A 57,671-nucleotide genomic window follows, 5' to 3' on the forward strand; every position below is an offset into this window, starting at 1 on the left:
CCTAAGTTTGCTAAAGGTACACAAATTCTTCTACAAAAAGGTAAACCAGGAAAACGTCAATATATGTATCGTTTGACTCTTCAGGATGGAGTTGTAATCAAGAAAGAATTGCTTGGCTCAGAAGTCTTAGAAGAACCACAAACAGAGATTATTGAAATCGGAACACTGGTTGAAAAACCACAGGCTCACATCCCTGAGTTTCAACCACTGGTTGAGAAGCCAGAATTGAAACCAATGGTACCAGCCGATAAGGTTATCCCAGCAATTCCAACTCCTAAACAGGAGGAGGAAATGAAGCCATTAGCAGTTTTAGCTCAAGAACCACAAACAGCTGAAGAGCCAGTTGTCCAAGACCAGCGCTTACCAGAGACTGGAGACCAATCAAACTGGTGGATTAACCTGCTTGGAATCTTGATGATGTTCTTAACCTTGGTCGGAATTCGAGAGAAAAAAGACGACCGTTAAAGACGAAATACGTCTAAAAATGAATAAAAAAACAAAAAAAGAACATTCTTAGCAAAAAAACAATAAAAAATTCTTTAAAAACAACTAAAAAGGGCTTGTAAAAGGATTATAAAAATGCTATGATATGTCTGATTAAATTAAAGGAGTTTATTGTGATGAAGAATTCACAACTTAGCACTACGCGTATTTTAGCGATGTTAAGTATCTTAGTTCTTTCATTGGCGACACTGACGACAGTTTTCGCTACTGAAGTAACTCAATATACTATGCACACAGAAGTTAAGGTTGATGGTCAACCTATAACTGCGGACAAAAAGATTACGACTGGTCGTGTCTTGGAGGCAACAAATAGCCTTACTTTCCCAGACTCACAAAAGATCAATGCTGGGGATACTTTGACTTTGGACCTTCCAAAAGAATTGGAACTTGTTACTAAACTTGAATTCCCAATCCTTCACAGTAGCGGTGAAAAGGTTGGTGATGCCGTAACGGATCCAAAAACTGGTAAAGTAACCATTACTTTCACTGACTACTTCTCTAAAAACTACAAAGACAAAGTCATGGCTTTGAAATACTCAGTTCGTCCGAACGCAACAAATTTGAAAGAATCTGGTAAGTACACATTTAAGTTTGGTGAAGAAACTTACAATGTAACCTATGAGCAATACGTAGGTACTCCAGGTGACTACGAATACAAATATGGTTACCAAGACAAAGAAAACCCTAAACGTATCAAATGGCGTATCCTTTTGAACGCTGTTCAAGATAAAATGGATAACATGGTTATCGAAGATGACTTCAGCGATCATGGTCAAGTTCTTGTAGAAGGTACATTGCGTGCAGTTCGTTATCCAAAACAACCAAACAGAATCCAAAATGAAAACGAACTCTTCAAGTTGAACCCAGATGATAACTTCACTAAGACAGCTCAATTTACAAGAAATGCAGCAGGTCAAATCACAGGATTCAAATTTGAACTAAAAGAAGTTTGGGGCTGGCCAATTTGGATTGAGTATTCAACAGAACTTACAGAAGATCTTCCAGCAAAAACTAAAGTAGCTAACACATTGAAGTGGAAAGCAACTAACTTCCCTGATGAACGTACTATCACTAAACAAACTCGTTTAGAGACTGGTTCAGGTGAAGGTAGCGGTGATAAGACTACTTCAACAACCACTACAACCACTACAACCACTACAACAACCACAACAACAACTGAGGCCCCAACAACAACAACTGAGGCCCCAACAACAACAACTGAGGCTCCAACAACAACAACTGAAGCCCCAACAACAACAACAGAAGCTACTACAACAACAGAAGCTACTACAACAACAGAAGCTCCAACAACAACAGAAGCTACTACAACAACAGAAGCTCCAACAACAACAGAAGCTACTACAACAACAGAAGCTACTACAACAACAGAAGCTACTACAACAACAGAAGCTCCAACAACAACAGAAGCTACTACAACAACAGAAGCTACTACAACAACAGAAGCTACTACAACAACAGAAGCTACTACAACAACAGAAGCTACTACAACAACAGAAGCTCCAACAACAACTGAGGCTCCAACAACAACTGAGGCTCCAACAACAACTGAGGCTCCAACAACAACAGAAGCTCCAACAACAACAGAAGCTCCAACTACAACTACAACGACTACTGAGTCAACAACTGTAGAACCAACAACATCAACAACAACAACTGTAGAACCAACTACGCCACCATACCCATATGTTCCAAACAATGGAACCGGTGGTGGTAACGGCGGCACAACAACAACAGAAGCTCCTTCAGAAGTTACAACAACAACTGAGGCTCCAACAACAACAGAAGCTCCAAAAACGACTGAGGCTCCAAAACCTGCAGATACAACGACTACAACAGAAGAAGGACCAACTCTTCCATTTACTGGTGAAGCTACAAGCCTAGTACTTGTATTGGCAGGTGTGGTAATCTTGTCAGGTACTGTAGTAATGAAACGTAAATTTACTAAATAATATTAGATAAATTTCTTTAGAGAGGAGAGAGCATTGCTCTCTCCTTTTTTAAATGTTAAAATGATGGAGTAGTAGATACCTATCCTTCCCTTTTCAAGGGGAAACCCCACTTATCACAAAGTCACAAAGCCAACATTACAATACTAGCTAACGTAGCCGGTGGCAAACAACAAACAGAAGTTGGTTAAAAACATAGAGGAGAAATCAATAATGGAAAATTGGTTGACACATTGGCAGAAATTAAAGGAAAAATATCCGAAGGGTGTCCTTTATGTCAGTAGTGCCTTGCTACCGATGACCATCATGCTGGTGGTATGGTTTTTCATGGGGAGTTATCCTTTTGGAAATAAAAGTTTAATGACCGTTGTCTTTGATCAGCAGTACATTAGTTTTTATGGATTGCTAAAGAATGCCATTCTATCTGGTGATTTAAGTAGTCTGACATATTCCTTTACTAAATCTATAGGTGGAGATATGATTGGTGAGTTGGGCTATTATTTGATGAGCCCTTTCAATGTTATTTATGTTCTGCTGCCTTTAAAATATATAGGGTTATCTGTTTTTCTAACAATCTGGCTCAGATATGGAGCTTTTGGACTTTCCTTTGCTCATCTCTTAATTAAACGTTATAAGGGTGCAGAGTCAAAACGATGGATGGTTCCCTTGTTTGCGACAGCTTATGCCCTGTCTGGTATGTTGGTATCCTACCAGATGAATGTTATCTTTTATGATGCCATGTTCATGCTTCCTCTTGTCATCCTATATCTAGAGCAGTTGTTAGATGGCAAAGCGGCTTATCCATATGCCTTTGTACTTGGTCTTACGGTATTCCTTCAATTCTACATGGGCTATATGATATCGCTATTTGTTGTCTTATATACCTGCTATTATCTTTCACCTCGTCTTTCTATCGAGGGGACATGGAAAGTAAAACTCAAACATTACGTCAAACCCTTATGGGATGTATTTCTCTACTCTATCCTAGGGTCTACTGCGGCTTCAATCTTATTTGTTCCAGTATTTTTCAACTTGATTGAAAGTAAGGGACAAGCAGGAGGGGCCATGACATTTTCCATGGCCTTTCAGATTAATCCCTTAGACATTTTATCCAAACTAACTATCGGGGGCTTTGATGCGCAATCAGGTTGGGCAGCTGGACCAAACCTGCCAAATATCTATATTGGAGCTCTCGGGTTTATCGGCTTTATCTTGTACTTTGTATCAAGAGAGATAGTCAAAGAAAGAAGATGGGCTGCGGGAGTGGTTACTCTCATCTTCTTTACTTCCTTTGTAAACGAATTTGTTAGTAAGATTTGGCATATGGGACAGAACCCTGCCGGATTCTTCTTCCGCTTCTCATGGTTATTCTCTTTCTTCATGCTGCTTCTAGCCTATCAAGCGTTAAAAGAGAAATTTAGAATCTCTCGCCGAGGGAAATTGCTATCAGTTGTAGCCCTAGTCTTATCGGCAATCTACCTCTATACTAAAGACTTTACCTATCTACCCAAAAAACAACCTGAGGCTCTAACTCTGTTTATCAATAGCCATTTTATTGCCATTGTGACACTGGTTGTATCAGCTACAGCTATAGGATTTTATCTATACTGGGAACGCTCTGCCAAGTCCCAGAAAGAAAAGGAGAGGGTATTGGTGATTGCGGCTGGATCTGTGGTGGTATTGCTGTTATTGTTGCAAACAGGTTATCTCTTTTCTCGTGTAGTCTTAACTCTACTCATTTACTTAGCTGTACTGGCCTTGCTACGTCCAGGAATGATTCGCTTAGCTGTTGTCTTGTTATCAACTCTGACAGTATTTGAGCTAGGCTACAATGCCTATCTATCACAAGTGACCTTTAGTTATGCAAATGTTGATACATTTGTGGACGGAACGCTCTCGGTTAAACGTGTGACGGATAAAATCCAAGAAAATGCAGATGAACCTTTCTATAGAATTGCAACGACCTTTGCCTATTCTCGAACAACTCCATCTCTGATAGGTTATCCAGGTTTGAGTACTTTTAGTTCAAATTTGGAGAGGTCCACTATGAATCACTTTGCCTATATGGGGGATCAAGCGGGCGATGAAGCAATTGAATACGAAAATGGAACTCCTCTGACAGATGCCTTATACGGTGTTCGCTACTATATGGATGTCAAAGACCTAGATCCTACTGAGAAAGAAGCTCATCCTGAGAGAATGTATTTCACACGTTTTGCCAGTCGTTTTGATATGAACCGTTACTTTACAGAGAAAGTCTATGAAGATGAACGATATCTTGTTTATAAAAATCCTAATTCATTCCCGATTGCTTTTGGAGTAAATGAATTGGTTACAAATTTACAACTTGACTTCAATAATGCTGTAAAAAACCAAAATAACATTCTTAACTCTATGGAAGGTGTGAAAAAAGGCGAAGAGAATTATCTCGACTACTTCAAACCCCTAGCCTACGGAGATGTTGAAACAGAAAATCTTACTGAGGAAAATGTCGACAAAGAAAAAGGAACTGCAGTCTACAAGCGGGTGGATTCTTCTAAGGATGCAGTCGTTAGCTACCGAATTACTCCTCGAACAAATTTGACCTATTACTTCTTCGTACCAGCAAGTCTAAATTCTGAGAAAGATTACTCCGTCCTTCTGAACGGCAAGTGGTTCACTCATTCTAAGAGAAATACGCAACGTCAACTATGGCAAATCACTGACAATGCAGAGAATCAAGAGTCTGTACTGGAGTTCCGCTTTAAAACAGACAAGGTTGACCTTTCAAACGCAGGAGTTTACCGCGCAGAAATCAGTCAAATTCAAAGTGCTTTAGAAAAGCGGAAGGAACAAGGTCTTCAAGTTGAGAAATTCTCGAATACTCATATCGTCGGTTCAGTGAATATTACTGACGACAGTAAATACATGATGACCTCTATCCCTTATAGTGAGGGTTGGAAGGTGAAAGTAGATGGCAAGGATGTCCCTGTGACAAAAGCATGGAACAGCTTTATTTCATTCCCGATTACTTCCGGACAACACAAAATAGAATTTGTCTTCTCCCAAAAAGGAAGGGTTACAGGTGCTGTATTGACTCTCATCAGTCTAACAACGCTTTATATCATCAGAAGAGATTACAAGAAGGATGATAAAAATCAGCTGAAAGAAAGTCAAGACGCTCCATCAGCTGAGTAAGAAATCTTTTATCAACTATAAAAAATACGGTCAGGATACCATTTCTGACCTTTTTATTTTGCAAAATGACAAAAATCTTAAACTTTTTGACAAAAATACTTGTCAAAAATAAAAAGATGTGTTACAATAAAATCAAGATAAAGAACAAAGGAGAAAAAAGACATGCTAAAAAATCGTCTAAAAGAGCTTCGGGCTCGCGATGGCCTGAATCAAACAGAGCTGGCCAAACTAGCTGGCGTGTCCAGGCAAACTATCAGCTTGCTTGAGCGGGATGAGTACACGCCATCCATCGTCATTGCCCTGAAGATTGCTCAGATATTCCATGAGCCAGTCGAGTCAGTCTTTCGCTTAGAGGAGGATGAGTGATGAACAAGTATAAAGTGATTTATTATCTATCTATAGTTGTGTTTATCGTAAATCTTTTGGCTATGATTGGAAGCCTATTTGGTTGGTTTACCATCGTAGAAGGCAAGTACCTCTTCTGGAATAATATAGTGCTACTATTAGTCTTTAGATGGGTAGAGAAAAAAATAAAGTTTAAAGAACTCGTAAAAGGAGAAAAGTTATGAAAGAGTTTTTAGCAGGTTTTCAAGTCGATACTGAGAACAAAGAACTTGCCGGTGTTTGTGCAGGTTTAGGAAACTATTTTAACATTCAAGCCAACATTGTTCGTTTGGTGACAGTCTTCTTGTTTCTCTCTTCGACTGAGGTCGGGATTATAACAGTAACTCTCTATGCCTATCTAGCAGGTTGGCTTGGGAATGAACCCTTGGGAGATGGAGCAAAAAAAGCTAGAAATCAAGCTATTCTCTTACTTGCTGTTTGTTTGATTTTGGTATCACTAGGAGCAGAAGGTTTGACAGCTATTTTTGAATCAGGGAAAGCCTTTGGTCAATGGTTGTCTGGCTTGTTTTAGAAAGAGGTTGAAAGATGGAAAAGAAACATATTATTTTTGCACTGAAGATTTTTCTTGCAAGTGCTTTATTAGGAATATTTGCTGGTTTCCTTGATCTTAATCCTTTAGGTATCACTCAAGCTCAAGTAGTCGTTGCATTGAAATCATTCTTTCTTGGTTTAGGGATGCTTACGGTGATTCTAACTTTTTATTTCACTAGAAAAAGCCATCAGGCCTATCAGAGTTATCAAAGAGAAGAGGAGGACGAAGAAAACGAACAAGACTACCTTGCCACGTATCGCTTCTTAGATTATGCTTCAGTAGCTTGGAATGTTTGCCAAATTTGTATGCTATCCTGTCTACTTTTAGGTTTGGGAGGTTTAGGTCTATCAGCAACATCCTTACTTTTGCTGGTTGTAGGTATCTGGTCGGGTGTTTACTGTCTCAAAATCACCAGCAAGATTCGTAACTACAAACTTTCTATTACGGCGACTCCCAAGGAAGTTTTGGACTACCTTGACACTTATGATGAGGGAGAAAAACAGGCTGAGATGGAAGAAGCTTACTTGATCTTGTTCAAGGTTAATCAGCTCCTCATTCCTGGTATCTATGTTGTCTTAGTAGTTTTATCTGTGGTATTGGGACAAGTACAGTTGGTGGCTCTACTCGTGGCAGTTGTCATCCATATGTACATGAATGTGGCACAATTGCGCAAAACAAAACGTTATTTCAAATAGGAGAATATTATGAAAACACTTAAAAACATTGGCTGGTATAGCCTTACTTTCTTATCATTTATTATGATCTATAGTTTTATTCAGGGCGTAGGTTTAGTGGCTATGAAAATGGGTGCGCCTGAATATGTTGCTGTCCCAATTTATGTCTTATTGGCAGGAATTTTCACCTTCGTTACCTACAAGTGGTATAAGACAGGAACCGTTACGATTGAAAAAACAGCCCTTAACAAATACATCTGGTTGCCTGCCTTGGTATTGGTTCTTGTCATAGCAGCACAAAATTTCTTACCAAATGATCCATCAGTCAATCAACAGATGTTAGAACAAATGACTCATAATCAACCTCTTTTCTCTTTCTTTATGATAGTGGTCTTTGCGCCTCTGACAGAAGAATTGACCTTTAGAGGAATGTTAGCCCGCTATGTCTTCCCTCAACAGGATAATGTCAAGCAAACAGTTCTCTTTCTTCTTGTAAGTAGTATCATTTTTGCTCTCGTTCATTTCCCTGGCACTCCACAACAATTCCTAGTTTATGCTTCACTTGGCTTTAGCTTGGGCTTAGCTTATATCAGCAAAGGTGGTCTAGCTTATAGTATAGCCCTACATGCTTTGAATAATTTAATCGCATTTTTAATGATAGTCATGCTATAATAGACTCAGGAGGAAGTCATGAAACGAGTGATATTATTAGCAGTGATTCAGGCAGTCGTTCTCTTCTTTATCATTGGAGTGCTTGCCTATGCTTTAAAAGGGGATTTCTTTTATAACTATCTAGCAGTTATCTTCGCACCAATCGCAGGGATTATGAGATTTGCGACGGCTTATGCAACGGAGATTGTTCTCCCTAAAAAGGCTGCAGAGATTTCTGAAAAGCGTAAAAAATAAAGAAAACCTAAATCCAGCGAATGACTTTGCTGGATTTTTTCATTTATGAGAGGATTCTCTCAACTTTTCTGATGATTTTCATGAAGAGCCTGCGCTTTTATGGTAAAATAGTAACAGAATAAAAGAGGAGAGAAAACATGAAACGTAGTATGTATGCTGGTCGTGTTCGTGAGGAGCACATCGGACAAGAAATTACCTTGAAAGGATGGGTTGCCCGTCGTCGTGACTTGGGTGGATTGATCTTTATCGACCTTCGTGACCGTGAAGGGATTATGCAGTTAGTTATCAATCCTGAGAAAGTTTCTGCAGAGGTGATGGCAACAGCTGAAAGCCTTCGTAGTGAATACGTCATCGAGGTGACTGGACAAGTTGCAGCACGTGAGCAGGCAAATGATAAATTGGCAACTGGAGCGGTTGAACTGAATGTAACAGCTCTTACTGTGCTTAATACAGCCAAAACAACACCATTTGAAATCAAGGATGGCATTGAGGCTAACGATGATACGCGTCTACGTTACCGTTACCTTGACCTTCGTCGTCCGGAAATGTTGGAAAATCTTAAACTTCGTGCCAAGGTGACACATTCGATCCGCAACTACTTGGATGAATTGGAATTTATCGATGTGGAAACGCCATTCCTTTCTAAGTCAACACCAGAAGGAGCGCGTGACTATTTGGTGCCATCTCGTGTCAATAAAGGGCATTTTTACGCACTTCCTCAAAGTCCGCAGATTACAAAACAGTTGTTGATGAATGCGGGATTTGACCGTTACTACCAAATCGTCAAATGTTTCCGCGATGAAGACTTGCGTGGTGACCGTCAGCCTGAATTTACCCAGGTCGACTTGGAAACTTCATTCCTGACTGAGCAAGAAATCCAAGACATCACAGAAGGCTTGATTGCGCGCGTGATGAAGGAAACAAAAGGGATTGAAGTAACGCTGCCATTCCCTCGTATGAAGTACGATGATGCCATGGCGCTTTATGGATCTGACAAGCCTGATACTCGTTTTGAGATGTTGCTTCAAGACTTGACAGATCTTGTCAAGGGTGTAGATTTCAAAGTCTTCTCAGAAGCACCTGCCGTTAAAGCCATTGTGGTCAAAGGTGCAGCAGACAACTACTCACGTAAAGACATCGACAAGATGACAGAAGTAGCCAAACAGTACGGTGCTAAAGGCCTTGCTTGGGTCAAGGTTGTTGACGGTGAATTAAACGGACCAGTTGCTAAATTCTTGACTAGCATTCAAGGCGATTTAACAAGTGCGCTTGGTCTTGAAGATAAAGACTTGCTTCTCTTTGTGGCTGATACGCTTGAAGTAGCAAATGCAACACTTGGGTCCCTTCGTGGACGTATTGCCAAAGAGCTTGGCTTGATTGATAACGACAAATTTAACTTCCTCTGGGTAGTTGACTGGCCAATGTTTGAATGGTCTGAAGAAGAAGGTCGTTATATGAGCGCCCACCATCCATTTACTCTTCCTCAAGCAGATACTGCGCATGAGCTTGAAGGAGATTTGGCTAAGGTTCGTGCTATTGCCTACGATATCGTCTTGAACGGTTATGAGCTTGGCGGTGGTAGCCTTCGTATCAACCAAAAAGAACTCCAAGAACGCATGTTCAAGGCCCTTGGATTCTCAGAAGAAGAAGCCAATGACCAGTTTGGTTTCCTATTGGAAGCTATGGACTATGGATTCCCACCACACGGTGGATTGGCTATCGGACTTGACCGCTTTGTAATGCTCTTAGCAGGCGAAGAAAATATCCGTGAAGTGATTGCCTTTCCTAAGAACAACAAAGCAACTGACCCAATGACCCAAGCACCATCAACAGTAGCTCTTAAACAATTAGAGGAACTCAATCTACAAGTAGAACAAGATGAAACAAACGAAACTAACTAAAAAGTGGTACCATTATCTGCGCCGCTTTGCTTATCGGGTGAAGATTTTACGTGTTTTGCAAAGTATCTCCCGAGAAAAATACGATGAAAAAATTTCAGCTTCTCTAGTATATGGTTTTCTATCAGCAGTAGCTGTCAATTTTTTCTTCCAACCAGGACATGTTTATTCAAGTGGAGCAACAGGTTTGGCTCAGATCATTTCTGCGCTTAGTAATCACTTGTTTGGCTTTTATTTCCCAATTTCAGTAGCATTTTACGCTATCAATATCCCGCTGATGATTTTAGCCTGGTACCAAATTGGACATAAGTTCACGATTTTCACCTTTATCACGGTATCCATGAGCTCGCTCTTTATCCAGTTTGTGCCAGTGGTGGTCTTGACAGAGGATCCAATCATCAATGCCCTTTTTGGGGGAGTCGTCATGGGACTGGGAATTGGCTTTGCTTTACGCCATAACATCTCCAGTGGTGGAACAGATATTGTCAGTCTGACTATTCGTAAGAAGACGGGGCGTAACGTCGGAAGTATCTCCTTCCTAGTGAACGGGACAATCATGCTGATTGCTGGCTTGACCTTTGGTTGGAAATATGCCCTTTATTCCATGATTACGATTTTTGTCTCAAGCCGTGTAACAGATGCAGTTTTCACCAAACAGAAACGCATGCAGGCCATGATCGTCACTAGCAATCCTGACGCAGTGATTGAGAAAATCCATCATAAATTGCACCGTGGTGCGACCATGATTCACGATGCGGAAGGGACCTATAATCACGAGCGTAAGGCAGTTTTGATAACGGTTATCACTCGTGCAGAGTTTAATGATTTTAAACTCATCATGAAACAAGTTGATCCGACAGCCTTTGTATCTGTCTCAGAAAATGTTCATATTTTAGGGCGATTTGTCGAAGTTGAAAACTAGTCGTTCAGGTAAATAGGATACAAAAAAACCAACTCAAAATAGAGAGTTGGTTTTTATTTTTCAACGATTTCGTGTGCAATCACCTGACGATAGCAGATTTGACGATTCTCTTTGACATCATTAATGATTTGAAGAATGGTTTCAAATGAAGTTCGGCCAAGAGCAAGACTATTGATATCAACATAGGCAGCCAGATTTAATCTTGGATTTACTGAGTCAAAGCTGAGGACCGGAACATCAAGTTGGTGTTCGTTGAGGTAGCTACATACACCTTCAGCTAGGAGACTATCTGTTGTGATAATAGCATCGGTCTGAGGGTCATATTTAAAGAGTTGTTTACTAAAGTTATAGCCCTTTTCTTCTAGAAACTCGTCTGCAAAGAAGGTACGGTGACTATCAAGAGGCAGATTGTGTTCTTGAAGAGCTTGCTCGTAACCTGTCAGACGGTCCTGGGTAACGAAGAGCTTCTTGGTACCGCCGATAAAGGCAATTCGTGAACACCCTTTTTTAATGAAATATTCTGTCGCATCAAATCCGGCTTGGATGTTATCATTATCAACAAGCGGAATGAAAGGAGAAAGTGATTTTCCAAGAATGAGGAAGGGAAATTGCTCATCGACAACTAGTTGCACCAAGGGATCATTTTCTTGAGCATACAAGAAGATAAGCCCATCCACACGTTTTCCGTAAACCATTTGTGAAATGGCGTTTAAACGCTCTTTCTCATCTTTACCAGTCGCAATCTGAATAGCATAGTGATTTTCCGAGGCAACCTGTGCAATCCCTCTAAGAACAGAAGGGAAGAAAGGGTTTTGGTAGAAAACATCTGAATCATCTGGAAGGACTAAGCCAATAACTTGCGTATAACTGCTAACGAGACTTCGAGCATTTAGATTAGGATGATAATTGAGTTCTTTCATTGCTTTTCGAACTCGTTTTTTTGTTTCGTCGCTAATCGTTGATTTGTTTTGAATAACACGGGTTACGGTTGAAGGTGAAACTCCTGCAGCCTTGGCCACGTCTTTAATCGTAACAGGCATAATAATCTCCTACTTTTGGTAGTCTGGATCACGATAATGAGTCTTATAAAAGATAGTGACCAGGTATAGAACAAATAAAATGTTTTGAACAGTGATCAAAGTTGCCATATTTTGACCCAAGAGACCTAGAATCAAGGTAATTAAAGTTGGCAATCCTAAACAGTTCAAAATAAAATGATAGCACTCTTTATAGGTCTTAAATGAGAAGAGACGAGATTTTTTCGTGAAGTAGAGCAAAAGGCTAGCACCTAAAGCTACAATGAAAAAATTAAGTCCAAAGAGGAAACTAGCACCTAAAACCAGGAAGAGGCTGATATAGACGCGGTTCTGTTGATACCAGTCTTTAGAAATGGCCTGAGTCAAGCTTTCCTTGCTTTGGAAGCTATCCGTTGTGATAGCATGATAGCGAATGCTGGTTAGTTCTTTTCCTTGCTTACTGATGACGAGTTGCTCAGGTTCAAAGCTAAGAAGTAATTCCTCTGGGAAGTTTGAGCTAGAAGGGACTCCAATTTGAACAGAAGCTTGATGAGGAGTCGAACCAGTATAGCTTAGTTTACCATCTACAATTTGAGCATTGGTAGTCAAATCCTGAACGACTTCGTCCGTCAATGGAGCATAGACATCATCGATGAACGTCTCTAAAGGATAGGTTTCCTGAGAACTGTTCTGGATAGCAATAGGCACCATGGACAAGCTAATCAAGAAAATACTGGTAAAAATCAGTTGAAACCAGTTTAGACCAAAACGATGAGATAGGGGCTTACGAAATCCCCAAATACTATTAAAATAAGAAAATGGATATGGTAACATAAATCTCTTTCTATAGGCATTTTTCTATATGAGTATTATATAGAGAAATGTTTTTAATTTCAAGTGGGGATAGTAGAATCCTTGGTAAAAGTGAATGTTTGTTATAATTCGTCCACTAACTAACAAGGTAATCTCAGCAAGTTCTTGTTTCTCATCAGACAATCGATGTACAAGGTCTAAAATGAAAAAGGGTGGCGGGGGTATATTACCCCTTGTCGCCACCGCTTGTAAGTCCTGAAACGAAGTTCTTTTGCAAGAAGAAGAAAAGTGTACAGATTGGAAGAGCGATGAGGATTGCACCTGCTGAGAAGTAGGCGATCTTCAAGTTCTTCGCATTGCTAACGAAGGTCTGGAGACCAACGGCAACTGTAAAGTATTCTTTTTCACGAAGCAAGAAACTAGAGAGGATATAGTCTCCGAAAGGTCCCATGAAGGCCCAGAGTGCTTGTACAGCAACCATTGGGCGAACAAGAGGGAGAACGATTTGCCAGAAGCGGCGGAAGTGTCCTGCACCATCAAGTTTTGCAGACTCATCAAGAGACATTGGCACGGTGTCAAAGTAACCTTTCATGAGCCAAGCGTTCATCGGGATACCTCCACCAACGTAGAGGAAGATGAGGAACCAGCTATGGTTAAGGGCATTCAACATGAGGGCCATAACGAAGAAGGCAGTCAAAGCGGCCATTGTTGGCACCATTTGGATAATCAAGAAGAAGACCAAACTTTGTTTACGAGCCAAGAAGTTGTAACGGCTATAGGCATAACCAGCAAGTACGATAATACTTGTCTGAACAACCATAGTGATCAAAGCGATGATCAAAGTGTTGAGGTACCATGTGCCGTACAAGGTTTCTGTAAAGAGCCCTTTGAAGTTATCAAGACTGAAATTGACATTGCTGTCGAGTTTGAAGGCCACAACGTTACCGGCCTTAAAGGCTGACATAATCGTGATTAAAAGAGGATAGATAATAACGATTGAAAGTCCAATTAAGTAAAGATAAGTAAGGGTTTGAGACAGTCTACGTTTGATTTTGATTGAGTTATTCATCTTAGACGTCCTCCATATCAAATGCGTGTAGTTTCTTGAATGCAATCATAGAAATAGAGATGACAATGATTGAAATAATCAAGGTAACGGCAGCTGCCATAGAGTATTGAGGAGCTGTACCAGTTGTCAAACGGTAGATCCATGAGATCAAGATATCGGTTGAACCAGCTCCACCACCGACACTACCAGGACCACCGCCATTGAAGAGGTACATGATAGAGAAGTTGTTGAAGTTGAAGGTGTATTGGCTGATCAAAGTAGGTGCCGCAACAGCCAAAATCATTGGGAAAGTGATGTTGCGGAATTTTTGCCAAGCGTTTGCACCGTCGATATAAGCTGCTTCATACAAGTCATTTGGAATAGACTGTAGGATACCGAGAGTCAAGACGTAGATATAAGGGAAACCAAGCCATCCTTGCATCATAATCAAGGCAACCTTAGTCCAAGTAGGGTCTGTTTTCCAAGGAATGAGTGCCCCGTCGAGGAATGGAAGAACCTTAGCAAAGAGAGGGATAACTTGGGTATTGATAGCACCAACACTATCGTTGAACATGTTTGAGAATGTCAAGATAGTGATGAAGGCTGGAACCGCCCAAGGTAGAAGGAAGATAACACCAAAGATACGTTTACCCTTGATGAATGGTTGGTTAGCAATAATAGCTGTAAAGATACCGAGTACGATTTGCAAAGTAGATGCAGATAAAGCCCAGATAATAGTCCAAGAAAGAACAGAACCGAAGGCTGAACGGAAGGTACTCAAGCTCCAGATATTTGTGAAGTTAGTTAATCCAACCCAATCCAATAATTTATTTGGTGGTAAGTGTTGGAAATCGTAGTTAGTAAAGGCAATCATCAAGGTTACAATAACCGGGAAGATGATGGCAAATGTCATGGCAACGTAAGATGGAATGATAAGCAAGTAAGGGAATCCATTTTCATAGATACCTTTAATCATATCCTTCAGTGTCAACGGGACAGGGATGCCATTATTGATACGTTTTGCAATAGTGTGAGCGTCTTTAATATTGAGAATATAAAAGGCTAGATAAACAATTACAAAAATAGAGTGGAATGCACCACGAATCAACATGAAGAGAGAGTTGTCACGGCCAGGTTTTTCACCGAGCGTGATTAAGTTGCTCAATTCAGGTGCTGCAAGTACTATAAAATAGAGGACAAAAGCCACTGTTACAGCAAGGAAGATAAAACCTTTAGCTTTTTGTTTGTTGTAGATTTGTCCCAACCCAGGAATCAATGAAAGCAAGGCTGCTTTTTTTGGTTGTTGTTCCATGAGTGCTCCTTTCATAAGATACGAGCATTGAGCTCGATGCTAATCAGCAAAATTGCTGAAAACATTGTCAATATATCTAAAAATCAAGGGAGATGTTTAAATTATCTCCCTTGAATCAATCAATTAGTTACCAAATTTTTGTTGGATTGTTTCTTTGATCAATGTTACAGCATCATTAGCAGCTGTTTTAGCATCTTTCTTACCGCTTACAGCGTCAAAGAGCATTGTTTTAGCTGGGTCCCAAACTGTTGACATTTGAGAGATGTTTGGCATTGGTTGAGCGTTTTGGAACTGTTTGATAACAGCTGTAGTCAACTCATCGTTTTTACCTTCAGCGTAAGCACGAGCTTCAGTGTTAGCTGGGATTTCGTTAGTAGCATCGTAGAATGCTTTTTGTTGGTCAGTTGAAACAAGGAAGTCTACAAATTTTTGAGCGCCTTCAAGGTTCTTAGTGCTTGATGGGATGATCCAAGCTTTACCACCACCAAAGGCTGCGTAGTTTTTGCCGTTTGGAAGAGTTGGGATAGTTGCAACACCGTAGTTTACTTTAGCATCTTTGAATGCTTGAGCTTTCCAAGGACCATCGATGATAGCAGCTGCTTTACCTTCTTGGAATTGAGTTTGGATCAAGTTTCCAGCACCTTCAGTATCTTGCATACCTTTAGGCCATTTTTCGTACCAAGTTTTAGCGTATTCGATACCTGCGATAGCACCATCGTTAGCAAGACCGATATCTTTAGGATCTTTACCGTTTTGTCCGAATACGTAAGCTCCGTTACCAGCAAGAAGTCCGTATGCGTAGTAGAAGTTAGTCCAGTCAGCTAGGAAAGCAGTTGTTTTACCTTCTTCACCAGAAAAGGCATATTTGCTATCTTTAGCAAGTCCTTCTAATTCAGCAAATGTTTTTGGAGCTTCTTTGATCAAGTCTTTGTTGTAGTATAGAACAAGTGACTCGATAACAGCTGGAGCACCGTAAACTTTACCACCAACAGTTACAAGAGATTTAGTAGTGTCATCAGTTTTAGCACCGTCGCTCAAAGTTACTTCTGAAAGTTGTCCGTCAGTACCAAGGCTACCTACACGGTCGTATGGAGCCATCATAACGTCAGCGGCTTGACCTGATTGGTTGTCAAGTGAAAGTTTGTCAAGTCCACCAAGTTGGTCACCAGATTTGATGTTAACTTTTGTTCCTGATTCTTTTTCATAAGCAGCAGCAACTTTCTCAGCGTAAGCTTTATATTGGTCTTCAACGTAGAAAGTAATTTCTTGGCTTCCTGATGCAGAAGAATCAGCGGCTTTATCAGCAGTTTTGCTTCCGCAAGCTACCAAAAGCAAGCTAGCAAGAGTAGCAGTACCAAGTACAGCAGCGCTCTTCATGAATTTAGTTGACATAGTGTATTCCTCCTAAAGAATAACAAATTTTAATTTCGAGGAAACGCAAACGTTTTCCCTTATGACCATAGTATAGCACAAACAGAAAACGGTTGCAAGCATTTTTTTGAAAAAATTTTAAAAAGCTTGTGACTGGCTAATTCCTAAAATTGTTTGTATAATAGAAGAGAAATAGGAAATCGTGTAAATTTCAATTCAAAAATAATCGAAGGGAAACGATTGCATAAATAGAAGACGAAACAAAGGGAGGGGGAAAATGAAAATATAGGGAATTTCCGATTTCGGAAATAAAAAGTAGTGAAAAAGTTTTTTTTACAAACGCTTGCATTTATTTTAGAAATGGGGTATACTTGACTTAGCGCAAACGTTTGCGCAAAAATTGAAATAATTAACAATATAAACACTTGAGGTGCTAATATGAAAAAACGTCAAAGCGGTGTGTTGATGCACATCTCATCACTTCCAGGAGCATACGGAATCGGATCATTTGGTCAAAGCGCCTATGATTTCGTTGACTTCTTGGTTCGTACAAAGCAACGTTACTGGCAAATCCTTCCTTTGGGAACAACTAGCTATGGAGATTCTCCATACCAATCATTCTCAGCCTTTGCTGGAAACACTCATTTTATCGACCTTGATATTTTGGTGGAGCAAGGTTTGTTGGAAGCAAGTGATCTTGAAGGTGTGGACTTTGGTAGCAACCCAATTGAAGTTGACTACGCTAAAATCTACTATGCACGTCGTCCACTTCTAGAGAAAGCTGTCAAACGTTTCCTTGAAGTCGGAGCTGTCAAAGACTTCGAAAAATTTGCTCAAGAAAATCAATCATGGCTTGAACTATTTGCAGAGTATATGGCTATCAAGGAGCATTTTGATAATCTTGCTTGGACAGAATGGCCAGATGCAGATGCTCGTGCTCGTAAAGCTTCAACTCTTGAAAGATACCGTGAGAAATTAGCTGACAAGCTTGTTTACCACCGCGTAACCCAATACCTTTTCTTCCAACAATGGTTGAAATTGAAAGCATACGCTAACGAAAATCACATCGAGATTGTCGGAGATATGCCTATCTATGTAGCGGAAGATTCAAGCGATATGTGGGCAAATCCACATCTCTTCAAGACAGATGTCAACGGTAAGGCGACTTGCATCGCAGGATGCCCACCAGATGAATTCTCTGCTACTGGTCAGCTCTGGGGTAACCCAATCTATGACTGGGAAGCTATGGACAAAGATGGTTACAAATGGTGGATTGAACGCTTGCGTGAAAGCTTCAAAATCTACGATATCGTTCGTATCGACCACTTCCGTGGATTTGAGTCTTACTGGGAAATTCCTGCTGGTTCTGAAACAGCAGCACCTGGTAAATGGGTGAAAGGACCTGACTACAAACTCTTTGCAGCGGTGAAAGAGGAACTTGGTGACTTGAACATCATCGCAGAAGACCTTGGATTCATGACTGACGAAGTTATTGAACTACGTGAACGCACTGGCTTCCCAGGAATGAAAGTCCTTCAATTTGCCTTCAACCCAGAGCACGAAAGTATCGACAGTCCACACTTGGCACCAGCCAACTCAGTTATGTACACAGGAACACACGATAACAACACTGTTCTTGGTTGGTATCGCAATGAAATCGACGATCCAACTCGTGAGTACATGGCACGTTACACAAACCGCAAGGAATATGAAACAGTAGTACATGCTATGCTTCGTACAGCCTTCTCATCAGTAAGCTTTATGACTATCGCTACTATGCAAGATTTGCTAGAGTTGGATGGTTCAGCTCGTATGAACTTCCCATCTACTCTTGGTGGAAACTGGTCATGGCGTATGACAGAGGATCAATTGACTCCTGCTGTCGAAGAAACTTTGCTTGACTTGACTACAATTTATCGCCGAATCAATGAAAATTTGGTAGAATTAAAGAAATAAGACATTATCAGGAGACACAAAAAATGTTACCATTAAAAGAATTTGTACAAAATCGTTACAATAAATCTATCGCAGAATGTAGCAACGAAGAGCTTTACCTTGCTCTTCTTAACTACAGCAAACTTGCAAGCAGCCAAAAACCAGTCAACACTGGTAAGAAAAAAGTTTACTATATCTCAGCTGAGTTCTTGATTGGTAAACTCTTGTCTAACAACTTGATTAACCTTGGTCTTTATGACGAAGTTAAAAAAGAACTTGCTGACGCAGGTAAAGAGTTGATCGAAATCGAAGAAGTAGAATTGGAGCCATCACTTGGTAATGGTGGTTTGGGACGTTTGGCAGCCTGCTTTATCGACTCAATCGCTACACTTGGTTTGAACGGTGACGGTGTTGGTTTGAACTACCACTTTGGTCTTTTCCAACAAGTTCTTAAAAACAATCAACAAGAAACAATTCCTAACGCTTGGTTGACTGACCAAAACTGGTTGGTTCGCTCAAGTCGTAGCTACCAAGTACCATTTGCACACTTCACATTGACATCTACTCTTTACGATATCGATGTACCTGGTTACAAAACAGCTACTAAAAACCGCTTGCGTTTGTTTGACTTGGATTCAGTTGATTCATCTATCATTGAAGATGGCATTAACTTTGATAAGACAGACATCGCTCGCAACTTGACTCTTTTCCTTTACCCAGACGATAGCGACAAACAAGGTGAATTGCTCCGTATCTTCCAACAATACTTCATGGTTTCAAACGGTGCTCAATTGATCATCGATGAAGCAATCGAAAAAGGAAGCAACTTGCATGACCTTGCTGACTACGCAGTTGTACAAATCAACGATACTCACCCATCAATGGTGATTCCTGAATTGATCCGTCTTTTGACTGAACGTGGTATCGAACTTGATGAAGCAATCTCTATCGTTCGTAGCATGACTGCTTACACAAACCACACAATCCTTGCTGAAGCCCTTGAAAAATGGCCTCTTGAATTCTTGGAAGAAGTGGTTCCTCACTTGGTACCAATCATCAAAGAATTGGACCGTCGTGTTCGTGCTGAATACAAAGATCCAGCTGTTCAAATCATTGATGAAAACGATCGTGTACACATGGCTCACATGGATATCCACTATGGATACAGCGTAAACGGGGTTGCCGCTCTTCACACTGAAATCTTGAAGAACTCTGAGTTGAAAGCTTTCTACGATCTTTACCCAGAAAAATTCAACAACAAAACAAACGGTATTACTTTCCGTCGTTGGCTCATGCATGCTAACCCAAGCTTGTCTCACTACTTGGATGAGATTCTTGGACGCGAATGGCACCACGAAGCTTCTAAATTGGAAGACCTTCTTTCATACGAAGACAAGGCTGCTGTCAAAGAAAAATTGGAAAGCATCAAAGCTCACAACAAACGTAAATTGGCTCGTCACTTGAAAGAGCACCAAGGTGTGGAAATCAATACAAACTCTATCTTTGATATCCAAATCAAACGTCTTCACGAGTACAAACGTCAACAAATGAACGCTTTGTATGTCATCCACAAATATTTGGACATCAAGGCTGGTAACATCCCTGCTCGTCCAATCACAGTATTCTTTGGTGGTAAAGCAGCTCCTGCCTACACAATCGCTCAAGATATCATCCACTTGATCCTTTGCTTGTCAGAAGTAATTGCAAACGACCCAGTAGTAGCTCCACACTTGCAAGTTGTCATGGTTGAAAACTACAACGTGACTGCAGCAAGCTTCTTGATCCCAGCATGTGACATCTCAGAACAAATCTCACTTGCTTCTAAAGAGGCTTCAGGTACTGGTAACATGAAATTCATGTTGAACGGAGCTTTGACTCTTGGTACTATGGACGGAGCTAACGTTGAAATCGCTGAATTGGTTGGAGATGAAAACATCTACATCTTCGGTGAAGATTCAGAAACTGTTATCGACCTTTATGCGAAATCAGCCTACAAATCAAGCGAATTTTACGCTCGTAAAGCGATCAAACCATTGGTTGACTTCATCGTAAGCGATGCTGTTCTTGCAGTCGGTAAGAAAGAGCGCTTGGAACGTCTTTACAACGAATTGATCAACAAAGACTGGTTCATGACTCTTCTTGACTTGGAAGACTACATCAAAGTTAAAGAGCAAATGCTTTCTGACTACGAAGACCGTGATGCATGGTTGGATAAAGTCATCGTCAACATTGCGAAAGCAGGATTCTTCTCATCTGACCGTACAATCGCTCAGTATAATGAAGATATCTGGCACTTGAACTAAGATTCTTTGTAACAGATTATAAAACAAAAACGCATCTTAAATAGATGCGTTTTTTTGTATTTAGACTAGTTTATAGTGTTTTCCCAACCAGAATCTCTGCTTCGATAGTAATTTCTGTCAGTTGATTCCAGTCAATCTTACTCTGATCGACGTGGAAGAGGAGGGGTGTCATGCTGAGCAGGGCTTGGCGTTGCTCTGCTGTGATAGACTTGGTCAAGGAAGCAATCTGACTAGACTGGATGTTAAAATGCTCTTGGAAATGTTCTTTGATATCTTGGTTAGAATAATCCTTCTTTGTCAGTTGGTCCTGTACCATTTGACGGACTTCCTTGAGGTGGTTTTCGGTAGGAATGACCTTGATCAAGATGCCGTCCTTTGATAAAACGCGTCGGAATTCTCCGTAGTTGGCAGGTGAGAAGATATCAAGTAGGATATCCATGCTGGCGTCTTTTATAGGAAGGTGAGCTAGGTCGCCAACAAACCAGTTGACTGCCCAGTTGGGTTCGCTTTTAGCGGCGATTTGGACCGAGTCTTTCGAGATATCAAAAGCATAGAAGGTTTTGTTGGAGTGGGTTTCTTGGAGTTTACGAGAGTAAAAACCTTCGCCGCAGCCGATATCCAAGACTGTTTTTGCGGATGGTTTAGTCGCTAGTAAGTCTGAGATGCCTTTTAAGATAGCCTGATAAAAGCCAGCTTCTAGGATTTGCTGGCGGTTTTGAAAGTTTTCCTTGTCGTAGTTGGCGGATTGCTTGATTTGAGGAGCTAGGTTGACATAGCCAAATTTTGCCAGGTCAAAAGAATGGCAATTGTTACACTTGAGACTGCTCTCGACCAAGGTTAGGTTTTCTTGGCAGATAGGGCAGGCAAAGGCACTAGCAGATGCAAAACGCTGGAGTTTTGGTTTGAGGTTTGTATTCATAGTTTTAGTCTAGCAAAAAAAGAACTGGATGGCAAATGCATCCAGTTTGTTTTTTAGTATGTTAGAACGAAGTATTTTTTCTTACCACGGCGGATTACAGTAAGTTCATTTTCTAATTTATCTGTATCACTCAAGACATAGTCAAGGTCTTGGATGCGTTCGCCGTTAACGTAGATAGCTCCGTTTTGAACATCTTCACGGGCTTGGCGTTTTGAGTTAACCACACCAGATGACACGAGGAGTTCTATGATATTGTGGTTTTCGTCTGCTTGTACTTGGTAGTTTGGCACACCACGAAGTCCTTGTTTGAGTTCTTTGACAGAAAGGTTTTTGATATTTCCGGCAAAGAGTTGTTCAGTGATGTTAAGGGCTTCTTTGTAAGCTTCTTCTCCGTGGACAAGTGTTACGACTTCACGAGCGAGGACTTTTTGAGCCAAGCGTTCGTGTGGTGCTGCTTCGAATTGTTTACGGATCTCTTCAATCTCATCAAGTGACAAGAAAGTAAAGATTTTCAAGAAGCGAACAGCGTCAGCGTCCATGACATTCATCCAGAATTGGTACATTTCGTATGGAGAAGTCTTTTCAGGGTTGAGCCAAACTGCGTTCCCTTCAGATTTACCAAATTTCTTACCAGTTGCGTCTGTGATGAGTGGAACAGTGATAACGTGACCAGTCTTGTCAGCCTTACGACGAAGCAATTCGGTACCAGCTGTCATATTTCCCCACTGGTCAGAACCACCAATTTGAAGAGTGACATTGTGCTCTTGGTTAAGGACAAAGAAGTCATAACCTTGCATGATTTGGTAGGCAAACTCAGTGTAAGAAATCCCTGTTTCAATCCGTTTCTTCACAGACTCCTTGCTCATCATGTAGTTGACAGTGAAGTATTTTCCGATATCACGGAGGAAATCAATGAAGCTGATGCTGCCAAACCAGTCGTAGTTGTTGACCATGACAGCTTTGTTTTCACCATTTTCAAAATCAAGAAAGCGAGAAAGTTGTCCTTGGATAGACTTGACCCAGCCATCTACTGTGTCTTTTGTTTGGAGACTACGCTCAGCATCTTTGAAGGACGGATCTCCGATGAGACCTGTAGCACCGCCAACGAGCGCATAAGGTTTGTGACCTGCTAGCTGCAAACGACGACTTGTCAAGATTGCGACAAGGTGGCCTAGGTGAAGGCTGTCAGCAGTTGGATCGTAGCCAGTATAATAAGAAACTTGACCTTCTTCTAGGGCTTTACGCAAAGCTTCTTCATCAGTCGTTTGAAAAATCAAACCACGCTCTTTTAGCTCATCAAAAATGTGCATGTGTCTTTTCTCCTTTATAAAATATTGTTTCTACCTATTGTACCACAAACTTAGTAAATAACCTAGTAAAATCGGGAAGAAAGTTGCTGCTTGGACTTTTTTGGAAACGAGTGAAATATGGTATAATAGCACTAGCTTATTTTCAGAGAAATAGATAAAAATAGTTGAGAAAGGGGCTGGAAAATGTCTCATATTATTGAATTACCAGAAGTATTGGCCAACCAGATTGCAGCAGGAGAAGTTATCGAACGCCCTGCTAGTGTGGTTAAGGAGCTAGTTGAAAATGCCATCGATGCTGGCTCTAGCCAGATTATCGTTGAGATTGAAGAAGCTGGGCTTAAGAAAATCCAAATCACAGATAATGGACATGGAATTGCTCACGACGAGGTAGAGTTGGCCCTTCGCCGTCATGCGACCAGTAAGATTAAAAATCAAGCGGATCTTTTTCGGATTCGGACCCTCGGCTTTCGTGGTGAAGCCCTGCCCTCTATCGCATCTGTTAGTGTTTTGACTTTGTTGACAGCGGTGGACGGTGCCAGTCACGGGACCAAGCTAGTGGCTCGTGGGGGAGAAGTTGAGGAAATCATTCCTGCGACCAGTCCTGTGGGGACTAAGGTTTGTGTGGAAGACCTCTTTTTCAATACACCAGCTCGTCTCAAGTATATGAAGAGCCAGCAGGCAGAGTTGTCTCATATCATTGATATTGTCAACCGTCTGGGGCTAGCCCATCCTGAGATTTCCTTTAGTTTGATTAGTGATGGCAAGGAAATGACACGAACAGCTGGTACGGGTCAACTGCGTCAAGCCATTGCTGGGATTTATGGTTTAGCCAGTGCTAAAAAAATGGTTGAGATTGAGAATGCTGACCTGGATTTTGAAATTTCTGGTTTTGTCTCATTGCCGGAATTAACACGGGCTAATCGAAACTATATCAGCCTTTTTATCAATGGCCGTTATATCAAAAACTTCCTGCTCAATCGTGCCATTTTAGATGGATACGGTAGCAAGCTCATGGTGGGGCGTTTTCCGCTGGCTGTCATTCACATCCATATCGATCCTTATCTAGCAGATGTCAATGTGCACCCGACCAAGCAAGAGGTGCGGATTTCCAAGGAAAGAGAACTAATGGCGCTGGTTTCAGAAGCTATTGCAAAGAGTCTCAAGGAACAGACCTTGATTCCAGATGCCTTGGAAAATCTAGCCAAATCTGCGGTTAGAAATCGTGAAAAGGTGGAGCAAACGACTTTGCCACTGAGAGAAAATACGCTCTATTATGAAAAAAATGAACCGACAAGACCGACACAAGCTGAGGTGGCAGACCATCAGGTGAACCTGACTGAAGAGAAACAGGATTTGAATCTGTTTGCTAAGGAAACCTTGGACCAGATGACCAAGCCAGCTAAACTGCATTTTGCAGAGAGAAAGCCTGCTAGCTATGACCAACTGGACCATCCAGAGTTAGATCTAGCTAGTTTGGATAAGGCTTATGATAAGCTGGAGCGAGAAGAATCTTCAAGCTTCCCAGAGTTGGAGTTTTTCGGACAAATGCACGGGACCTACCTCTTTGCCCAAGGTCGAGATGGACTTTACATCATAGACCAGCATGCGGCTCAGGAGCGGGTTAAGTACGAGGAGTACCGTGAGAGCATTGGCAATGTTGACCAGAGCCAGCAGCAACTCCTAGTGCCCTTTATCTTTGAATTTCCTGCGGATGATGCTCTTCGTCTCAAGGAAAGAAAGCCTCTTTTAGAGGAAGTAGGCGTCTTTCTAGCAGAGTACGGGGAGAATCAATTTATCTTGCGCGAACATCCCATTTGGATGGCAGAGGAGGAAATCGAGTCTGGAATCTATGAGATGTGCGACATGCTCCTCTTGACCAAGGAAGTTTCAATCAAGAAATACCGAGCAGAGCTAGCCATTATGATGTCCTGCAAGCGGTCCATCAAGGCTAACCATCGTATTGATGACCACTCGGCTAGACAACTCCTCTATCAGCTCTCTCAATGTGACAACCCCTATAACTGTCCACACGGACGTCCTGTTTTGGTACACTTTACCAAGTCGGACATGGAAAAGATGTTCCGTCGCATTCAGGAAAATCATACCAGCCTCCGAGAGCTAGGAAAATACTAATACTCTTCGAAAATCTCTCTAAACTGCATCAGCCTTACCTTGCCTAACTCAAGTTATGCCTACGGTTAGCTTCCTAGTTTAGATTTGATTTTCATTGAGTATAAATTGAAGGGAAAATTATGTACGAATATCTAAAGGGTATTATTACCAAAATTACTGCTAAATACATCGTTCTAGAAGCTAACGGTATCGGCTACATTCTGCATGTAGCTAACCCTTATGCCTACTCAGGACAAGTCAACCAAGAAGCACAAATCTATGTGCATCAAGTTGTACGTGAAGATGCTCATCTACTTTACGGTTTTCGTTCAGAAAACGAAAAAAAGCTCTTTCTCAGCTTGATTTCGGTGTCGGGCATTGGCCCTGTTTCTGCTCTTGCTATTATCGCGGCTGATGACAATGCAGGCCTCGTTCAAGCTATTGAGACTAAGAACATCACCTACTTGACCAAGTTCCCTAAAATAGGTAAGAAAACAGCCCAACAGATGGTATTGGATCTAGAAGGTAAGGTGGTTGTGGCAGGGGACGACCTCCCTGCTAAGGCTGCAGCTCCATCTAGCAGTGACAACCAAGAACTGGAAGAAGCTATGGAAGCCATGCTGGCCTTGGGCTACAAGGCAACAGAGCTCAAGAAAATCAAGAAATTCTTTGAAGGAACTTCTGATACAGCTGAAAACTACATCAAGTCTGCCCTTAAGATGTTGGTGAAATAATGGGGATTGCTCGAATCACTCTAGTTGAAGCAAAGAACAGTAGCAACCATGTCAAGATAAAGTTTAAAAATGGGAAGATTGATAAACTATGGCTACACTGTACCGTTTTTCCATTGTTTTGTAAAAATTGTCAACAGAGCCAAACAGGATTATTCTTGCATAGTGGCTCTCGCTATGGTCAAGTTGGCTCACTTCCTTGTGAATTTTGTGGTGCAGGTATTGCCATAGTAGATCATGACAATATAGTGGAAAGTATAAAAGTGAATGATGAATCTTGTTCTTTCGAGAAACTCTACCTGTTAGGTACAGACTATATTGAATGGTTTGAAGAATGGTATGGGATAACAATGGCTCCAGAAAGCTTATTTGAAGGTTGGACTGATTGGATGTCTGTAGACCAGCTTCGAGAACAGATTGAAACATTAACTGGTATAGAAACAGATGATCAAGCAAGATATCAAACAGATGAAAAATTTAACCCTCTACCACCAGATATTAATCGTTGGATTAATCTATTGGATAAGTCTACTGTTCCCTTGCCTGACTACGTTTCAAAGATAGGAGAATAAGATGCCAAAACGCTGTGGCTGGGTTAAAATGAACAACCCTCTCTATGTAGCCTACCACGATGAGGAATGGGGCCAGCCCCTTCATGATGACCAGGCTCTTTTTGAGTTGCTCTGCATGGAGACCTATCAGGCTGGACTATCTTGGGAAACGGTGCTCAATAAACGTCAAGCCTTCCGAGAAGCGTTTCACGGATATCAAATTCAAGCAGTCGCAGAGATGACTGACTCTGAATTGGAAGCTTTAATGGACAATGTAGCGATCATCCGAAATCGAGCTAAGATTTTTGCGACACGTGCCAACGCCCAGGCCTTTCTACAAGTTCAGGCAGAATTCGGAACTTTTGATGCTTATCTTTGGTCTTTTGTGGATGGACAAACCATCGTCAATGATGTGCCTGACTACAGCCAGGCGCCTGCCAAAACAGCTCTATCTGAAAAATTATCCAAAGATCTCAAAAAACGAAGCTTTAAGTTCACAGGCCCAGTCGCCGTCTTGTCATTTTTACAAGCTGCAGGTCTGGTTGATGACCACGAGAATGATTGTGAATGGAAAAGCGGTAAGTAGTGAGTACAGATAGCGAAAGTATTTGAGAATATAGAAAAAGCTGAGAAATTCATCTCAGCTTTCTTTGTTATAGTCAAAGCAAATGACTTGCTCCGTTGCATCTACATACGCGTGGACTCCAAAGGGAACAATTGCTCTTGGTGTGGCATGGCCAACGTTTAGATTATAGACAATCGGGATAGTGCTATCAATGGTGTCCATTAAAGTCTTCTTATAGTCGTCATAGAAGGTTTCATCCATAGGTTTTCCGACCAAGAGTCCACTGATGACTTCAAATATCCCAGTTTCTTTTAAAGCCTGCAACATTTTTTTGAAATCATCAGGTTCAGGTTTTTCTTCGCTTGTTTCTAGCAGTAGGATCTTTCCTTCCCAGTCGGATAAATCAGTGAAAAGTTTGTATCTTTGGCAGAGGTCTGTGCTATCTGCGTGTAGAGAGTTGTCAAAAATATCATAGAGAGATTCGAGGCAACCACCGAGGATTTCCCCTTCGAATTGGGCATTGCCTTGTAACAAGTCAAAACCTGTATTTGCATGACTGACACGAGGTGTTCCCAAGGCTTTGGGACTAAAATCAGTCCGTTCCTCGTACCAAACGTTACTAGGGCGAATTTCTGAGATTTTTCCAGTCTCAATCAATTCTTTAAAGTAGTGAAGGCTATAGTCCAGCATTTCCTTGTCTAATTCACAAATGTCTGCTAAAAAGGATTGCCCATAAAAAGTCTTGATTCCTAGTTTATGCAACATGAGATGGTTCATGGTCGTATCCGAGAAGCCAAGAAAAATCTTTTGCTTGATAACCTTTTGTAGTTGGTCATTTTCAAAAAGATGGGGCAATAAACGATAGGTATCGTTTCCACCGATGGCGCATAGGATCATGTCGATGCTATCATCAGAAAAGGCCTGAATTAAATCCTCCGCACGAGCTTCGGGATGTTCTTTGATAAAGTCTAAGCCTTTTAGTGAATGAGGTAAAAAGATAGGATTGAGTCCGAGGCCCTTGAGACGTTGGACTCCCAAGTCCACTTCGTGTTTGACAAAGTCTTCTCCGATAATGCCACTAGACAAACTAACAATACCAATAGTAGAAACCATATCTCATCCTCCTAGAAATAAATTGATGCTATTGTATCACAAAAGATGAGGGGAAACAACAAGAATTAGAGTCAGAAGAAGACTTTTAGATCAAGAAAGTAGTAAAAAAGCAACCAATCGTGTGGTTGCTTTTATAGTAGTTAATTTCTTATAGAGCAGTAAGGAAGGTCAGTCCGCCAAGGACAACCCCGGCTGAGTTTGGAATGATTAGAATCCAATCTTTCTTAGGCTCTTTTGTCCATCCGTAAATGACCCAGATTAAGCAAGAAACAGCTGCTGATAAAGGTTGGAATGGTTGAGCTTTATTTCCTTGTAAATTGGCAAAAATTTGGGGGATGTAGGCTATAAATACAATAATTCCGATAAAGGCACCAATTGAACCGACAATTTGATTAATTCTCTGTTTTGTCATATATATTTCTCCTTATTACTTTATTAGTATAACAGAAAAACAACTTGGAATCAAGGATAAAACCTCGGGATTCCAAGGGAAGACTTTACATTAGAATGTTATTAGAAAATGTGTCTACTTCTTTTGAGAATCGAAAAATGATTTGGAGACAGAATAAAAGTAGTGTGTCTACAAAACACACTACTTTTTTTGTTTATCTTAATATCTAGCAGGTCCAGCACTTGCGCTCTTGATGTTGAAACGTTTTTTGAGGTAGAAACGTAGGGCAAGGAGAGCTCCTCCAATGACCAACAAAACAAGAGGTGGTAAGCTAATGTTGATGGCTTGTGGAAGGAAGTTACTCAAGAAGAGGATGAAGACCCAAGCAAACATAGTCGCTAACATAACCAAAAGTGATTTCCAGAATGGAGGACGTTGGCTACGGTCAGTATCTGGTCCGTAGTAGCGGTAGATGAAGTGATAGAGAAGGTAGAAGGCAACTCCACCGAAGGCTCCTACACTGATAAGTGTTACCAATCCGTAAGCCACTGGTTGGTTTGAGAAGAAGCTCATCAAGGCACTAACTACTGCAAATAGTCCTGTAATGAAAAGGGCTGAATCCAACATCATCAATTTTGGATCGTCATTTTCCTTTGGATGTTCTTTTTCGTATTGTTCTTTTTCGCTAAAGCTGTGAGCCCAGTGAGTTGGTGCTCCGTAGATAGAGCGAGCGGTCACACCTTTTGGTTGTTCTTTAAGGATATGAGGAATCACTTCTTCAAGGATAGCCTTGATTTCGGCATCGGTTTTGCCGTCCTTGAGAAATTGCTGGGTTGCAATATGGATAAATTCCTGGTTTTTCTTGGTTAATTCTTTTAAATCAATCTGTGACATAATAACTCCTGTTAGAACCATTTTTTATGGATGAGGTAAAGAGTGAGGGAAACACTCATAGCAAAGGCGATAAAGACGATGAGCCAGAAAGCGTGCGGTTCTCCGTTTAAAGGAATTTCATTATCCTTAAAGTTCATTCCGTAGGCTGAGAAAATCATGGTCGGGATAGACATAACGATGGTCACGAGGGCCAAGGTTTTCATGATATTGTTCTGGTTGTTTGAAATGATAGAGGCAAAGGTCTCTGTCATAGAGTGAAGGACGTTTCCATAGATATCCGCCATCTCGATGGCCTGTTGCGTTTCAATCAAGGTGTCTTCAAGTAAGTCTTCGTCTTCAAGGTATTTCTTAATATTGCTAGTTGCACTGGTCAATTTTTTAATCACGCGCTCGTTTGTCTTAAGAGAGGCCTTGAAGTAGACGATGGTCTTTTCCAACTCCATGAGTTCAATCAATTCTTCGTTTCGAGTAGATTTGTGAAGTTGGGTTTCGATTTGCTCACTCTTGCGTTCGATTGAACGAAGGGCTGTCAGATAAATTTCAGCGTTGCGGTAGAGGATTTGGAAGATAAAGCGTGAACGCATGAAGGTATAGAAATTTCGAAGTCTCCGATTGATAAAGACATCTAGAAGTGGGAGAGGTTCCAAGCAAGTAGTAATAATAGCCTCCTCTGTGATGATAATCCCCAAGGGAATGGTCACATAGTAGGTGCGGTTATTTCTCTCCTCGGTAATGGGAACGTCTACGATGATCAGAGTGTATTCATCTTCAATGGTAATACGAGACATTTCTTCCGCATCGAGTGGTGCACGGAGGTCAGCGATATCAATATCAAAAGCAGAAGCGATTTCCATCGATTCGCTCTGGGTAGGATTGACGAGATTGATCCAAGTGCCCGGTTGGAGCGTATCGATCTCTTTAAATTCAGTTGTTGTTGAGAGAAAGACTTGTTTCATATCTCCTATCCTTTCCTAATCTAATCCGTGTTTCAGTGATTTTTAGCACCGTACTATTATACTACAAAATCGGCTTTTTTGGTAATAGAATTTCACTTTTTTTGGTATAATGGAAAGCAACAATGGACTAGAAAGAAGTAACATGCAAGATAAGATTGTCATCCATGGGGCACGCGCCCATAATTTAAAAAATATTGACGTGGAAATTCCACGTGACAAGCTAGTTGTGGTGACGGGGCTGTCGGGTTCGGGCAAGTCGAGTCTTGCCTTTGATACCCTGTATGCAGAGGGGCAACGCCGCTACGTAGAGAGTTTATCAGCCTATGCTCGTCAGTTTTTGGGCAATATGGAAAAACCAGATGTGGACTCTATCGATGGTCTCAGCCCTGCCATTTCTATTGACCAGAAAACGACTAGTAAAAACCCTCGCTCGACTGTCGGTACTACGACGGAAATCAACGACTATCTCCGTCTCCTCTATGCTCGTGTAGGAACACCTTACTGTATCAATGGACATGGGGCTATCAAGGCTTCTTCTGTTGAACAGATTGTCGACAAGGTTTTGGAATTGCCAGAGCGCCAGCGTCTGCAGATTTTGGCTCCTGTTATTCGTAAGAAAAAAGGGCAACATAAGACTCTGATTGAAAAGATTCAAAAGGATGGTTATGTTCGTGTCCGTGTCGATGGGGTTGTCTATGATGTGACCGAAGTTCCTGAACTTGAAAAGAATAAACAACACACCATCGATGTGGTGGTAGACCGTATTATCATCAAGGAAGGTATCCGTAGTCGACTCTTTGATTCGATTGAAGCAGCGCTTCGTATCGCTGAAGGTTATGTAGTTATTGATACTATGGATGATTCAGAGTTGCTCTTCTCAGAACACTATGCCTGCCCAGTCTGTGGTTTTACAGTTCCAGAACTAGAACCTCGTCTTTTCTCTTTCAATGCTCCGTTTGGTTCTTGTAGCGAGTGTGATGGTTTAGGGATCAAGCTAGAGGTTGATACGGACTTAGTCGTACCAGATGCTAGCAAGACCCTTCGTGAGGGAGCCTTAGCGCCTTGGAATCCTATCTCTTCTAACTATTATCCAAATATGCTAGAACAAGCTATGACAGCCTTCGGAGTGGACATGGATACTCCTTTTGAAACCTTGTCAGAGGAGGATAAGAATCTCATTTTCTATGGTTCAGATGGTAAAGAGTTCCATTTCCACTATGAAAATGAATTCGGCGGAGTTCGTGATATCGACATTCCTTTTGAAGGTGTTATAGGGAATATTAAGCGACGTTACCATGAAACCAATAGCGACTACACCCGCACACAGATGCGTCTTTATATGAATGAGCTAACTTGTGGCACTTGTCACGGTTATCGCCTCAATGATCAGGCCTTATCCGTTCGTGTAGGAGGAGAGAAAGCCCCTCATATTGGAGAAATTTCAGACCTCTCCATCGCAGACCATTTGGAGGTTATTGATCAACTAAGCCTATCTGAAAATGAAGCTATCATCGCTCGTCCTATTCTTAAAGAAATCAAAGACCGCTTGACCTTCCTCAATAATGTCGGACTCAACTATCTGACCCTTTCTCGTTCGGCAGGAACCCTATCAGGAGGGGAGAGTCAGCGTATTCGCTTGGCAACCCAGATTGGTTCCAATCTCTCAGGAGTTCTCTATATCCTTGATGAGCCGTCTATCGGTCTTCACCAGAGGGACAATGACCGTCTGATTGCCAGTCTGAAAAAGATGCGTGATTTGGGAAACACCTTGATCGTAGTAGAACATGATGAAGATACCATGCGAGAAGCCGATTATCTGATTGACGTTGGTCCTGGAGCGGGTATCTTTGGTGGAGAAATTGTCGCAGCAGGAACGCCTAAGCAGGTGGCTCGAAACAGTAAGTCCATTACAGGACAGTATCTATCAGGAAAACGTGCCATTCCAGTACCGACGGAACGCCGTATAGGCAATGGTCGCTTTATCGAAGTGACAGGTGCGCGTGAGAATAACTTGCAAAATATCACTGCTCGCTTCCCACTCGGGAAATTCATTGCGGTGACAGGGGTCTCTGGCTCAGGGAAGTCGACACTTATTAACAGCATCCTCAAAAAAGCCATTGCTCAAAAGCTTAATCGCAATTCAGATAAACCTGGAAAGTTTAAGACTATCTCAGGGATTGAGCATATCGATCGTCTGATAGACATTGACCAGAGTCCAATTGGACGAACACCGAGGTCTAACCCTGCTACCTATACAGGTGTATTTGACGATATTCGTGACCTCTTCGCTCAGACAAATGAAGCCAAGATTCGTGGCTATAAGAAGGGTCGTTTTAGTTTTAATGTCAAGGGCGGTCGCTGTGAGGCCTGCTCGGGTGATGGTATTATCAAGATTGAAATGCACTTCTTGCCAGATGTATACGTAGCTTGTGAAGTCTGCCACGGAACCCGCTACAACAGTGAGACCCTAGAAGTTCATTATAAAGAAAAAAATATCTCGCAAGTTTTAGATATGACCGTCAACGATGCGGTGGAATTTTTCAAACACATTCCGAAAATTCAACGCAAACTCCAAACGATCAAGGATGTAGGACTAGGTTATGTGACCTTGGGACAACCAGCTACGACACTTTCTGGCGGAGAGGCTCAACGTATGAAGCTGGCTAGTGAGCTCCATAAACGCTCGACCGGTAAGTCCTTCTACATTCTAGATGAACCGACAACTGGTCTTCATACCGAGGATATCGCGCGTCTACTAAAGGTCTTGTCTCGCTTTGTAGATGATGGTAATACAGTTCTCGTGATTGAGCACAATCTGGATGTCATCAAAACAGCAGACCATATCATAGATTTAGGTCCAGAAGGCGGTGTCGGTGGCGGAACCATTATCGCAACAGGAACACCAGAGGAAGTAGCGGCCAATGAAGCTAGCTATACAGGACAGTATTTGAAAGGAAAGTTACATCATGAATAAACGTGTGCAAGCATTTCTCGATAAAATGCAAGAAAAAGAACTAGATGGAATCATTATCAATAACCTTAAAAATGTCTACTATTTGACAGGATTTTGGGGTTCAAATGGAACAGTCTTTATCAGTCGTGACCGTCAAATTTTGGTGACGGATGCCCGCTATATCATCGCTGCTAAGCAGGAAGTAACTGGTTTTGAGATTTTTGCAGAACGTGACGAGTTGGCTACTATCGCAAAAATTGCAAAAGACATGGGTCTTTCTCGTATCGGGTTTGAAGATGAAATCTCGGTTTCTTATTACCACCGCATGCAAGCCGCTTTTGAAGGTTTGGAATTAATTCCTCAGACACAGTTTGTTGAAGCGCTTCGTATGATAAAGGACGAGACAGAGATTGCAACTATTCGTAAGGCTTGTTCAATATCAGACCAAGCTTTCCACGATGCCCTTGAATTTATCAAGCCAGGGAAGACTGAAATTGAAATTGCCAACTTCCTTGATTTCCGTATGCGTGAGCTGGGAGCGGCAGGTTTGTCTTTTGACACAATCTTAGCGAGTGGCATCAACTCTTCTAAACCCCATGCTCACCCAATGCACAAGCCAGTAGAACTAGGCGAAGCTATCACTATGGACTTTGGATGCCTTTACGAGCATTATGTGAGTGATATGACTCGTACCATCTACCTAGGCCATGTCAGCGACGAACAAGCAGAAATCTACAACACCGTTTTGAAGGCTAATCAAGCTCTGATTGACCAAGCTAAGGATGGCTTAGGTTTCCGTGACTTTGATAAAATCCCTCGTGATATTATTGTGGAAGCAGGCTATGGAGAATACTTTACTCACGGTATCGGGCACGGTATCGGACTTGATATCCACGAAGAACCTTACTTTAGCCAAACTTCCAAAGAAGTTATCAAAACTGGTATGGTCTTGACTGATGAACCTGGTATTTATATTGAAGGTAAATACGGAGTTCGTATTGAAGATGATATCTTGATTACAGATACAGGTTGTGAGTTATTAACCCTTGCTCCAAAAGAATTAATCGTAATCTAAGAAAAATGAGATAAATCGTTGACTTTTACTAGTTAAAGGTTTATACTGAAAGGCGAAAACGGTAGGTGAGGCTACCATAGGGATACGGATGACTACCGCAAAGCAGTGGAGACACTACTCGTTGGTCAACAGTCCTGGTCGCGAAGGTCAAGACTAAGCTCATTACATCGCCCTATGGAGTTAAAGCTTGAACGAAAACAGATAATCAGTTTTTTAGTCCTGCCATTTTATGGCAGGATTTTCTGCTGTTTTAAAACAAAGAAAGGAGACAAACGATGCAAATTGACGATCATCCAGAACCGCACATACACACCCAATCGCTGATTTGTGTCGTTCTGTCCCTATAAAGTGATTGGTCTCTGTGTATGATACTCTTCGAAAATCAAATTCAAACCACGTCAACGTCGCCTTGCCGTACTCAAGTACAGCCTGTGGCTAGTTTCCTAGTTTGCTCTTTGATTTTCATTGAGTATGAAATCACTATTCATACAGATAGGAGAAACCAATGAAAACTACAAAAGAAAGACTAGCAGTAGCTATTCAAACTCCATTAAAAGATAGTCTAGCTTTTTACAATACAAGTCTAAAAGGCTTAGACCAAGAACAAGTTGAAGAAAACCGTGACCTATATGGTGAAAACACTATTACCAAGGGTCAAGAGGATTCCATCTTTAAAAAGATTTATGAGTCCATTATCAATCCTTTCACAATCATTTTGCTTGTGATTGCCTTTATTTCTCTCGTTACAAACGTTTGGCTTGCCAAACCTGGCCAAGAGGACCCTACGACCTCTATTATTATCGTTGTCTTGATTTTGATTTCAGGAGGCATCCGTTTTGTCCAAGAGTTGCGGAGCGACAAGGCGACAACCAATCTTTCAAAAATGATTGTCAACACTGCAACTGTTATTCGCGATGGTCTTGAACAAGAGTTGCCAATCGATGAGTTGGTTGTGGGAGACCTCGTGAAATTGAGCGCTGGAGACATGATTCCGGCAGATGTTATCTTATTCGAATCCCGCGACTTTTTCGTTCAACAGTCAGGTTTGACTGGAGAAAGTGATGCAGTTGAAAAGCTAGCTTTAAATAAAGCCACTGGTCAAAATGTGGATAGCCTCTTAGAAGCAGAATCCTTGGCCTTTATGGGGACAAACGTTATCTCAGGAAGTGCTACAGCGATGGTCTTAGCAGTTGGGGATGACACCATGATGGGAGCTATTGAGCAAACTCTTAACACCTATGATGAGCCAACTTCTTTTGAACGTGAAATGAACAGCATTTCCTGGCTCTTGATCCGCTTGATGCTTGTCATGGTTCCGATTGTGTTTTTTGCAAATGGATTAACCGATGGAGACTGGCTAGAGGCGGGAGTATTTGCCTTGAGCGTGGGTGTCGGACTGACACCAGAAATGCTGCCAATGATTATTACAGCCAGCTTGGCCAAAGGTTCCATTATCATGGCCAAGGAAAAGGTGGTCATCAAAAAACTCAATGCTATCCAGGACTTAGGAGCAATCGATATCCTATGTACGGATAAAACTGGAACTCTAACGCAAGATGAGATTGTCCTAGAATACCCTTTGGATATCCATGGTGATTTGGATATGGCAGTCTTAAGAAGAGCTTATCTAAATTCACATTTTCAAACAGGTTTGAAGAACTTGATGGACCGTGCCATCATCAGTAGAACTGAAAAAGAAGCCAAGGAACATGTTATCCTACAAAATCTAGACACCAGCTTCCAAAAAATCGACGAACTACCATTTGATTTTGAACGTAGACGCATGAGTGTTATCGTCAAAGATGATAGCAATGTTGTTAGTATGGTGACCAAAGGCGCCTTGGAAGAAATGTTGACCATTTCGACACATGTGGAATATCGTGGAGAAATAATCCCTATTACGGAAGGTATTCGCCAAGAAGTACTGGCAGAAGTTGGTCAATTAAACCGTCAAGGTTTACGTGTATTAGGTGTTGGTTACAAGTCAGGTCTACGTGAAGATTATGCCTATGCTGTGACTGATGAAAGTGACATGATCCTTACAGGTTACCTTGCCTTCTTGGATCCACCAAAACCATCTGCAGCACCCGCTATTCAAGCTCTACTTGAGCATGGTGTCAAAACAAAAATTTTAACTGGGGATAATGAAAAAGTAACCCAAGCCATCTGTGAAAAGGTTGGTTTGGATGTTGAACATATTCTTTTGGGAGCTGATATCGACCAAATGACAGACCAAGAATTGGCAGAAGTTGTTGAAAAAGTAACAGTCTTTGCTAAATTGTCACCTGACCAAAAAGCGCGTATCATTCTACAGTTAAAGAGAAATGGTCATGGAGTTGGTTATATGGGTGACGGTATTAATGATGCCCCATCTATGAAGGTGGCAGATGTCGGTATTTCTGTAGATACAGCAGTGGATATTGCCAAAGAAACAGCAGATGTTATTTTGCTAGACAAGGATCTCATGGTCCTTGAAACTGGTATCGTTGAAGGCCGTAAGGTCTACGCCAACATGACCAAGTACATCAAGATGACCGTTAGTTCAAACTTTGGGAATATCTTCTCACTCCTTGTTGCAAGTATTTTCTTGCCATTTTTACCAATGGCTCCTGTTCATCTCATTGTCCTAAACCTAGTCTACGATTTATCTTGTGTGGCATTGCCGTTTGATAACGTGGATCAAGACTTCCTAAAACAACCCCATACATGGGAAGCAAAATCCATTACGCGATTTATGGTTTGGATGGGTCCAATATCATCTATCTTTGATATTTTGACCTTTATCTTCCTCTACTTTATCATTGTTCCTTTGGTGACAGGTTATCATTATGTTCATGGTTCTGAATCTGCCCTTCAGTTTATTATCTTGTTCCAAACAGGATGGTTCATCGAATCTATGTGGTCTCAAACCATGGTCATCCATATGCTTCGTACAGCAAAAGTTCCTTTTGTACAAAGCAGACCAGCTTGGCTTGTGATTTTGACAACCTTGATTGCCGCAATTTTCGTAACTAGTCTGCCTTATGGACCGCTAGTAAATATTCTTCGTTTAGCTCCATTAGGACTTCCTTATTTCTTCTTCCTAACCTGTATTATTTTCTTGTACATGTTTAGCGTCACAGTTATTAAGAAATTTTACATTAGGAAGTACAAAGAATGGTTATAGTTCGGTTTTTGTCAAGAAAAAAGATAGAAAACTGGGGAAAAAGTTAAATTTTTTTAAAAATAGGTCGCAAGTCGGATGTTTTTTATGGTATAATAGAATAAACTGATAGTAACATGTAGCGAAAGGGGTAGGTACATGATCAAAATTTATACAGTCTCAAGTTGTACTAGCTGTAAAAAAGCGAAAACCTGGCTCAATGCCCACCAGTTAAGTTATAAAGAACAAAACCTCGGTAAAGAGGGGATTTCTAGAGAAGAATTATTAGATATTCTAACAAAAACAGACAATGGAATTGCGAGCATTGTATCATCAAAGAATCGCTACGCTAAAGCTCTTGGAGTTGATATCGAAGATTTGAGTGTCAATGAAGTGCTCACCTTAATAATGGAAACACCACGTATCCTAAAAAGTCCAATTCTTGTTGACGAGAAACGTTTACAAGTTGGCTATAAAGAAGATGACATTCGTGCCTTCTTGCCACGCTCTGTCCGCAATGTAGAAAATGCAGAAGCACGTTTACGTGCAGCACTATAAAACATAAAGGCTGGGAGTGACTCCTGGCCTTATTTGATAGGTAAATAAGGAAAAACGAACATGAAGAAGATAGTTATCGGTACAGTTGCGCTCCTATTTTTGCTAGCTGGCTGTGGACAGAAAAAAGAGTCTGCGGCACCTTCTAAAGATACAACGACAGAAGCTCTTCAATCAACTTTGCCTGTTCTAGAAAATGCCAATAACAATACAGTTGTAACAAAGACGCTTGTTCTACCTGCTGACGAAAATGGGGTTCAACAAACCCAGACCATTACCTATAAGGGCAAACAGTTCTTGACCTTAACGATTCAGCAAAAACGACAAGTTTCAGAAGACCTCAAGAACTTTATTGCAGAGCATGGATTAGAGGAAGCAAAAAAGGCATTGAAAGAAGGAGAAGACAAGGATGAATCGGTCCAAGAAGTACGGAAAATTCCTGGATTTAACCTTGAAACCAATCTTTTAAGTGAAACCGAGATTGAAACAAAAACAAGTTATGATTTTCAAGTTCTAGACGTTAAAAAGGCAAGCGAAAGCGAATATTTAAAAAATGTGGGATTAGAAAATCTACTAAAAAACGAACCAGAAGAATATATTGAAAATCGAGTTGCAAGTGGCGCGACTGTCCAGTAAGGAAGTCACAGAAAATCAGCAAAATCAGGCTGTGTCATTTGTAGAATGGCTGTGAATGTGCTATAATAGTACTATTCTAAGGAAAGAGGGTGTTAGAATGGGATTTACTGAAGAAACCGTACGTTTTAAATTGGATGATTCCAATAAAAAAGAAATTAGTGAAACATTGACAGAAGTCTATGCTTCATTAAATGAGAAGGGGTATAACCCTATTAACCAAATTGTGGGCTATGTTCTCAGTGGAGACCCAGCCTACGTTCCTCGTTACAATAACGCAAGAAATCAAATCCGTAAATACGAACGCGATGAGATTGTTGAAGAATTGGTCCGCTACTACCTTAAGGGACAAGGAGTCGATCTATAACCAATGAGAATTATGGGATTGGACGTTGGTTCCAAAACAGTAGGAGTAGCGATTAGCGATCCGTTAGGGTTTACAGCACAAGGGCTCGAAATCATCCAAATCAATGAAGATCAAGGAGAGTTCGGCTTTGAACGACTCAAGGAATTGGTTGACACCTATAAGGTAGAGCGCTTTGTTGTTGGTTTACCTAAAAATATGAACAATACCAGTGGACCTCGGGTGGAAGCCAGTCAAGCGTATGGAGCAAAACTGGAAGAACTCTTTGGCTTGCCAGTGGAGTACCAGGATGAGCGCCTGACCACGGTTGCTGCTGAGCGCATGTTGATTGAGCAAGCAGATGTTAGTCGCAATAAGCGTAAAAAAGTTATTGATAAATTAGCAGCTCAGTTGATTTTGCAAAATTATTTAGATAGAAAATTTTAAGACAGAGGAGAAACTATGTCACACGATCACAACCACGATCACGAAGAACGTGAACTTATTACACTTGTAGATGAGCAAGGAAACGAAACTTTATTTGAAATCCTTTTGACTATTGACGGAAAAGAAGAATTTGGTAAAAACTATGTTCTTCTTGTACCAGTTAATGCAGAAGAAGATGAAAACGGTGAAGTTGAAATCCAAGCATACTCATTCATCGAAAATGAAGATGGAACTGAAGGTGAATTGCAACCAATCCCTGAAGATTCAGAAGATGAATGGAACATGATTGAAGAAGTCTTCAACAGCTTTATGGAGGAGTAAAAACGTTCGGGGAACGTTTTTAGCCCAACTCCTAGAAACTAGAAAGAGTTGGAACATCCGGAGGATGTTTTTAGCCCTGCGCTAGAAAATAGAAACGCAGGTAGTCTGGGAGACTGTATCACCCCAGCTCCTTGGAATAAGAGAGAGCTGGTAAGTCCAGTGGACGTTTTTAGCCCCCCACTAAAATAAAATTTAGCTAGGAACTAGCAAAAACAGTAAAAAGCGAAGAGAATCTTCGCTTTTTTGTTAAGGAGATAAGCATGTTTGAAGTAGAAAAATGGCTCCATAGTCGAATTGGATTGAATTTTAGATCAGGCTTGGGACGGATGCAAAGAGCAGTAGATTTACTGGGGAATCCTGAGCAAACCTATCCGATTATCCATGTAACGGGTACTAATGGGAAGGGGTCAACCATTGCCTTTATGAGGGAACTCTTTGTTTCTCATGGCAAGAAGGTTGGGACCTTTACTTCGCCACACATTGTTAGCATCCATGATCGTATTTGTATCAATGGCGAACCCATTTCGAACGCAGATTTTATTCGTTTAGCAGATCAAGTCAAAGCAATGGAGCAAAGACTTTTAGAAGCCCACGATCAGCTATCTTTTTTTGAGTTGTTGACCTTGATTGCTTTGCTTTATTTTAAAGAGCAAAAAGTAGATTTGGTCCTACTGGAAGTTGGGATAGGTGGACTTCTTGATACTACCAATGTCGTGACAGGAGAAATTGCAATCATCACATCAATCGGCCTCGATCACCAGGAGACCTTGGGCGATAGTCTAGTAACAATTGCAGAGCAGAAAGCTGGAATTTTTAAGCCCGGGAAGTCAGCTGTGATTGCAAATTTAGCACCGGAAGCCCAACTCGTTTGTCAAAGGACAGCCACTGATTTGGATGTAAGTCTCTACCAAGCTAATAAAGATTTTTCTTTCCGAAATGGGAACTTTTCTTCTTCTCTAGCTGACTTTAACCACCTAATATTGGGACTGGAGGGAGCATATCAGGAGGAAAATGCAGGTCTTGCCTTGCAGGCTTTTCTACTATTTATGGCACAAAGAGACGAGAAAGTAGATCAAGAAGCAGTACGTGCTGCCTTGCAAGCTACTAAATGGGCTGGAAGACTAGAAACTGTCACTGAGCACATCTATCTAGATGGGGCTCACAATTTACCAGCTCTAGAGCGTTTGGTTGAGTTTATCCAAGAAAAAATCCAGCAAGGGTATCAGCCTCAAATCTTATTTGGTGCCCTAAAGCGGAAAGATTATAGTGGAATGCTTACTTATTTAACAGAGCATTTACCTGATGTAGCTCTCTATGTTACGAGTTTTGACTATCAGGGTTCCTTGGAAGAGCAAGACTTTGGAGATTATACAAGCATTGCTTCTTATCGAGATTTTATAGATAATTTTGAGAGTTCTGCAGGGGAGCAAGACTTGCTATTTGTGACAGGTTCTCTCTATTTTATATCTGAGGTTCGCGCTTGTCTTATGAAACAAAAGTCATTTGATTGACCCTCCTATCTTTATTTGTTATAGTAAAGGTGTGGTGGCTCAGCAGGGTTATTCTGATTTTAAGCCACTAAAAGAAAGGAGCCATCATGTCACTAAAAAAATTCACACTTTTTCTTGCTTCTTTGGCAAGTCTTAGTCTCTTAGTTGCATGTTCGCCAAAAGAGCAGGCAGCTCCTTCAACTCAAGCAAGTACTAGTACGGAAGTAACGACTGCTCAGTCAGCAGAAACGACTGTTTATAGTTCTACGGCTAGCTCAGTAACGAACATTGATGGGACCTATAAAGGGCAAGATGAGGGAGATAGCATTACTCTCGTTGTTACTGGTAATACTGGAACATGGACAGAAGTAGAAGTTGATGGCGATCAGGAAATTAAAAAGGTCACCTTCGAACCAGAAAGTCAGAGAGTCTTTATTGGAGATGATATCAAAGTTTATGTAGCTGATGGAAATCAAATGATCATTGATGATATGGATCGCGAAATTTCTGATCGTATCGTTCTAAAAAAATAGACATCTTTTGTAAGGATTTGAATCTCGTTAACACGGATTCGGATCCTTTTTTCTTTAATCGATTTTTGGCATAAAAAAACCATACGATTAAGGTAGCTATTTTCTACCAAAAAAGTATGGAGGGATAGTTTTTATTAAAGGAACTGCTCTTGTAAAAAGTGAGCGACCCCGTCTTCTTCGTTGGTTAGTGATAATTGCTCGTCTGCGAAAGAAAGTAGAGCGGGATTAGCATTTTTCATGGCATATCCTCTGCCTGCAAAGGAGAGCATTTCTTGGTCATTGTGTTCATCACCAAAGGCAATCAGGTTCTGTCTGTCTATATTCATGACATTTAGAAGGTATTCAAGGGCAAAGGCCTTGTGAACACCTTTTGGAGTACATTCAAGAATGTTCAAGGGACCGCCCCAAGTATTGATATTAAGCTGATGCTTGTAAAAGCTAGTCATCTCTTCTGCTAGTGCATATTTATCGTCTGCCCTAGTTTGTAATAAAATACAGTTAGGCCCCTTAGTCACTAAGTCAGACTTGAATTGATTTTCAGGGCGAAAGTTTTCAACACCAAACAATTTAGGATCGGCAATTTCCTTGTCTGGGGATGTAATGTAAAACTTTTTACGGTATTCACCTGCGATAAAGTCTGCCTCGATATCCTCTTTTCGTTTTACGATATCTAAGAGATACTTTTTGTCCACAGTAAGGCATTTTTCATGTTTCCAAGCTCTACCAGGTAGGTGAGTGAGCGAACCGTTGAAGTTAATCATAGGAGTCTCAAGTTCAAGTTGGTCATAAAAATCTTTGGCCATACGATATGGGCGACCAGTTGCGATAACCACATGGTGGCCTTTCTTAGAAATTTTTTTAATGGTTTCTTTTGTAAAGTCAGAGAGTTTGCTTTCTCCATTAAGTAAGGTACCATCTAAGTCCACGGCAATCATTTTTTTAGTCATAAAATCCTCCCGAATTTAGTTTCAGATAAGATGTTTCCTATTATATCAAAAAGCTGAAAGAAAAGCTGACTATAAGCAAAAATAAGAAGAATCATATCCTTTAAGAATTTTTAAAAATAGGAAAAACAGCTTGAAAATGTGAATGATTGATGATATAATAGTCATATTGTTCGTAAAATGACAAAGGAGATTAAAAATGGACAAATTATTTAAACTAAAAGAGCACGGGACAGATGTCCGTACAGAGGTGCTTGCTGGTTTAACAACTTTCTTTGCAATGAGTTATATTCTCTTTGTAAACCCTCAAATGCTTTCGCAAACAGGAATGCCCGTTCAGGGTGTATTCTTGGCAACAATCATCGGTTCTGTAGTAGGAACTTTGATGATGGCTTTCTATGCTAACTTGCCATACGCACAAGCTCCAGGTATGGGACTTAATGCTTTCTTTACATTTACGGTTGTATTCGGAATGGGCTATACTTGGAAAGAAGCTCTTGGTATGGTTTTCATCTGTGGGATCATTTCTCTGATTATCACATTAACCAATGTTCGTAAAATGATCATTGAGTCTATTCCTGCAACTCTTCGTTCAGCAATTTCAGCTGGTATTGGTGTTTTCCTTGCCTATGTTGGTATTAAGAATGCTGGTCTCTTGAAATTCTCAATTGACCCAGGTACTTATACAGTAGCAGGTGAGGGAGCAGATAAGGCTCAAGCAGCGATTACTGCAAATGCAGCAGCTGTTCCAGGATTGGTAGATTTCAATACTCCAGCAGTATTGGTAGCTATTGCAGGTCTTGCCATTACAATCTTCTTTGTTGTCAAAGGTATTAAAGGTGGGATCATCCTTTCTATCTTAACAACGACAGTCCTTGCGATTGCAGTTGGTCTTGTTAATTTGTCAGGAATCGATTTTGCTAGCAACAATCTTTCAGCAGCAGTTAACGACCTAGGAACTTTATTTGGTGCAGCCCTTGGTTCAGAAGGTTTGGGTTCTCTGATTTCAAATACTTCACGTTTACCTGAAACCTTGATGGCCATTCTTGCCTTCTCATTGACTGATATTTTTGATACAATTGGTACTCTTATCGGTACAGGTGAAAAAGTTGGGATCATCGCATCAAGTGGTGAGAACAATGAATCAGCTAAATTGGATAAGGCTCTATATTCTGACTTGGTGGCGACATCAGTTGGTGCCATTGCAGGTACATCAAACGTTACAACTTATATTGAGTCAGCAGCAGGGATCGGTGCTGGTGGACGTACTGGATTGACAGCCTTAGTTGTTGCTATCTGTTTTGCTCTATCAAGCTTCTTTAGCCCACTTCTTGCCATTGTGCCTTCAGCTGCGACAGCACCAATTTTGATTATCGTCGGAATTATGATGCTCTCTAACTTGAAAAACATTCCTTGGGATGATATGTCAGAAGCTATTCCAGCCTTCTTCACATCTATCTTTATGGGATTCAGTTACTCCATTACACAAGGAATTGCCGTTGGTTTCCTAACTTACACTTTAGCGAAGATTGTTAAAGGTCAAGTTAAGGAAGTGCATGTGATGATTTGGATTTTAGACGCTCTGTTCATCTTGAACTACATCAGCATGGCTCTTAACTAATGATAAAAACTTAAAAAAAGAAGGAGGAAACTCCTCTTTTTTTATTACTAGAAATGTCGCAAAAGAAAACTTTTTGGTATAATAATAGCATGCACACAAAAAATGAAGATGAACTAATCGCTCTTGGACAAGAGTTGGGTAGTCTACTTGAAAAAAATGATGTATTGATTTTAACTGGTGAATTAGGTGCTGGAAAAACCACATTAACAAAAGGTCTGGCTAAAGGACTAGGAATTCATCAAATGATCAAAAGTCCTACTTATACCATTGTTCGAGAATATGAAGGCCGCCTACCCTTATATCACTTGGATGTTTACCGCATCGAAGGAGATGCAGATTCAATCGACCTTGATGAATTTCTTTTTGGTTCAGGTGTGACGGTTATTGAGTGGGGACACCTATTAGGCGAGGCTCTCCCATCAGACTATCTGGAATTAGAAATTCTTAAAGATGGTGAGGGACGTGAAGTTGTCTTTCATGATCATGGTCAACGAGCGACAGAACTTTTGAAGAGGCTTACGAATGGAGTATGATTTATTAATTCGTGAAGCAGAAGTTGAGGATGCTACAGAACTTATTGCACTTTTGGATCAGATTGGTCATGAATCTAGCTTTACCAGTCTGGATGAAAATGGAATTGCAATGAGTGAATCTGAGATGCAGCGTTTTATTAACAAGCAGGCCCAGTCGGATAATCAGATTACTTTACTAGCTTATTTGAATGAAGAATTGGCAGGAGTGATCAATATAACGGCTGATCAACGTCCGCGAGTTCGGCATATTGGGGATATCTTTTTGGGTATTAAAAAAGCCTATTGGAGAAATGGTCTCGGTAGTATCTTGATGGAAGAAGCTATTGAATGGGCCCAATCGAGCGGAAGTATTCGACGTTTACAATTGACAGTTCAAAAACGAAATCTGGCAGCTGTTCATCTATATAAAAAGCTGGGCTTCATCATTGAAGGCCAACAGGAACGCGGCGCTTGTATAGAAGGAGGAGAATTTCTTGATGTTTACCTGATGGGTCGACTGATAGACGAATAAATGTATGGCAAAAAAAATAATCGGAATGTTTTTAGGCTTTGTTCTTGTGACAGTGCTTGGTGTGGGAGCTTATGCCTATACTATCTACCAACAAAGTACACAGACTTTAGCCAAAACTTATAAACAAATCGGAGAAGAAACCAAGGTTATCGAGGCAACTGAACCATTGACAATCCTATTGATGGGGGTTGACACGGGGAATGTTGAACGTACAGACCCATGGGCAGGAAATAGTGATTCAATGATCTTGGTAACAGTGAATCCGAAAACCAAGAAAGTCGTTATGATGAGTTTGGAACGTGATATTCTGACACAAATCCAACAACCAGATGGTAGTGTTAGAGAAGCTAAACTCAACGCTGCCTATGCTGATGGTGGGGCAGAGCTTGCCATTTCGACCATTCAAAAAATGATGAATATCCATATCGACCGCTATGTGATGGTCAATATGCACGGTCTTCAAAGAATGGTTGATGCTGTCGGAGGTATCACAGTAAACAACACTCTAGGTTTCCCAATCTCTATCCAAGACCAGGAACCATTTAACACGATTTCTATCGGTGTTGGGGAACAAACCCTAAATGGTGACGAGGCGCTAGTATATTCACGCATGCGCTATCAGGATCCAGAGGGAGACTACGGTCGTCAGAAACGTCAGCGCGAAGTTATCCAAAAGATTGTTGAAAAAATTCTTAGTTTGAATAGTGTCAGCCACTATCAAGAAATTTTGAAGGCTCTTAGCGATAACATGCAGACAAATATCGAGATTACGACAACAACGATTCCTCAGTTGATGGGCTACCAAGATTCCTTTAAGAATATTGAGTCTCAGCAATTACGTGGAGAGGATGCAATGATTGACGGAATATCTTACCAAATCGTGACATCTGAGCATATGTTAGAGATGCAAAATCTTTTACGTCGTTCATTGGATAAGCCAGAAGTTACCGAATTGGAGACAAATGTAGTCTTGTATGAAAATATTTATGGGCGTTTACCACAAACAACTGGTTCTGTTGCAGATCAGGAACAACAAGGCCAACAAGAACAATAAGAAATGCATACTAAAATCGTAGGAATTTTCCTGCGATTTTTTCAAAGAAATCCGAATAGATAGGTAGGAGGAAAAAATGAAAGCGGAAATCATAGCTGTTGGAACAGAGATTCTAACAGGTCAAATTGTCAATACCAATGCTCAGTTTTTATCTGAAAAGTTGGCTGAAATCGGTGTTGATGTCTACTTCCAAACGGCTGTAGGAGATAATGAATCTCGTCTCTTATCTTTGTTGGAGATTGCTAGGAATCGTAGCAATCTGGTTATCCTGACAGGAGGATTGGGACCGACAGAGGATGATTTGACAAAACAAACCTTGGCCCATTTTCTGGAGCGTGATTTGACTTTTGATGCTCAAGCGCAGGCTAAACTAGATGACTTTTTTACTCATCGACCGGACTATGCCCGAACTCCAAATAATGAACGCCAAGCCCAAATCGTTGAGGGTTCAATCCCGCTACCTAATGAAACAGGACTAGCAGTCGGAGGCATGATTGAGGTGGCTGGCGTGACTTATGTCGTCCTACCAGGTCCGCCAAGTGAACTGAAACCCATGGTTTTAAATGAACTGTTGCCGAGATTGATAACTGGAGCTAAGTTGTACTCACGTGTGCTTCGTTTCTTTGGCATTGGCGAGAGCCAGCTAGTGACGATTTTGTCGGATTTGATTGAAGAGCAGACAGATCCAACCTTGGCACCTTATGCAAAAACGGGAGAAGTGACTCTGCGCTTGTCTACCAAGGCTACTAGTCAAGAAGAAGCAAGAAAATCTTTGGATAATCTGGAGGAAAAAATTCTTGCCCGCCAGACTTTTGAAGGTGTTGCTTTAAAGGATATCTGCTATGGTTATGGTGAGGAAGCGAGTCTAGCTAGTGTAGTTGTTGAGGAGTTGAAGAAGCAGCATAAAACCATAACGGCTGCGGAAAGTTTGACAGCAGGGCTTTTTCAAGCAACTTTGGCAGACTTTTCGGGAGTGTCAACTATCTTCAAAGGTGGTTTTGTCACTTATAGTCTAGAAGAAAAGGCTAAGATGTTAGATATTCCACAAGTAGAGTTGGAAAAACATGGAGTTGTTTCAGACTTTACGGCGGAAAAAATGGCAGATCAGGCACGGCTTAAAACTCAATCAGACTTTGGAGTTAGCTTGACAGGAGTGGCTGGTCCGGATAGTCTAGAAGGGCATCCTGCTGGTACAGTTTTTATCGGTTTATCTCAAGCATCAGGCACAGAAGTTGTTCAGGTCAATATAGCTGGAAGAAGTCGAGCAGATGTTCGTAAAATTGCAGTCATGCATGCTTTTAACTTAGTTCGCAAAGCTTTATTAAGTGACTGACTTTTGATATAATAGAAGAAGGTTCTTAGAATCATTAAAATATAGGAGAACAAAATGGCGAAAAAACCAACAAAAAAATTAGATGAAATTGGGAAAAAATTTGGAGCTGATCGTGAAAAAGCTTTGAATGATGCTCTTAAATTGATTGAAAAAGACTTCGGTAAGGGCTCAATCATGCGCTTGGGTGAGCGTGCAGAGCAAAAAGTGCAAGTGATGAGTTCAGGCTCTTTGGCACTTGATATTGCACTCGGTTCAGGTGGTTATCCAAAGGGGCGTATCATCGAAATCTACGGTCCAGAGTCATCAGGTAAGACAACAGTTGCCCTTCACGCTGTAGCGCAAGCACAAAAAGAAGGCGGAATTGCAGCCTTTATCGATGCGGAACACGCTCTTGACCCAGCCTATGCAGCAGCTCTTGGGGTTAACATTGACGAATTGCTCTTGTCACAACCAGACTCAGGTGAGCAAGGTCTTGAAATTGCAGGAAAATTGATTGATTCAGGTGCGGTCGACCTTGTGGTTATTGACTCAGTTGCAGCTCTTGTACCTCGTGCGGAAATCGATGGTGATATCGGAGATAGCCACGTTGGTCTTCAAGCTCGTATGATGAGCCAAGCTATGCGTAAACTCGGTGCTTCTATCAACAAGACAAAGACAATTGCTATCTTCATCAACCAGTTGCGTGAAAAAGTAGGGGTTATGTTTGGAAATCCAGAAACAACTCCTGGTGGACGCGCCCTTAAATTCTATGCTTCAGTCCGTTTGGATGTGCGTGGAAGTACACAAATCAAGGGAACTGGTGACCAAAAAGATACGAACGTTGGTAAAGAAACTAAGATTAAAGTTGTGAAAAACAAGGTGGCTCCACCGTTCAAAGAAGCTCTTGTTGAAATCATGTATGGTGAAGGGATTTCTAGAACTGGTGAACTCTTGAAGATTGCTAGTGATTTGGATATTATCCAAAAAGCAGGTGCTTGGTACTCATACAAGGGTGAAAAAATCGGACAAGGTTCTGAAAATGCGAAGAAATACTTGGCAGATCACCCAGAAATCTTTGATGAAATCGACCACCAAGTTCGTGTTCAATATGGTTTAATTGAAGAGGAAGAAGGCTCTAAAGCAAGTGCAGCAGCTGATGCAGATTCTAACCAAGAAGTAACACTTGATTTGGGCGACGCTCTTGAAATCGAAATTGAAGAATAAAAAGAAAAGTAGCAGTAAAACTGCTACTTTTTGTTTCATCATGACTAGTGGTCACTAAAGCGTCGGTATTCGATACGAAAGTCGAAGTAGTTCTCTTCTTGCAATTTTTGAAAGATGTTCCGATAGGCCTCTTCATCAAAGTGGTCGCCACGATAGAGAATTTCGAAACTCATTCCCTCGTATTCCAAGAAGGCGTTGGCAGTTTTAAAGCCATTTTGTAAGTAAAAGTCCATGCGGGATTTTCTTTGTGCGAGATTGTCACAGTCTTCGTCTAAGCGCTCCACTTCAAGAATCATGGTACGCTGGTAAAAATCAATGAGTTTTTCAATGATTTCTCTCCCGTATCCATGGCTACGGAGATGGGGCATAATGGCAAAGAAGCTAATGTAGAAAGCTTTTTGATTAGAAATGGCAAAAGCAAAGCCGACAAACTCTTCTTCATTATAAAAGGCGAAAAAGTGGGCGTCATCTCTATCCTGGTAACTTAAAAATTCCTCCAAAGAGACGCGTTCTTCTTCAGGGAAGGCCTCCTTGTTTAATTGTTCCACTTTCTCAAGGTCTGGGAATACATCTGTAATTAACTGACTTGTTAAGCTCATACATACCCTCCTTTTCTGTCACGATTATACCAGATTGTTTACATATAGGCAACGCTTTCTCGAGGAAACTCCCTTGTTCCTCAACTTGAAAGCTGATATAATAGCCCTATGAATAAAAAATCAACGGTGGACTTGATTCATGGTCCCATTCTTCCTTCACTGATTAGTTTTGCATTACCGATTTTACTGTCCAATATCTTTCAGCAACTATACAATACAGCTGATATTTTGATTGTTGGGCGTTTTTTGGGACAAAATTCCTTGGCGGCAGTCGGAGCTACGACAGCTATTTTTGATTTGATTATTGGCTTTGCTCTCGGAGTCGGAAATGGGATGGGAGTTGTTATTGCTCGACTTTATGGTGCTCGTAATTTCACAAAGATTAAAGAGGCTGTTGCAGCGACTTGGATTTTAGGTGCAATCCTGAGTGGTCTTGTCATGCTGATGGGTTTCTTCGGCCTTTATCCGCTCTTACAATATCTCGAAACACCTGCAGAAATACTTCCCCAATCTTATGAATACATCTCAATGATTGTTAGCTGCGTGGGAGTTAGCTTTGCCTATAATCTCTTTGCAGGATTACTACGCTCGATTGGTGATAGCCTTGCGGCGCTTGCCTTTCTTATCTTTTCAGCCATTGTTAACGTCATTTTAGATTTGTATTTTATTACACAACTGCAATTGGGGGTTCAGTCTGCAGGTCTTGCAACCATCATATCGCAAGGTTTGTCCGCTATTCTCTGTTATTTCTATATTCGAAAGAGTGTTCCAGAGCTTCTTCCAAGCTTGAAGCACTTCAAATGGAATAAGGATCTCTATGTCGATCTCTTGGAGCAGGGGCTAGCCATGGGGCTGATGGGTTCAATCGTTTCTGTCGGAAGTGTTATCTTGCAATCCTCTGTTAATGGTTTTGGAGCAGTTATTATCAGTGCCCAAACGGCAGCACGTAGAATCATGGCCTTTGCCCTATTGCCAATGACGGCAATTTCGGCTTCTATGACAACTTTTATCTCTCAAAACTTTGGGGCAAAACGTCCAGATCGTATCGTCCAAGGTCTTCGTCTAGGGAGCTATTTGAGTATGGCTTGGGCAACCTTTGCTTGTGTGTTCCTATTTTTTGCAAGTCCTAGCCTAGTTTCTTTCTTAGCGAGTTCAACAGATGGTTACTTGATTGAAAATGGAACCTTGTACCTACGTATTAGTTCTGTTTTCTATCCGTTTTTGAGTCTTTTATTGATTTATAGAAATAGTTTGCAGGGACTCGGTCAAAAACTCTTACCCCTCATATCTAGTTTTATCGAGTTTATCGGGAAAATTGTTTTCGTCGCTTGGATTATTCCTTGGGCAGGTTATACAGGTGTGATTCTATGTGAACCGCTACTTTGGCTGGTTATGACTGCACAGCTTTATATCTCACTCTCTCAGCACCCTTGGATAAAAGAAGGCAAGAAAATCTTGGCTGTCGGCGGACAATCCTAGCTTCATTTATAAAAGAAAAATCCATTTCCTCTAGTGAAAATCGACTAGACTTGTGTTATAATAAGAAAGATTAAAATGTGAAAAAAGGAGATTCCTAATGGGACGTAAATGGGCCAATATCGTAGCCAAGAAAACGGCTAAAGATGGAGCTAACTCTAAAGTATATGCAAAATTTGGTGTAGAAATCTATGTAGCAGCTAAAAAAGGTGATCCAGATCCAGAATCAAACTCAGCTTTGAAATTCGTTATCGATCGTGCCAAACAAGCGCAAGTGCCAAAACACGTTATTGATAAGGCTTTGGATAAGGCTAAAGGAAATACAGACGAAACCTTTACAGAAGGGCGTTACGAAGGGTTTGGGCCAAATGGTTCAATGTTGATCGTTGATACCTTGACTTCAAACGTTAACCGTACAGCTGCCAATGTCCGTGCTGCCTTTGGTAAAAACGGCGGAAACATGGGAGCTTCAGGTTCTGTATCTTACCTCTTTGACAACAAAGGTGTTATCGTCTTTGCAGGTGATGATGCTGATGCGATCTTTGAGCTTTTGCTTGAAGCAGATGTCGATGTAGACGATGTAGAAGCAGAAGAAGGAACAATCACTGTTTACACAGCTCCAACTGACCTTCACAAAGCTATTGTGGCTTTGCGTGAATCTGGTATCGAAGAATTCCAAGTAACAGAACTTGAGATGATTCCTCAATCAGAAGTTGAGTTGTCAGGTGAAGATTTAGAAACATTCGAAAAACTATACAGCGTACTTGAAGACGACGAAGATGTCCAAAAAATCTATACCAATGTAGATGGATTCTAATAGAAAAGCGAACAGGCTTAATATCTGTTCGCTTTTTTGTTATGTTAAACTTTCACTCCATCATCAGTTTGCTCTTTTCTATCCAAGCCTAGGGCAAATTTACGGATGAGAAGAAACTGGCCGTTTTCCTGCTTTGCGAAAGTGAGTACAACTGTCTTGGTGTTTGAACCGAGGGATAGATAGGTGATTTTCTTAATGTCGTAGTCACCTGAGGTTGACTCAATTTCAGAATCTGGTAGTCCATGCTTGCTGATGATATCTTTGTAGTTGGAGCCACCTTTTCCTCTGTTTGCAGTGTCTCCCTCTATCAAAGCATCGAACTGCTCCTGGGTCCAAGAGAAGGTATCGGTATCTTTGATATCCTCTTCATCATGTCTATAATCTGGTGATTTTCCAAATTTCTCATCTTCCGTTAAAGAGGTCAGACTTCTGTAGGGGTGACGAAAGTTTTTAGCCAAGTCAGTAAAGACACCAGAAGGTAATACTTGCGTCATTAAGACAAGAAAAATGGATAGAATACCTAGACTTGTTCCGATAATAGCCAATATTTTACGATTTTTGAGATTAAGGCCAATACCAAAAACTCCTAGGGCTATAGCAATAATGGCAAAGAAAAAGGCTAGTATGCTAATGATTGGCAACCAGGAACCAAGAAGGGCCAGGGTTCCAAAGATGATGGCAAAGATTCCTAAAATTTTCTCTTCTTTATGTTTCATTTGTGAGTTTCTCATTTCTGATCAGGGTGTATTCTTATAGGTGTGAGATAGTGTTTATTATAGATAAAATAAGAGCTGATGTCAATTTCTGCTTAGATAGTTCTCATTGAAACTTAAATGTTCTTATGAGAACTATTTTTACTTAGAAGGGAGAAAGAATGGATAAACCGATGTTGGTTTTTAAACGTTTTTCAATCCCCAGTCTATTGACTCGGACGACTAATGATATCACGCAGATTCAGATGCTCTTTACCATGGGACTCCAAGTGGTCACTCGTGGTCCTATCATGGCTATTTGGGCCATTGGGAAAATCCTTGGCATGTCAGAATACTGGATTTGGGCAGTAGTGGTGGCAGTCATTGTCAACGATACGCAATGCTGATTTGCTTCTGGTCATGAAAGAAGGAAACATCATCGAGCAAGGTAATCATGAAGAGCTTATGGAACAGGGTGGTTTCTATGCAGACCTCTACAATAGTCAATTTACAGAAGACCAAGCAGAGGAATAAATCAAAAGAAGGCTTGACGGCCTTCTTTTTCTGCACTATACTAGAGTAGGAGATGCTAGCAGACTCGTTCTGTCAGACTTCTTGTGTAAAATATAGAAACAACGAGAAAACAGATGAAAAACTATCAAGAGTGGTACGAGAAGAGGAAATCAAATCTTCTTCGACATCCACAACTATTGCAATTGATGCGAGTCTTTAATCGCATGATGACAGTTCTGATGCCCTTAGCTTACTTGACCTTGTTGGGAACAAACTTTGTAAGTAAAGGGGTTGGTAAAGACCTTGCTGCTTATATTTTGGTGCCGGCTTTAGGCTTTCTCCTATTGACGCTAGTTCGTAAGTGGATCAATCAACCGCGTCCTTATGAGACTTGGGAAATTATTCCGCTACTAGACAAGGACAGCTCTGGGAATTCAATGCCTAGTCGCCATGTCTTTTCAGCAACCATCATTTCCATGGCTTGCCTGCATGCTAGTCTACCTATGGGGATTATTTTATTGGTTTTATCAGCTTTTCTCGGCCTTGTGCGGGTCTTGGGGGGAGTACATTATCCCAAGGATGTTTTAGTTGGCTACGCCTGTGGTCTCCTCTTGGGCATTCTTTTCTTTATTTTGTAAGAAGCAAAGCAAGTGGGCTTGGGCTCGTAACCACTTACGGGCTAAAAGTGACCACTTGCTTTTTTGCCCTTGTAAAGTCTTCTGGGCTTTGGTATAGTAGATGCAGAAAGGAGATAGGATGAAGTTACGAATCGAGATTGATAGTGAATTAACTGAGACAGAGATTGTCATCAAGGCTGCAGCCCTGACAGATGAGATAGCTGACTTGCAACGACTCTTGCAAGAAACCAAGGCTCCTAGGTTGATCTTTTATAAGGGGACGGGTGAGTATTACTTAGACTTGGCAGAAATCCTCTTCTTTGAGACGGAAGGTAGCAAGATTTACGCCCATACCCAGAAAGAGGCCTACGAGGTTCGGCTCAAGCTCTATGAACTAGAGTCCATCCTGCCCCGCTATTTCAGTCGGGTATCCAAATCGACCATTGCCAATATTCGGCAAGTTTACTCGGTTGACAAGTCCTTCTCAGGGACAGGCACTATTTCCTTTTATCAAACCCACAAGGAGGTTCACGTGTCACGGCACTACCAATCCCTCCTAAAAGAAAATCTAAGAAACATGAGGTAAGAACATGAAAAAGAAAGTATTTGGTATTGTGTTGCTAGTATTGGCAGCTTTAGTATTGTTACAGGGGAATTTTGGTATTCCTTCACTTGAAGGGGAAATTTGGCCCTTGATCGGTATTGGATTTTTTGCCTATCAATCAGTTGAGGCAATCCTTCGTCGTCATTTCACTTCAGCCACCGTTACAGCCCTAGTGGCCCTCATGATTGCTAATCATTTTTATAACATTTTACCGATTCCCAATCAATCACTGTTCTGGGCGAGTGTTCTCATCGTGCTTGGAGTAAGTATGCTGACTCATACTAACAGAACTTGGAATGGGAAAAAATGGTGGCATGATGGTGAAAAGACCATTCTGACAGACAAGGAAGTCGCTTTTGGAGCAGGTACATTTTACAAGCAAGACCAAGAATTGGTAGAAGACGAGTTTGAAGTCGGATTTGGGAATGCCAAAATCTATTATGATAATGCAGAGATGTTAGGAGATAGCGCAACCTTGAAGATAGAAGTCGGATTTGGGAATGCAGTTATCTATGTGCCCCAACATTGGAGAGTGGATTTGAAGGTGGAAACTTTTTGTGGTGCGGCCAAGGCAGATGCTCCTGTAGCCCCAACCAGCAAAACCTTGATTATCCGTGGAGACGTAGCTTTCGGGAAACTTGGTGTTGTCTACGTCAAATAAAAAAAGTCTTTCAATTCCCTTGCCAAAAATAAGAAAGTGTGATAACATAGTACGGTATGTGGTGCTAGCACATCCGCTATATTAGATCTAATAGGAGGAAAACACAATGGCTAAAGTATGTTACTTTACAGGTCGTAAGACTGTATCAGGAAACAACCGTTCACACGCGATGAACCAAACTAAACGTGCCGTAAAACCAAACCTTCAAAAAGTTACTGTTCTTATCGATGGTAAACCTAAAAAAGTTTGGGCTTCAGCTCGTGCTTTGAAATCAGGAAAAGTAGAACGCGTTTAATAAATATGAAAAGACCTACAGGGTCTTTTTTGTTTTGCTCGACAGCTGAAATCATTTGAAAAATCAAGCAAATATCCGATGATACATCATTCTGCTTTTACAGTTGGGCTGAAATATGATAAAATAGAGTATCAACTATTTGAGGTAAAAAAAATGACTGTAAAAATTAATACAAAAGATGGTCAAGTCGAACTGACAGATGATGTAATCGCTACTGTCGTAGGTGGTGCAGCAACTGAAATTTTTGGTGTAGTCGGTATGGCTAGTAAAAATGCCCTCAAAGATAATTTCCAAGCCCTTCTTGGTAAGGAAAATTATTCAAAAGGTGTAGTCGTTAAAGCAGCTGAAGACGGTAGTATTGCAGTTGATGTATATACTGTATTGAGCTACGGTACAAAAATCAGTGAAGTTTCAAAAAATATCCAAGAACGTGTTCGCTTTAGCCTAGAGAACCAACTTGGAATCACTGCTCAAACTGTGAATGTCTACATTCAAAATATCAAAGTTGTAGGAGAATAATCGTGTCAAATATTACTACAAGCTTATTTCAAGAAATGGTACAGGCTGCTTCAACTCGTTTGAACAAGCAAGCCGAATATGTCAATTCATTGAACGTCTTCCCAGTTCCAGACGGAGATACAGGAACAAACATGGGGATGACTATCGAAAATGGTGCTAAAGAAGTAGCAGACAAACCAGCTTCAACTGTTGGTGAGGCTGCAAGTATCTTGGCTAAAGGTCTTTTGATGGGTGCGCGTGGGAACTCAGGAGTTATCACTTCTCAGCTTTTCCGCGGATTTTCACAAGCCATCAAGACAAAAGAAGAGTTAACAGGAAAAGATCTAGCTCTTGCCTTCCAATCAGGTGTTGAGGTTGCCTACAAGGCTGTTATGAAGCCTGTTGAAGGAACAATCTTGACTGTATCACGTGGAGCTGCTATCGGTGCTAAGAAAAAAGCAGAACAGACAGATGACGCAGTTGAAGTTATGCGTGCAGCCTTGGAAGGAGCTAAAGCAGCCCTTGCTAAAACTCCAGAAATGCTTCCAGTATTGAAGGAAGTTGGAGTTGTGGACTCAGGTGGTCAAGGTTTGGTCTTCATCTATGAAGGATTCCTTTCAGCTCTTACTGGTGAATACAGTGCATCTGAAGACTTTGTTGCTACTCCAGCCAATATGGGTGAGATGATCAATGCAGAACACCACAAATCTGTAGCCGGACATGTAGCAACTGAAGACATTACCTTTGGTTACTGTACTGAAATCATGGTTGCCCTCAAGCAAGGTCCAACTTATGCTAAAGAGTTTGACTACGAAGAATTCCGTAACTACTTGAACGAACTTGGGGATTCTCTACTTGTTGTCAATGATGACGAAATCGTTAAAGTTCACGTCCATACAGAAGATCCAGGACTTGTTATGCAAGAAGGTCTTAAATATGGTAGCTTGGTCAAGGTTAAAGTCGATAACATGCGTAACCAACACGAAGCGCAAGTAGAAAAAGAAGCGCAAGTCAGCAAGCCAGCTGAAGAAAAAGAATATGCTCTTATCGCAGTAGTAGCTGGACAAGGCTTGGCAGACATCTTCCGTGCACAAGGTGTGGACTATGTCATCGAAGGTGGACAAACCATGAACCCTTCGACAGAAGATTTTGTCAAAGCTGTTGAGAAAGTCAATGCTCGCAACATCATCTTCTTGCCAAACAACAAAAATATCTTCATGGCAGCTCAATCTGCAGCTGAAGTATTGGAACAACCAGCTGTTGTAGTAGAAGCTCGTACAATTCCTCAAGGATTGACTAGCCTTCTAGCATTTGACCCAAGCAAGTCTATCGAAGAAAACCAAGAACGCATGACTGCAGCCCTTGGCGATGTTGTCAGCGGTAGTGTAACAACAGCCGTTCGTGACACGACTATCGATGGTCTAGAAATTCATGAAAATGACAATCTTGGTATGGTGGATGGTAAGATTCTCGTATCAAATCCTGATATGCACCAAACCTTGACTGAAACATTGAAACATATGTTGGACGAAGACAGTGAAATCGTAACCTTCTATGTTGGAGAAGACGGAAGCGAAGAATTGGCAAATGAAATTGCTCAAGAAATCGCAGAAGAATTCGAAGATGTCGAAGTAGAAATCCACCAAGGTCAACAACCGGTTTACCCATATCTTTTCAGTGTGGAATAAAGATTAAATAATAGAAAAAGAAAGTTGAGAAATCAACTTTCTTTTTTTGTGACATTTGTCATATTTCCTCATGACAGAAGCTTCTAGTGATTCTACCTTCAAAGAATTATACTAGATGTATCAAATGGAGGAAGAAAAAATGAAACATAAAGTAATTGTCGCAATGAGTTTAGTAGCAGCAGGAGTCATGACTTA

General features: G+C 41.1%; 56 protein-coding genes, 2 pseudogenes and 1 riboswitch (2 of these 59 cut by a window edge). Of the genes and pseudogenes, 44 read left to right on the forward strand and 14 right to left on the reverse strand.

The genetic code is table 11. The annotated features are described in order from the left end of the window. The 11 genes from LG369_RS00290 to LG369_RS00340 form a co-directional block, all read left to right on the forward strand. A protein-coding gene (locus LG369_RS00290) for a G5 domain-containing protein (protein WP_225749920.1) crosses the window boundary here: on the forward strand, positions 1 to 465 show its end. The gene continues 5,838 nt to the left of window position 1, outside the view; only the last 465 of its 6,303 coding nucleotides appear in the window; the start codon falls outside the window, past its left edge; it ends in the stop codon at positions 463 to 465. Between the two features lie 155 nt (positions 466 to 620). Then, positions 621 to 2,474 carry an Ig-like domain-containing protein gene (locus tag LG369_RS00295; protein ID WP_225749921.1) on the forward strand — a complete coding sequence of 618 codons (1,854 nt, stop codon included), beginning with the start codon at positions 621 to 623 and terminating at the stop codon, positions 2,472 to 2,474. 210 nt (positions 2,475 to 2,684) lie between these two features. After that, positions 2,685 to 5,648 carry a glycosyltransferase PgfM1 gene (gene pgfM1 / locus LG369_RS00300; protein ID WP_225749922.1) on the forward strand — a complete coding sequence of 988 codons (2,964 nt, stop codon included), beginning with the start codon at positions 2,685 to 2,687 and terminating at the stop codon, positions 5,646 to 5,648. Between the two features lie 162 nt (positions 5,649 to 5,810). Further along, positions 5,811 to 6,014, forward strand: coding sequence for a helix-turn-helix transcriptional regulator (locus tag LG369_RS00305; RefSeq protein WP_000916944.1), 204 nt, complete (start codon positions 5,811 to 5,813; stop codon positions 6,012 to 6,014). After that, positions 6,014 to 6,217: a hypothetical protein gene (locus LG369_RS00310; RefSeq protein WP_006149605.1), complete on the forward strand. Its 204-nt coding sequence runs from the start codon at positions 6,014 to 6,016 to the stop codon at positions 6,215 to 6,217. Before LG369_RS00305 ends, LG369_RS00310 begins: the two co-directional genes overlap by 1 nt. Beyond that, positions 6,214 to 6,564 carry a PspC domain-containing protein gene (locus tag LG369_RS00315; protein WP_225749923.1) on the forward strand — a complete coding sequence of 117 codons (351 nt, stop codon included), beginning with the start codon at positions 6,214 to 6,216 and terminating at the stop codon, positions 6,562 to 6,564. The genes LG369_RS00310 and LG369_RS00315 overlap by 4 nt, the downstream gene beginning before the upstream one ends. Before the next feature lie 14 nt (positions 6,565 to 6,578). Then, positions 6,579 to 7,280 (forward strand): DUF3169 family protein, encoded by a 702-nt coding sequence (locus tag LG369_RS00320; RefSeq protein ID WP_049496763.1) that lies wholly within the window; start codon positions 6,579 to 6,581, stop codon positions 7,278 to 7,280. A gap of 9 nt (positions 7,281 to 7,289) precedes the next feature. Continuing rightward, positions 7,290 to 7,931 carry a CPBP family intramembrane glutamic endopeptidase gene (locus LG369_RS00325; protein WP_225749924.1) on the forward strand — a complete coding sequence of 214 codons (642 nt, stop codon included), beginning with the start codon at positions 7,290 to 7,292 and terminating at the stop codon, positions 7,929 to 7,931. An 18-nt stretch (positions 7,932 to 7,949) separates the two neighbouring features. After that, positions 7,950 to 8,165 carry a hypothetical protein gene (locus LG369_RS00330; protein WP_225749925.1) on the forward strand — a complete coding sequence of 72 codons (216 nt, stop codon included), beginning with the start codon at positions 7,950 to 7,952 and terminating at the stop codon, positions 8,163 to 8,165. A gap of 137 nt (positions 8,166 to 8,302) precedes the next feature. Beyond that, on the forward strand, positions 8,303 to 10,066 hold the full coding sequence (aspS, locus tag LG369_RS00335; RefSeq protein ID WP_225749926.1) for an aspartate--tRNA ligase: 1,764 nt from the start codon (positions 8,303 to 8,305) through the stop codon (positions 10,064 to 10,066). Continuing rightward, entirely contained in the window at positions 10,044 to 10,985 is a 942-nt protein-coding gene (locus tag LG369_RS00340; protein WP_049496772.1) for a YitT family protein, read from the forward strand. Before aspS ends, LG369_RS00340 begins: the two co-directional genes overlap by 23 nt. 53 nt (positions 10,986 to 11,038) lie before the next feature. On the opposite strand, the gene LG369_RS00345 is transcribed toward LG369_RS00340, so the two are convergent. From LG369_RS00345 to LG369_RS00365, 5 genes are all read right to left on the reverse strand, one after another. Continuing rightward, on the reverse strand, positions 11,039 to 12,025 hold the full coding sequence (locus tag LG369_RS00345) for a LacI family DNA-binding transcriptional regulator (RefSeq protein ID WP_225749927.1): 987 nt from the start codon (positions 12,023 to 12,025) through the stop codon (positions 11,039 to 11,041). Positions 12,026 to 12,034: 9 nt separating this feature from the next. Then, the gene (locus tag LG369_RS00350; RefSeq protein ID WP_225749928.1) at positions 12,035 to 12,835 is read right to left on the reverse strand and encodes a DUF1189 domain-containing protein; all 801 of its coding nucleotides are present in this window, start codon (positions 12,833 to 12,835) and stop codon (positions 12,035 to 12,037) included. Positions 12,836 to 13,040: 205 nt separating this feature from the next. Further along, positions 13,041 to 13,883: a sugar ABC transporter permease gene (locus tag LG369_RS00355; protein WP_074324449.1), complete on the reverse strand. Its 843-nt coding sequence runs from the start codon at positions 13,881 to 13,883 to the stop codon at positions 13,041 to 13,043. Between the two features lies 1 nt (position 13,884). Beyond that, a complete protein-coding gene (locus LG369_RS00360) occupies positions 13,885 to 15,174 on the reverse strand; it encodes a carbohydrate ABC transporter permease (protein ID WP_318779987.1) in 1,290 nt (429 codons plus the stop codon). Between the two features lie 123 nt (positions 15,175 to 15,297). After that, on the reverse strand, positions 15,298 to 16,566 hold the full coding sequence (locus tag LG369_RS00365) for an extracellular solute-binding protein (protein WP_074324451.1): 1,269 nt from the start codon (positions 16,564 to 16,566) through the stop codon (positions 15,298 to 15,300). A gap of 417 nt (positions 16,567 to 16,983) precedes the next feature. On the opposite strand from LG369_RS00365, the gene malQ reads away from it, so the two are divergent. Together malQ and glgP are read left to right on the forward strand one after the other, a co-directional pair. Continuing rightward, on the forward strand, positions 16,984 to 18,501 hold the full coding sequence (gene malQ / locus LG369_RS00370) for a 4-alpha-glucanotransferase (RefSeq protein ID WP_225749929.1): 1,518 nt from the start codon (positions 16,984 to 16,986) through the stop codon (positions 18,499 to 18,501). Between the two features lie 23 nt (positions 18,502 to 18,524). After that, complete coding sequence (gene glgP, locus LG369_RS00375; RefSeq protein ID WP_074324453.1) at positions 18,525 to 20,783, forward strand: glycogen/starch/alpha-glucan family phosphorylase; 2,259 nt, start codon at positions 18,525 to 18,527, stop codon at positions 20,781 to 20,783. A gap of 70 nt (positions 20,784 to 20,853) precedes the next feature. Here the strand turns inward: glgP and LG369_RS00380 are convergent, their stop codons facing one another. Together LG369_RS00380 and tyrS are read right to left on the reverse strand one after the other, a co-directional pair. Beyond that, positions 20,854 to 21,702, reverse strand: coding sequence for a putative RNA methyltransferase (locus tag LG369_RS00380; RefSeq protein ID WP_225749930.1), 849 nt, complete (start codon positions 21,700 to 21,702; stop codon positions 20,854 to 20,856). A 53-nt stretch (positions 21,703 to 21,755) separates the two neighbouring features. After that, positions 21,756 to 23,012 carry a tyrosine--tRNA ligase gene (gene tyrS / locus LG369_RS00385; protein ID WP_225749931.1) on the reverse strand — a complete coding sequence of 419 codons (1,257 nt, stop codon included), beginning with the start codon at positions 23,010 to 23,012 and terminating at the stop codon, positions 21,756 to 21,758. A gap of 183 nt (positions 23,013 to 23,195) precedes the next feature. Here tyrS and mutL point away from each other — a divergent pair, with 183 nt between their 5' ends. The 4 genes from mutL to LG369_RS00405 all read left to right on the forward strand — a co-directional run bounded on the left by mutL (position 23,196) and on the right by LG369_RS00405 (position 26,992). Then, on the forward strand, positions 23,196 to 25,145 hold the full coding sequence (gene mutL, locus LG369_RS00390; protein WP_225749932.1) for a DNA mismatch repair endonuclease MutL: 1,950 nt from the start codon (positions 23,196 to 23,198) through the stop codon (positions 25,143 to 25,145). A 119-nt stretch (positions 25,146 to 25,264) separates the two neighbouring features. Continuing rightward, positions 25,265 to 25,858 carry a Holliday junction branch migration protein RuvA gene (gene ruvA, locus LG369_RS00395; protein ID WP_074324457.1) on the forward strand — a complete coding sequence of 198 codons (594 nt, stop codon included), beginning with the start codon at positions 25,265 to 25,267 and terminating at the stop codon, positions 25,856 to 25,858. Continuing rightward, complete coding sequence (locus LG369_RS00400) at positions 25,858 to 26,427, forward strand: hypothetical protein (protein ID WP_070678362.1); 570 nt, start codon at positions 25,858 to 25,860, stop codon at positions 26,425 to 26,427. The genes ruvA and LG369_RS00400 overlap by 1 nt, the downstream gene beginning before the upstream one ends. A 1-nt stretch (position 26,428) precedes the next feature. After that, positions 26,429 to 26,992: a DNA-3-methyladenine glycosylase I gene (locus tag LG369_RS00405; protein ID WP_070678365.1), complete on the forward strand. Its 564-nt coding sequence runs from the start codon at positions 26,429 to 26,431 to the stop codon at positions 26,990 to 26,992. Positions 26,993 to 27,046: 54 nt separating this feature from the next. Here the strand turns inward: LG369_RS00405 and LG369_RS00410 are convergent, their stop codons facing one another. From LG369_RS00410 to LG369_RS00425, 4 genes are all read right to left on the reverse strand, one after another. After that, a complete protein-coding gene (locus LG369_RS00410) occupies positions 27,047 to 28,084 on the reverse strand; it encodes a S66 peptidase family protein (RefSeq protein ID WP_070678368.1) in 1,038 nt (345 codons plus the stop codon). 148 nt (positions 28,085 to 28,232) lie between these two features. After that, entirely contained in the window at positions 28,233 to 28,496 is a 264-nt protein-coding gene (locus LG369_RS00415) for a SemiSWEET family transporter (RefSeq protein WP_049496815.1), read from the reverse strand. A gap of 198 nt (positions 28,497 to 28,694) precedes the next feature. Then, positions 28,695 to 29,369, reverse strand: coding sequence for a DUF1129 domain-containing protein (locus tag LG369_RS00420; RefSeq protein ID WP_070678371.1), 675 nt, complete (start codon positions 29,367 to 29,369; stop codon positions 28,695 to 28,697). A gap of 11 nt (positions 29,370 to 29,380) precedes the next feature. Continuing rightward, positions 29,381 to 30,325 (reverse strand): magnesium transporter CorA family protein, encoded by a 945-nt coding sequence (locus tag LG369_RS00425; protein WP_004250490.1) that lies wholly within the window; start codon positions 30,323 to 30,325, stop codon positions 29,381 to 29,383. Between the two features lie 142 nt (positions 30,326 to 30,467). Between LG369_RS00425 and uvrA the strand changes: the two genes are divergently transcribed. The 10 genes from uvrA (at position 30,468) to LG369_RS00475 (ending at position 41,817) form a co-directional block, all read left to right on the forward strand. Continuing rightward, positions 30,468 to 33,299: an excinuclease ABC subunit UvrA gene (gene uvrA / locus LG369_RS00430; RefSeq protein WP_070678375.1), complete on the forward strand. Its 2,832-nt coding sequence runs from the start codon at positions 30,468 to 30,470 to the stop codon at positions 33,297 to 33,299. Then, positions 33,292 to 34,353, forward strand: coding sequence for a M24 family metallopeptidase (locus tag LG369_RS00435; RefSeq protein ID WP_070678379.1), 1,062 nt, complete (start codon positions 33,292 to 33,294; stop codon positions 34,351 to 34,353). The genes uvrA and LG369_RS00435 overlap by 8 nt, the downstream gene beginning before the upstream one ends. 53 nt (positions 34,354 to 34,406) lie before the next feature. Next, a riboswitch (M-box (ykoK) riboswitch) is annotated at positions 34,407 to 34,560 on the forward strand. Positions 34,561 to 34,858: 298 nt separating this feature from the next. After that, the gene (gene mgtA / locus LG369_RS00440; protein ID WP_070678382.1) at positions 34,859 to 37,519 is read left to right on the forward strand and encodes a magnesium-translocating P-type ATPase; all 2,661 of its coding nucleotides are present in this window, start codon (positions 34,859 to 34,861) and stop codon (positions 37,517 to 37,519) included. A gap of 135 nt (positions 37,520 to 37,654) precedes the next feature. Then, a complete protein-coding gene (spx, locus tag LG369_RS00445) occupies positions 37,655 to 38,053 on the forward strand; it encodes a transcriptional regulator Spx (protein WP_006149601.1) in 399 nt (132 codons plus the stop codon). Positions 38,054 to 38,113: 60 nt separating this feature from the next. Next, positions 38,114 to 38,686, forward strand: a complete 573-nt coding sequence (locus tag LG369_RS00450; RefSeq protein WP_070678385.1) for an SP0191 family lipoprotein — start codon at positions 38,114 to 38,116, stop codon at positions 38,684 to 38,686. A 97-nt stretch (positions 38,687 to 38,783) separates the two neighbouring features. Further along, the gene (locus LG369_RS00455; RefSeq protein WP_004250500.1) at positions 38,784 to 39,050 is read left to right on the forward strand and encodes an IreB family regulatory phosphoprotein; all 267 of its coding nucleotides are present in this window, start codon (positions 38,784 to 38,786) and stop codon (positions 39,048 to 39,050) included. 3 nt (positions 39,051 to 39,053) lie between these two features. Next, complete coding sequence (ruvX, locus tag LG369_RS00460) at positions 39,054 to 39,473, forward strand: Holliday junction resolvase RuvX (RefSeq protein WP_070678388.1); 420 nt, start codon at positions 39,054 to 39,056, stop codon at positions 39,471 to 39,473. A gap of 15 nt (positions 39,474 to 39,488) precedes the next feature. Continuing rightward, positions 39,489 to 39,794 (forward strand): DUF1292 domain-containing protein, encoded by a 306-nt coding sequence (locus LG369_RS00465; protein ID WP_000017624.1) that lies wholly within the window; start codon positions 39,489 to 39,491, stop codon positions 39,792 to 39,794. 260 nt (positions 39,795 to 40,054) lie between these two features. After that, a complete protein-coding gene (locus LG369_RS00470) occupies positions 40,055 to 41,305 on the forward strand; it encodes a bifunctional folylpolyglutamate synthase/dihydrofolate synthase (RefSeq protein ID WP_225749933.1) in 1,251 nt (416 codons plus the stop codon). Between the two features lie 86 nt (positions 41,306 to 41,391). After that, a complete protein-coding gene (locus LG369_RS00475) occupies positions 41,392 to 41,817 on the forward strand; it encodes an SP_0198 family lipoprotein (protein WP_225749934.1) in 426 nt (141 codons plus the stop codon). 134 nt (positions 41,818 to 41,951) lie between these two features. Here LG369_RS00475 and LG369_RS00480 read toward each other — a convergent pair whose 3' ends face one another. Then, complete coding sequence (locus LG369_RS00480; RefSeq protein WP_225749935.1) at positions 41,952 to 42,764, reverse strand: Cof-type HAD-IIB family hydrolase; 813 nt, start codon at positions 42,762 to 42,764, stop codon at positions 41,952 to 41,954. Between the two features lie 196 nt (positions 42,765 to 42,960). Between LG369_RS00480 and LG369_RS00485 the strand changes: the two genes are divergently transcribed. The 6 genes from LG369_RS00485 (at position 42,961) to recA (ending at position 49,016) form a co-directional block, all read left to right on the forward strand. Continuing rightward, positions 42,961 to 44,382 (forward strand): NCS2 family permease, encoded by a 1,422-nt coding sequence (locus tag LG369_RS00485; protein WP_036758137.1) that lies wholly within the window; start codon positions 42,961 to 42,963, stop codon positions 44,380 to 44,382. 89 nt (positions 44,383 to 44,471) lie between these two features. Further along, positions 44,472 to 44,915, forward strand: a complete 444-nt coding sequence (tsaE, locus tag LG369_RS00490; RefSeq protein ID WP_070679037.1) for a tRNA (adenosine(37)-N6)-threonylcarbamoyltransferase complex ATPase subunit type 1 TsaE — start codon at positions 44,472 to 44,474, stop codon at positions 44,913 to 44,915. Continuing rightward, positions 44,905 to 45,426: a GNAT family N-acetyltransferase gene (locus LG369_RS00495; protein ID WP_070678397.1), complete on the forward strand. Its 522-nt coding sequence runs from the start codon at positions 44,905 to 44,907 to the stop codon at positions 45,424 to 45,426. Before tsaE ends, LG369_RS00495 begins: the two co-directional genes overlap by 11 nt. A gap of 4 nt (positions 45,427 to 45,430) precedes the next feature. Then, a complete protein-coding gene (brpA, locus tag LG369_RS00500; protein ID WP_225749936.1) occupies positions 45,431 to 46,480 on the forward strand; it encodes a biofilm formation/cell division transcriptional regulator BrpA in 1,050 nt (349 codons plus the stop codon). A 76-nt stretch (positions 46,481 to 46,556) separates the two neighbouring features. Further along, entirely contained in the window at positions 46,557 to 47,813 is a 1,257-nt protein-coding gene (locus LG369_RS00505; protein WP_225749937.1) for a competence/damage-inducible protein A, read from the forward strand. A gap of 54 nt (positions 47,814 to 47,867) precedes the next feature. Beyond that, positions 47,868 to 49,016, forward strand: a complete 1,149-nt coding sequence (gene recA, locus LG369_RS00510; protein ID WP_006149228.1) for a recombinase RecA — start codon at positions 47,868 to 47,870, stop codon at positions 49,014 to 49,016. Positions 49,017 to 49,060: 44 nt separating this feature from the next. Here the strand turns inward: recA and LG369_RS00515 are convergent, their stop codons facing one another. After that, positions 49,061 to 49,615: a GNAT family N-acetyltransferase gene (locus LG369_RS00515; protein WP_049496861.1), complete on the reverse strand. Its 555-nt coding sequence runs from the start codon at positions 49,613 to 49,615 to the stop codon at positions 49,061 to 49,063. Positions 49,616 to 49,723: 108 nt separating this feature from the next. Between LG369_RS00515 and LG369_RS00520 the strand changes: the two genes are divergently transcribed. After that, positions 49,724 to 51,094 carry an MATE family efflux transporter gene (locus tag LG369_RS00520; protein WP_225749938.1) on the forward strand — a complete coding sequence of 457 codons (1,371 nt, stop codon included), beginning with the start codon at positions 49,724 to 49,726 and terminating at the stop codon, positions 51,092 to 51,094. Between the two features lie 97 nt (positions 51,095 to 51,191). Continuing rightward, positions 51,192 to 51,908 (forward strand): YebC/PmpR family DNA-binding transcriptional regulator, encoded by a 717-nt coding sequence (locus LG369_RS00525; RefSeq protein ID WP_004250532.1) that lies wholly within the window; start codon positions 51,192 to 51,194, stop codon positions 51,906 to 51,908. Positions 51,909 to 51,952: 44 nt separating this feature from the next. Here LG369_RS00525 and LG369_RS00530 read toward each other — a convergent pair whose 3' ends face one another. Continuing rightward, on the reverse strand, positions 51,953 to 52,624 hold the full coding sequence (locus LG369_RS00530) for a CD20-like domain-containing protein (protein ID WP_225749939.1): 672 nt from the start codon (positions 52,622 to 52,624) through the stop codon (positions 51,953 to 51,955). Between the two features lie 179 nt (positions 52,625 to 52,803). Between LG369_RS00530 and LG369_RS00535 the strand changes: the two are divergent. From LG369_RS00535 to LG369_RS00575, 9 genes and pseudogenes are all read left to right on the forward strand, one after another. Continuing rightward, positions 52,804 to 52,992: pseudogene (locus LG369_RS00535) on the forward strand (ABC transporter ATP-binding protein); the annotation flags it as partial. Next, positions 52,985 to 53,134, forward strand: a pseudogene (locus LG369_RS00540) (ABC transporter ATP-binding protein); the annotation flags it as partial. The pseudogenes LG369_RS00535 and LG369_RS00540, both read left to right, overlap by 8 nt. Before the next feature lie 113 nt (positions 53,135 to 53,247). Next, positions 53,248 to 53,751 (forward strand): phosphatase PAP2 family protein, encoded by a 504-nt coding sequence (locus LG369_RS00545; RefSeq protein WP_225749940.1) that lies wholly within the window; start codon positions 53,248 to 53,250, stop codon positions 53,749 to 53,751. A gap of 118 nt (positions 53,752 to 53,869) precedes the next feature. Continuing rightward, positions 53,870 to 54,316 carry a LytTR family DNA-binding domain-containing protein gene (locus tag LG369_RS00550; RefSeq protein ID WP_004250544.1) on the forward strand — a complete coding sequence of 149 codons (447 nt, stop codon included), beginning with the start codon at positions 53,870 to 53,872 and terminating at the stop codon, positions 54,314 to 54,316. 4 nt (positions 54,317 to 54,320) lie between these two features. After that, positions 54,321 to 54,995 (forward strand): LiaF transmembrane domain-containing protein, encoded by a 675-nt coding sequence (locus LG369_RS00555; RefSeq protein ID WP_225749941.1) that lies wholly within the window; start codon positions 54,321 to 54,323, stop codon positions 54,993 to 54,995. Between the two features lie 106 nt (positions 54,996 to 55,101). After that, positions 55,102 to 55,290, forward strand: a complete 189-nt coding sequence (rpmB, locus tag LG369_RS00560; protein WP_001140948.1) for a 50S ribosomal protein L28 — start codon at positions 55,102 to 55,104, stop codon at positions 55,288 to 55,290. A gap of 153 nt (positions 55,291 to 55,443) precedes the next feature. Next, positions 55,444 to 55,809 (forward strand): Asp23/Gls24 family envelope stress response protein, encoded by a 366-nt coding sequence (locus LG369_RS00565; RefSeq protein WP_000216443.1) that lies wholly within the window; start codon positions 55,444 to 55,446, stop codon positions 55,807 to 55,809. A gap of 2 nt (positions 55,810 to 55,811) precedes the next feature. Then, positions 55,812 to 57,476, forward strand: coding sequence for a DAK2 domain-containing protein (locus tag LG369_RS00570; RefSeq protein WP_225749942.1), 1,665 nt, complete (start codon positions 55,812 to 55,814; stop codon positions 57,474 to 57,476). A gap of 124 nt (positions 57,477 to 57,600) precedes the next feature. Next, positions 57,601 to 57,671, forward strand: partial view of a hypothetical protein gene (locus LG369_RS00575; protein WP_025170070.1) — the 5' end (the start) only. 136 nt of this gene lie beyond the right edge of the window; the window shows 71 of its 207 coding nt (coding positions 1–71); its start codon is at positions 57,601 to 57,603; its stop codon lies off the right edge, out of view.

The organism is Streptococcus sp. Marseille-Q4154 (assembly GCF_916700545.1).
GTDB lineage: Bacteria > Bacillota > Bacilli > Lactobacillales > Streptococcaceae > Streptococcus > Streptococcus infantis_I.

Coding starts and splice junctions, on each gene's coding strand:
- LG369_RS00420 (WP_070678371.1), bottom strand. CDS start 29,369: ATGTCACAGATTGATTTAAAAGAATTAACCAAGAAAAACCAGGAATTT.
- LG369_RS00345 (WP_225749927.1), bottom strand. CDS start 12,025: ATGCCTGTTACGATTAAAGACGTGGCCAAGGCTGCAGGAGTTTCACCT.
- LG369_RS00305 (WP_000916944.1), top strand. CDS start 5,811: ATGCTAAAAAATCGTCTAAAAGAGCTTCGGGCTCGCGATGGCCTGAAT.
- LG369_RS00415 (WP_049496815.1), bottom strand. CDS start 28,496: ATGACAAAACAGAGAATTAATCAAATTGTCGGTTCAATTGGTGCCTTT.
- uvrA (WP_070678375.1), top strand. CDS start 30,468: ATGCAAGATAAGATTGTCATCCATGGGGCACGCGCCCATAATTTAAAA.
- ruvX (WP_070678388.1), top strand. CDS start 39,054: ATGAGAATTATGGGATTGGACGTTGGTTCCAAAACAGTAGGAGTAGCG.
- LG369_RS00530 (WP_225749939.1), bottom strand. CDS start 52,624: ATGAAACATAAAGAAGAGAAAATTTTAGGAATCTTTGCCATCATCTTT.
- LG369_RS00475 (WP_225749934.1), top strand. CDS start 41,392: ATGTCACTAAAAAAATTCACACTTTTTCTTGCTTCTTTGGCAAGTCTT.
- recA (WP_006149228.1), top strand. CDS start 47,868: ATGGCGAAAAAACCAACAAAAAAATTAGATGAAATTGGGAAAAAATTT.
- LG369_RS00315 (WP_225749923.1), top strand. CDS start 6,214: ATGAAAGAGTTTTTAGCAGGTTTTCAAGTCGATACTGAGAACAAAGAA.
- LG369_RS00425 (WP_004250490.1), bottom strand. CDS start 30,325: ATGAAACAAGTCTTTCTCTCAACAACAACTGAATTTAAAGAGATCGAT.
- LG369_RS00355 (WP_074324449.1), bottom strand. CDS start 13,883: ATGAATAACTCAATCAAAATCAAACGTAGACTGTCTCAAACCCTTACT.
- LG369_RS00310 (WP_006149605.1), top strand. CDS start 6,014: ATGAACAAGTATAAAGTGATTTATTATCTATCTATAGTTGTGTTTATC.
- LG369_RS00465 (WP_000017624.1), top strand. CDS start 39,489: ATGTCACACGATCACAACCACGATCACGAAGAACGTGAACTTATTACA.
- LG369_RS00330 (WP_225749925.1), top strand. CDS start 7,950: ATGAAACGAGTGATATTATTAGCAGTGATTCAGGCAGTCGTTCTCTTC.
- LG369_RS00470 (WP_225749933.1), top strand. CDS start 40,055: ATGTTTGAAGTAGAAAAATGGCTCCATAGTCGAATTGGATTGAATTTT.
- mutL (WP_225749932.1), top strand. CDS start 23,196: ATGTCTCATATTATTGAATTACCAGAAGTATTGGCCAACCAGATTGCA.
- spx (WP_006149601.1), top strand. CDS start 37,655: ATGATCAAAATTTATACAGTCTCAAGTTGTACTAGCTGTAAAAAAGCG.
- brpA (WP_225749936.1), top strand. CDS start 45,431: ATGGCAAAAAAAATAATCGGAATGTTTTTAGGCTTTGTTCTTGTGACA.
- LG369_RS00450 (WP_070678385.1), top strand. CDS start 38,114: ATGAAGAAGATAGTTATCGGTACAGTTGCGCTCCTATTTTTGCTAGCT.
- mgtA (WP_070678382.1), top strand. CDS start 34,859: ATGAAAACTACAAAAGAAAGACTAGCAGTAGCTATTCAAACTCCATTA.
- tyrS (WP_225749931.1), bottom strand. CDS start 23,012: ATGCACATTTTTGATGAGCTAAAAGAGCGTGGTTTGATTTTTCAAACG.
- LG369_RS00550 (WP_004250544.1), top strand. CDS start 53,870: ATGAAGTTACGAATCGAGATTGATAGTGAATTAACTGAGACAGAGATT.
- LG369_RS00545 (WP_225749940.1), top strand. CDS start 53,248: ATGAAAAACTATCAAGAGTGGTACGAGAAGAGGAAATCAAATCTTCTT.
- LG369_RS00365 (WP_074324451.1), bottom strand. CDS start 16,566: ATGTCAACTAAATTCATGAAGAGCGCTGCTGTACTTGGTACTGCTACT.
- rpmB (WP_001140948.1), top strand. CDS start 55,102: ATGGCTAAAGTATGTTACTTTACAGGTCGTAAGACTGTATCAGGAAAC.
- malQ (WP_225749929.1), top strand. CDS start 16,984: ATGAAAAAACGTCAAAGCGGTGTGTTGATGCACATCTCATCACTTCCA.
- LG369_RS00350 (WP_225749928.1), bottom strand. CDS start 12,835: ATGTTACCATATCCATTTTCTTATTTTAATAGTATTTGGGGATTTCGT.
- LG369_RS00380 (WP_225749930.1), bottom strand. CDS start 21,702: ATGAATACAAACCTCAAACCAAAACTCCAGCGTTTTGCATCTGCTAGT.
- LG369_RS00325 (WP_225749924.1), top strand. CDS start 7,290: ATGAAAACACTTAAAAACATTGGCTGGTATAGCCTTACTTTCTTATCA.
- tsaE (WP_070679037.1), top strand. CDS start 44,472: ATGCACACAAAAAATGAAGATGAACTAATCGCTCTTGGACAAGAGTTG.
- LG369_RS00515 (WP_049496861.1), bottom strand. CDS start 49,615: ATGAGCTTAACAAGTCAGTTAATTACAGATGTATTCCCAGACCTTGAG.
- LG369_RS00320 (WP_049496763.1), top strand. CDS start 6,579: ATGGAAAAGAAACATATTATTTTTGCACTGAAGATTTTTCTTGCAAGT.
- LG369_RS00405 (WP_070678365.1), top strand. CDS start 26,429: ATGCCAAAACGCTGTGGCTGGGTTAAAATGAACAACCCTCTCTATGTA.
- pgfM1 (WP_225749922.1), top strand. CDS start 2,685: ATGGAAAATTGGTTGACACATTGGCAGAAATTAAAGGAAAAATATCCG.
- LG369_RS00565 (WP_000216443.1), top strand. CDS start 55,444: ATGACTGTAAAAATTAATACAAAAGATGGTCAAGTCGAACTGACAGAT.
- aspS (WP_225749926.1), top strand. CDS start 8,303: ATGAAACGTAGTATGTATGCTGGTCGTGTTCGTGAGGAGCACATCGGA.
- ruvA (WP_074324457.1), top strand. CDS start 25,265: ATGTACGAATATCTAAAGGGTATTATTACCAAAATTACTGCTAAATAC.
- LG369_RS00520 (WP_225749938.1), top strand. CDS start 49,724: ATGAATAAAAAATCAACGGTGGACTTGATTCATGGTCCCATTCTTCCT.
- glgP (WP_074324453.1), top strand. CDS start 18,525: ATGTTACCATTAAAAGAATTTGTACAAAATCGTTACAATAAATCTATC.
- LG369_RS00495 (WP_070678397.1), top strand. CDS start 44,905: ATGGAGTATGATTTATTAATTCGTGAAGCAGAAGTTGAGGATGCTACA.
- LG369_RS00555 (WP_225749941.1), top strand. CDS start 54,321: ATGAAAAAGAAAGTATTTGGTATTGTGTTGCTAGTATTGGCAGCTTTA.
- LG369_RS00410 (WP_070678368.1), bottom strand. CDS start 28,084: ATGGTTTCTACTATTGGTATTGTTAGTTTGTCTAGTGGCATTATCGGA.
- LG369_RS00485 (WP_036758137.1), top strand. CDS start 42,961: ATGGACAAATTATTTAAACTAAAAGAGCACGGGACAGATGTCCGTACA.
- LG369_RS00455 (WP_004250500.1), top strand. CDS start 38,784: ATGGGATTTACTGAAGAAACCGTACGTTTTAAATTGGATGATTCCAAT.
- LG369_RS00525 (WP_004250532.1), top strand. CDS start 51,192: ATGGGACGTAAATGGGCCAATATCGTAGCCAAGAAAACGGCTAAAGAT.
- LG369_RS00360 (WP_318779987.1), bottom strand. CDS start 15,174: ATGGAACAACAACCAAAAAAAGCAGCCTTGCTTTCATTGATTCCTGGG.
- LG369_RS00400 (WP_070678362.1), top strand. CDS start 25,858: ATGGGGATTGCTCGAATCACTCTAGTTGAAGCAAAGAACAGTAGCAAC.
- LG369_RS00435 (WP_070678379.1), top strand. CDS start 33,292: ATGAATAAACGTGTGCAAGCATTTCTCGATAAAATGCAAGAAAAAGAA.
- LG369_RS00295 (WP_225749921.1), top strand. CDS start 621: ATGAAGAATTCACAACTTAGCACTACGCGTATTTTAGCGATGTTAAGT.
- LG369_RS00340 (WP_049496772.1), top strand. CDS start 10,044: ATGAAACAAACGAAACTAACTAAAAAGTGGTACCATTATCTGCGCCGC.
- LG369_RS00505 (WP_225749937.1), top strand. CDS start 46,557: ATGAAAGCGGAAATCATAGCTGTTGGAACAGAGATTCTAACAGGTCAA.
- LG369_RS00480 (WP_225749935.1), bottom strand. CDS start 42,764: ATGACTAAAAAAATGATTGCCGTGGACTTAGATGGTACCTTACTTAAT.